Raw genomic sequence first — 57,671 nt, 5'->3', positions numbered from 1 at the left:
CGCCTCCTTTGCTGTTCTGTCAAGCGCGCGCTGGTCCAGTTTTCCATTGGCAGTTAACGGAAGCTCGGCAAGAGGCACAACGAGCCTCGGAACACGATCATTCGGCAGGGTATCCGACAGCCGCTGGCGAACTTCATCCACATTGGCGCTGACAGGTGTCACCATGCAGACCAGATCCTGCCCCGTGTCATCGTTTCTATCTACCACGACCACCGCTGAATCTGAGCAAAGGCCGGTCCGATCAATCGCACTGGCAATCTCCCCTTTTTCCAGCCGGATTCCTCGATAGGTGATCTGATCATCCTTTCTACCGATAAACCTCAATCCATTTTCCTCTGATGCCACGACATAATCACCAGTGCGGTACAGCACTTGTTCACCGTTAGCGGTCATAAATGGCATAAAGCGAAGTTTCGACTGTGCTTCGTCCGCCACATAACGTTGGGACGTTTGCACACCACCCACCAAGAGTTCGCCCTCAACTTCAAAACCAACGTTGGAGTTGCTTTCGTCAAGAACATAGAAATCAACGTTACATGTTGGTTTTCCGATGAACATCGGAAGCTCTGTATCATCACGACGGCAGTAGTGATAGCTAACCGCGACACAGCACTCCGTTGGCCCATAGGTGTTTACAAGCGTAGCGTCAGGAAGAATCGAGTAAAAACGCCGTCTAACCGAGTCCGGCAAGGCTTCACCATTACATACCACATATCTGAGATCGGTGAACCGCTCCGCCAAAGAGGGGAGACGTTCAAGGGTTCCGACGAAGCGTCGTAGCAGTGTTGGTACCATCTGAATGACGTTCGTGCGGCTATGAGTTAGGAATTCTATTGTTTGAATGATCTGCGCTCGCAGTTGCGTACTAGGCAAGACAATTGTCCCGCCTGTCACAAACGGTACAAAGAACTCGGGGATTGAGACGTCGAATGCTGGTGGCGTAAGTTGCGAAATGCTGCTGCCCTCCGAAAAGTCGATCATTTCGATATACCAATCGAGCAAATTCAGGAGGGCTGCCTGGGAGACAGGTACCCCTTTCGGGATCCCCGTGCTTCCCGAAGTGTGCATGATATATGCTATGTTCGAGAACGCTGAGTTGATGCCACCGCGTGTCGGAAGACGCTCAACGCGCATCGAACCGCTTGGATCCGAACTAGCGATCGCTTTGGCGTCGGTGTTGCGGATTATATGGTCCAACCGTTCGTCTGAATTCGATGGATCAACGGGCACGAAGGCAACGCCCAGCATTTGGGTTGCAAGAATGACGGTGACAAGATCAACTGATCGAGGAAGTCTGACAATCACCGCGTCACCGGGACGGACGCCGACGGTCTCGAATCGACCCATAAGACTGGCCGCGGATATGCCCAACTCCTTATAGCTTATGTCGCCATTCTCGTTCGTGTGCACAGCGGTGTTCGACGGAAATTCTTCCAGAGTCTTGGCGATAGCATCGGCTAGCTTGTCGCCGCCAAAACGTAACGGCCGGCGCGGACCTGACAGGATCGATGTGAGCGTTTGCATCGTAGGTCTCCACTGCAGTTTTCGGTCAACCGCCCTGCGGTGCTCAGAAATCACTTGGACACTTCGCCGGAACGCCGCCAATCCCATTTTCGTCTAGCGTTGCGACTTGGGAGCTTCAACAATCGTGCCAATTGCGCGGAGAGAGCCGGAGCACATTATCCACGGAGTATACAATGGAGTACAACACGACATCATCGAAGGCTGATCGTGTAACAATCTTCAAAACCCGACAGCAGTTGTCGGCTACCCGACGTTCTCCGACAAAGGAATTCCTTCGCGATGTACGAGCAGCACCGTCCGCCGGTTCTTTTCTTCGTGTTCCCCTGCGCCGATTGTGCCGCGACAGGTGCGGCGGATTGCTGCCATTTGTGGTGTACTAACCTCCGCAATGAACCATCATGCCAACGATGATTCTGCGCCCGAAATCGCCCCGGCGCCGTCACGTCACGCAGCCCGCCACCCGGCTGTCGCCGTGCCGAGCCGGCTGCGCAAGGCGGTCGAGGCGACGCAAACCGTTTAGGATGCTGCCCTTGCCACCGGCGCGGCCATCGCCATGCTGGATACGGTTGTCCGCCGCGACGAAAAAAGGGCCGGCGTGACGCGCCGGCCGTGGTGGCGGCGCGGCCCGCAGAGGAGCTTCTGACGAAGAAAAATCTCGCCGCAGTGTTGGAGGAATTCGGTTCTTTCGCCCGCGACGAAGCGGCGGTCAGCGATCTGGCGGACGCGCTGCGGCGGCTCGCCACGACCGAAGGCGCGGTCGGGATGCTGACCGGCGCCTACGCGGTCGTCGAGGGCCACGGCCTGCCACGCGCCATGGGACCCTGGCTTGCCGACGCGCTACTCGCCCAAAAACTGGGCTGGCAGTATGCCGTCCCGCTCCTGGGCACCGAGGCGTTCTAGGCATGAGCGCTCGCCCGCGTCGATCGGCAACGAGCTCTCCGGTGACGGGCATTGAGACAGAAACCGAGCGTGCGAAAGCTCTGCTTTCTGCCCAGGCGCGCGGGGCGCTGCGCGCCATCGATCTCTCGGCGGGGCTCGAACGCCGCGCGGGACCGGTTGCTCGCCGTCGCCCCAAAACTCAGGGCCAAGGGGGCGGACACCGTCAACGGTCGATTGCTGAACGACGACGCGCTCGTTTTCGACGCTGCGATAGGCGCCGGTTGCCGCACGAGATCGTCTAGGGTGACGGACGAAACGATGTCCGGCTCAACAAAGGGAACTCTCGCCAAGGCATCAATGGCGTCAACATTTCGCCAGCTACGCGGAACTGCCTCAGAGAATGTCCAAAGTGCTCGTCGGGCTACGGCGCTACCCTTGCCGCTGCGACTCCAAAGGCTTGCACCCTCAAGGCATGATCTGGGCTCGCGGAGCCAATCTCGATCAATTGAGTGCAGACGTCGTCGTCAAGCTGATCATAACGTTCCAACGCATCAATGGCAGCTCCGTCAACCGGAAAAGATGGCTGCTCGTCATGGTATGGTTCGGCATCAGACCAACTGTCGCGGCAGCTGCAAATCAGACAAAGATTACGCCGCCCGCACCTTTTCCCTTCGCCCGCACCGACCCGAGTAACGCAACGATTTCTTGCACACGTCTTTGCTGGGTCACTGCGTCAGCAGAGGCGATTTGCAGCTCTCGCAGCAGGGCGGCATCGTCATTCGACTCCAGCTCTAATGGACCGGCGCCCATTCCCGATAACAGCCATGAGGGGCTCACGCCCAGGATGCCCGCCATTGTGGCAAGGCGATTGGATTGCGGCGCGGCGCGGTCGCATTCCCAGGCCTTCCAGCATGCCGTCTCGACACCAAGTCGAGTTGCAGCCTGCGCCATTGTAAGTTTGGTAAGCTCGCGAGCGAACGAAATACGTCCCCCTAGAGTATCAGATGACGCGAAATCATTAGTGTGGGTTTGAGTGAGAATCAGCTCGGTCTCCCTATGCTTTGGTTCAATCCTTTTCGGGCGATGACCTGCTGCGTATTCCGACCGAGACGGCCATCGATTCGATTTGAAGCGCCAGTCTGAACAGGGCTCTACCCCGATCCTTAAAGGGCACGTATATACGGTGCAACCTTCAAATCGTGGACAACGATACGCTTCCGGACTCGGGCCGCGCGCCATGGTCAAACGTCACATGGTCGAATTTTCTTACGGAGTGCCCTGCGGCGCCATGGCCGGACCCTCTTTGAGAAGGGCCACCGCGCGCGTCCATCCGGCAGAGGCACCTTTGATCTTTACTGGAAAGCAGGTAATCGTAAAGCCCTTGGCCGGAAGCTGGTCGAGGTTGGTCAGTTTTTCGAGGTGGCAATAACCGATCTCGGTTCCCGCCTTGTGTCCTTCCCAGATGATGCTGGCGTCGCCGGTTTCAGCGTAACGTTTGGCGGTGAAGGGAAAGGGGGCATCCCAGCTCCATGCGTCCGTGCCGGTCACGCGCACGCCGCGTGAGGTCAGGAAAAGCGTGGCCTCGCGGCCCATGCCGCATCCCTTGCCCAGATAGGCCGGGCTGCCATAAGCGGCTGCGGCCGAAGTGTTGACCAGCACAATTTCCAGCGGGCTCAACGTGTGGTCTATGCGGGCAAGCTCGGCCTCAACGTCGGCGGCGGTCACCACATAACCGTCTGGCAGATGACGGAAGTCCAGCTTCACACCCGGCTGCATACACCAGTCCAGTGGTACTTCGTCGATGGTCATTGCCCGTTCTCCACCGTTCATGGTGGGGTGATAGTGCCATGGCGCATCGAGGTGGGTGCCGTTGTGCGTGTTGACCTTGCACTCTTCCACCGCCCAGCCATAGCCACCGGGCAGCTGATCCACGCCGAGTCCGGGAAAGAACTTCACCATGCCTTCAGCGCTTTCGCGATGCCCGATATAAGTGATCGCGGGGCGGATCGGCAGCGGGTCCGCTGGCGTTTCATTGTCGAGAGCGATGGAGAGATCGATGATACGGCGGGTCATGGAGTTCCTCCTCAATAATCATTCGAATGTCCGGCGAAGAACCTGGTTGGGCAGGGTGCCGAGACCGTCAGCGGTCAGTTTCACCACGTCACCGGATTGGCTTCGGGGACTGGTACGGGTTATTGATCGGTATAGACATTCCGCAGACCGTTGGTCCAGATGATCACCAAGACTGTTCAGTCACTAGCCGGCCGGGGATTGGTGCTTGGCACCTTGTTGCCGCTTCCCTGATGCCCACTTTGATCCCTCGGACATATCTGACGCAACGGGTGCCGGCGGTTGCTTCGCCTTGGGCTTTGGGTTGGGTGTCGCGGGGCGTTGGCTCTGGCGATATCTCGAAATTCCAGAAGTCCGGCCCTCAAGGCGTTTCGTAACCCGGCGCGTGGCAAATGTGGTCGGCTTCGGCATTGCAGCCCTCGTGGTCGGGTCGCTTGCAAGCGACGATCTGCTCCGTGCCGTGTTCCGCATTCTGGATTCGTCGTGAAGCAAACTCGATGCACTACTCGAGCTTGACCGGCCTCAGCCCGTCGATAGCGACAAGACCGGTAGTACGGCCCCGTTGGTGAAATGGGATCAACTCGGCCGAGCCGGCCGCGAGTTCCTCGCAGGAACCGGTTCGCTTGTATGTTGGCCCTGGGCGCCACCGCCGATCCTCAAGCCCGTGCGAAGCTTGCCCTGGATGAGCTGAAACGCGTTGGCGGCTTCAATTGCGCTTCGCTCATTATCATAATGCCGACTCGTACGGGCTGGATCGACCCCGCCTCAATGGAAGCCTTAGAATACCTTTGCCACGGTGACGTCGCCAGCGTTGCGGTCCAGTATTCCTACCTGAGCAGCCCGCTGTCGCTTCTAGTGCAACCGGAGTACGGCGCCGAAACGGCGCGCGCCCTCTACACGGAGATCTGTGGCTACTGGACGAGCTTGCCCAAAGGTTCGCGTCCTGAACTCTATCTGCACGGGCTTAGCCTTGGCGCGATGAATTCGGAAAGATCGACGGGCCTGTTCGAGATCCTGGACGGCCCAATCAGCGGTGCGCTGTGGAGCGGACCGCCATTTGAAAGCCGGGCTGGCGTTCGATCAGCGACGCGCGAAATCAGGGAACGCCTCAATGGCTGCCCGTTCTTCGCAACAGCAACCTTGTCCGGTTCATGAAGCTGGACGGACCCGTGGTGGCTCAGAATACCCCATGGGGATCCATGGGGCCGTCTATCTTCAACTATGCCAGCGCTCCGATCGTCCTCTCCGACTATCGCGATGCTTACCGTACGCCGGACTGGATTGAAGGCGCCGCGCGGCTTCAATCCGGTCCATCCCTGGCCGAGCAGTTCGAAATCCCCGCCGCCTGATTGACCGCGCATCGGGCCTCTCTGCGCTCCTATTCAGCCGTTGCAACAAAACCATCTTCCGCCGTCGTGGAAACGTAACAAAAGTTTCGCACGGCCCGCCCTGCCGCCGAGGTATGTACACATGCCGCCATCCCGGCGGCTTTCCAGATGGAGATTTGCCATGAACAAACAGAACCTACCGCCATCCCGGCGGCTTACCAGATGGAAAGTCGCCATGAACGAACAGAACCTCGATCTTCCGATGAAGAAGTCCATCGCCGTCCAGGCGCTGCTACCGAAGGTCCGCCTGCCAGGCGACAGCGCGACCCTAATGTACTACCTCTAAGCGCCGCTTCAAGGCCGCCCCTTCCGGACGGTACTATTTTGGGAGAACGACAGTAACGACCGTGTTGAAGGCGGAAATCAGGCTACAGGATCTGAGAGGCAGCGTGTTGCTACGCGCGGGCCGAGTGGAATTCGGCGGGAGCTGGATCGAGGCTTTTGAGCATCCAGCGTTGGAAATGGTGCTGGTCACGACCGACGGCCGATGGTTCGCCGTTGTACGTGAGCGAGCAACCGGAGTGACCACACCGGCGCCAGCCCAGGCCGTCGGTTTCGACGCCTATGTCGAGCTCTACCAGGAATGTGTGGCCTGGCCGCTGGACTATGTGATGGTCGAAGTGGTGAAAGAAGAATGCCGGATGCGCATTCGCGCCGGCGTTCTGGGGTCTGCGCCGATCTACTTTCGAGCCCAGGACGATGCGGTACTATTGTCATGGGATTTTGCCGACTTCCTGGGTGTGCCATTCGCGCTCGATGCCGAAATCGCAGCGCATTACCTGACGCTCGGCACCTTCTACTCGGCGCGGCAAATCTGCGCCGGCGTCACCATGCTGACGGAACGCGCTTCGATCTACGTTGCTCCCAGAATGGCAAGGTACTGCTATCCGGAAGCCGTGGAAGTGGTCGGGCCCACGGAAGCGCAGAGCGCATTCGATCCTGACCACGGATTCCGCCAGCTGTTGCATGAGGTCATGGCCATGAGGCCGATCAAAGCAGGCCGGGCTGCAATTGAGCTGAGTGGCGGAATGGACTCGGCGGCAGTCGCAGCCGCAGCGCGTCACACGATGGGCAGGCAGTCCAGCAAAGGCATCCTACTGGATGGCCAGCACCGGCATGCCCAGGTCGAAAGGCGCAACGCGATCATCGCGCTGCTTGAGCTGCGGGATAGCACCGTGAACATGTCCGATTTCCTGCCCTGCCTCGATCTGCGGCCAGACGCTCGGCCGAAGGAGCACCCGTTGAGCGAGTTCTACCTGGAAGCCTTCGAGGCGATTTGGGCCGATGCGCGAAGCGAAGGCGCGCAGTACGTGCTGACGGGGATAGGGGGCGATGAACTGTTCCCGCTGTTCGCCGGCGAAATGGCCCACACCCGCGTGGCGAGCGAGACGATGATCGCCGAAGTCGGTTCCTACGCCGAAAGCATTCTTACACCACGCGCCCTAACGGCAGCACGCTCGATGCGGTTGTTCGATGCGCCCACGAGCCTGGTTTCCATGCCGACGCTACTGGCGCATGTGTGCAGAGCTCCGTACCTGCTGCGGCGTGGGTTGTGGCCAATCAATCCGCTGAGTGATCCGCGGCTGATGGAATACTGCCACACGCTCCCACTGGCGGCCCGGTTCCAGCGAACGACAATGCGCAACTACCTGAATTTGAGCCTAAATGCTGGCATATTCCCCTGCAACTACGCAAAGGAGACTTTCGCTCGTGTTCTTCCGGAATTGATCGCCCAAGAGGCTGACCGTATTGCGTCGCAGCTGAAAGACTGCGCGCTCGCGGATTTCGGCCTGGTCGATCAACGGGCGGTACTGGACCTGTTGGCGGAGGTCACGGCAACCCGCGCGGAAGCGCCCTGCGCGCCGCTGGCTTTCTTCCTGTGGCTGGAACGATTTGTGCGGCAGGCGACGTGACGGTGGCGACGGACGATAGGGCAACAGTGGAACCGGTCGTTGCCGCCTCTTTGGAGGCGGATTACCGCCTTTCGGCCGAGGTCCGCACGGTTGTCCGTGGCGTCAATTGGACGCTTGCTGTAGGGCCGGAGGGAGCGCCAGTGGCCTATGTTCGCCTGTACCGGCCCGAAGGTCGGCTGGAAGCCGAGATAGCGGCCGAGCTTGCGGTGCTCGATGCGGTAGTGGCCACTGACCGATTGGACGTGGCGAGGGCGGTGGCTAATCAGAAGGGGCGCTTGCTAACGCAGTTGCAGGTACCAGGGTTCGGCACCCGGCCAATGGCCGTGTTTCAGGTGGCGGCGGGCCGGCCAATGCGCGAGCGACCCGACGATCTGCGGGCCGCGGGCGCGGCGCTGGCCGACCTGCATGGTCAGACGCAGCTGGCCGCGCGCGCGCTCCAACGCGAGCTGGTGTCCGAGGCGGAGGTTGATCGGACTATCGCCCAGATTGAGGACGGCTTCGCCGCTGAGCGCGCCAGGCTGGTGGCTGCGGTGGCCGATTTGCGGGGTCAAGGGGTGAGCCGGGCGGGTGGGCCTGCAGGGTTCTGCCACGGCGATTTCCGGATGGCCAACCTGCACAGGGCTGGCGATCAGATTGTGATGTTCGATTTCGACGATTGCGGCCTTGGTCCACAGCAGCTCGATCTGGCCACCATCGGCTGGTGGCTGGAACTGGCTGCGGGCGACAGCGCCGCCGAGTTGTGGCGAGCGTTCCTCGCTGGCTATGGCCAGGCGGAAGGCGACGCCGAGCTGGGCAATTCCCTGCGGTGGCTTGTGGTAGTCCAGCACCTGCGGTCACTGCGTTTCTTACAGGACTACTGCCAGTTAGATGCCGAAACCTGGGCTGATGCCTTGGACAGCGCCGCCGGTATGGTCGAGCGGGCTGCCAGCGGTTCCTTACGCTTCTTGGCGGGCGCGTGATAACCATCTTCGACGCTAGGCTGTCGGACGTGCCGTGGTGGAAGCACTGATCCGGTACCAGGGGTCGGCTTCCCTGGAGTGGCTGCAGGCGGTCGTGGATGCCCGCTAGCCATCTGTCGTTTCGAAAACGGGAACGAAACATGCAAGACCACCGATCGCCGGGAGCGTTGCAACGTTTCGCCTCCAGCACTCAGCTACCGGCAACTGCTTTTCAGTTCCGTCCCGCCGCCGTGCTGCACATACAGTTCGCTACCATCGCCTCGAGGCTTTCGATTCCTGGAAAATTGCGGCCTGCGTCGCCTGAAAACTAAGACGCCTCAAGGCTTCTCACGCAGAGGGAACTTACCGTGACAACACCCTCCAGCGTCTTAAGCTGACGGTGAAAAAACCGCTGTTCGCGCTTAAGCCTGAAGCGCCTCTTAGGTCGGGACCTGCTTTTCCACTATCTACTCCTCGCGGAAAGCCCTCCGTACTTGATCGGAAAGAGGCTTAACCAGATACGACAGCATGGTGCGATCAGCGGTTGGAAAGAAGACCTCCGAGGGCATGCCTGGAGCCAGCGTCAAGCCATTCAGCTTGGCGAGTTCCTCCTGTGGCAGCATGACACGCGCCGTGTAGAAACCCAGACCCGATCGCTCGTCGATGGTCAGATCGGCGGATATTCTGGTAAGCACGCCGGTGAGCTGCGGTGTAGTTTGCTGATTAAAGGCGGAAAGCCGTAGGACTGCCTTCTGGCCCGACGTAACCTGATCGATGTCCTGGGGTGCGATGCGTGCCTCAACGGTGAGCTTGTCAGCGACAGGCACGATGAGCATGATTGGGTCTCCTGCGGAGAGGACGCCGCCGACCGTGTGGACGGCAAGCTGATGCACAATACCGTCCTGCGGGCTTCGGATATCCACGCGTTTTAGTTCGTCTTCGGCTGCGACCTTGCGCTCGACAAACTCGGAAATCCGTCCTTGGACCTCGCGGAGTTCAGCCGCTACTTGGCTGTGGAGGTCTTGGTCGATCTGGACGATCTGAAGCTCGATTTCCGCACAGCGTCCCTTCGCCTGTGCAATCGAAGCGGTCAGTTGGCCATGCTCACCTTCCAGCTTGATGGCATCGCGCTGAAGCGCGGTCATCCGCTGGATCGAGACGTATTTCTTCTCCCAGAGCTTACGAATGCCTTCGAGTTCCGTGCCGATCAGTTCGATTTCCTGCTGATCTGCGCCCTTTTGCTCGGTCAGGCCAGAAATCTCTTCGGCAAGCTGGGCGATGCGCTCCGTAAGCTGTGCCTTCTGGCCGATCCGCGCCCGCCGTCGGAATTCGAACAGCAATCGCTCTGCGGCCATGATGCGGGCGATGGCCGGATCGTTTTCCCTTGATGCGAGCTGTTGTGGAAAGGTGATAGTCTCGCGCCCGTCCCGTTCTGCTTCGAGCCGGGCAAGGCGTGCCTCGAACTCATCAAGGCCCTTTGCGACGATTGCGAGATTGGTGCGGGCAAGCGTTGCGTCGAGGCGGACCAATACGTCGCCCGATTTTACGGCATCGCCTTCCCGGACGCGGATTTCGCCGACGACACCGCCGGTGGGGTGCTGCACCTTTTTTACGTTTGAATCAACTACAAGCGTTCCCGTTGCGATGACGGCGCCAGAAATTTCTGTGACGGCGGCAAGGCTTCCAACTCCGCCCACGAGCAGAATGCAGGTCGCGACACCCGCGAGCAGATAGCGCCGGATGGCATGTCCGGCCGTGGCATTCCGGTCCGCGATCATGCCCCAGCCTCTTCGGGTACCGAAACGACCTTCAGCGGCCCCCGCGTTTGGACCGGACGGGTAACCTTGTTCAGTACGTCGTTTTTCGGACCAAAAGCCTGAACGCGGCCATTCGCCATCACCAGAATCTGATCAAGGCTGACCAGGGCGCTCGGCCGATGCGCCACCACGATGGCGATGCCACCTCGGTTGCGAATGCCTTGGATCGCCTCAGTCAATGCGGACTCGCCTTCGGCATCGAGATTTGAGTTCGGCTCGTCGAGAACAACGAGGAACGGGTCACCGTAGAGCGCGCGAGCCAATGCGACGCGTTGCCGTTGCCCGGCTGACAGCGCGGACCCCGCTTCGCCGATGCGGGTGTCGTATCCCTCAGGCAGATGAACGACTAGATCGTGGACGCCGGCCGCCCTTGCCGCTGCCAGTATCTTTTCAGAGCTTGCTTGCGGATCGAAACGGGCAATGTTCTCGGCAATCGTCCCATCGAAGAGTTGGACGTCCTGCGGCAAATAGCCAACGTGGTTCCCGAGATCTTCCGGCCCCCACTGATCGAGCGTTGCGCCATCGAGCCTGACGGTGCCACGAACTGGCATCCAAATGCCGGCGATGGCTCGCGCAAGAGAGGATTTGCCGGAAGCGCTTGGCCCGATGATCCCAAGGCCAGCGCCTTTGATCAAAGCAAGGCTCGCATCCTGCACGACCACACGGCGCTCGCCGGGCGGGGAGACGCTCACACCCACGACAGACAGGGAAGCTGCGGGTGCGGGCAGGACTACAGTAGTCTGCATCTCCGGAAGCAACCCCAGAAGTCTCGCCAGGCGGCTCCAGCTCTGACGCGCCGACACAAAGCCCTTCCAATGCGCGATCGCCAGTTCGATCGGCGCAAGCGCTCTACTCATCATGATCGAACTGGCGATCATGATGCCGCCGGTCGCCTCCTGTTGGATGACGAGCCTGGCGCCGATGGCCAGCATGCCGGATTGCAGCACCATACGCAGAATCTTTGAAATCGTGCCCAGCGTTCCGGCCACGTCACTCGCCTTGGACTGTGCGTTCAGATATGCGGTATTGGCGACAGACCAGCGCTGGGCAATGCGCGATCTGAAGCCCATCGCCTGGAGTACCTCGACATTTTTCCGCGAGGCTTCAGCGAGAGCATTACGTACTGCCGCATAGGTGCTGGCCGTTTTTGTCGGCTCCCTTGTCCACATCTCCGCCAGCATGGTCAGCGCGAAAAGGGCAACTGCACCGCCGAGCGCCGTCACCCCAATCCAGAAATGAAACAGAAAACAGAGTCCGATATAGAGCGGCATCCAGGGAAGGTCGAAAAAAGCGGTCGGTCCGGCACTCGACAGAAACGATCTCACCTGGTCGAGGTCGCGCAGGGATTGAAGGCCGTCGCCATCAAGTTTGGTCCGAAGCGGCAAACGCATCAGGGCCAAGTAGACTTGATTGCTAAGCCGGGCGTCGAGCGCCAAGCCGATGCGCACCAGCAGGCGCGACCGGATTAGCTCAAGAGCACCTTGGAACGCGTACAGCATGCCGGCCAACAACGCCAGCCCGACCAGCGTCGGCATACTGCGCCCCGGGATCACGCGGTCGTAGACCTGTAACATGAAAAACGAGCCGGTCAGCGCCAGGATATTGACGACACCGCTCATCAAGCCAATGCCGGCGAAGGCCAGCTGGAACGACGCTAAAACCGTTGCGAGGGTAAATCGCGGCGGATCGCCTGGGAGGGAACGCGCAGGTGAAGTCACGTCGCAGTCCTTTCAGAATTCACACCACACCCTGCGTGGCGTAGCCGCACCGCTATGGGCCGCTTTAGTTGTGGCCCAGGATGAATCGCCGATTGGGTGAACGGATCGGCCGCGCATTCAACGGGTAGAGCGTCGTAAAGCGCTTGATGTCCGCCGCGTCCACCTCGACCGGTTCCATGGCCACCATCCACTCGACGCTCTCGGTGCAGGGCGGTGTCGTCAATGATCCCTCATAGATCCAGTAGCTGAGCGAAACCGGCAGAAGCCCGTTGGGATCGACCTCGTCGACTGCTATCTCCTTGCCTGGCCGCACCGGAAAGGCCGCAGCAAGGCGGGCAAAATTGGCATTATTCGCGCCTGGCGTCAGAAAGACGCTGAGCACACCCAGAGTATCGCTCTGTGTGTCTTTATGTACGAAATGCGCTTCCATCGGGAAGCTCTTGCCCGCCACGTGATGCTCGCTCGGCGCATGGAAATGGAACTGTACCAGTTCGTAGACGCGATCCCTGCAGGCCAACGTGCTGCCTTCCGGCATATTGATTTGAATGGTATGGCCGTTGTTCACCATTCCGCCGCTGCCCTTGTGCCAACCGATGACGATGCGCGGAATATCCGCCTTGACCGCGCCGGCGATATCGATCGGTGACTGGTGCGTGCCCGCCGAGCAGACAAAATTCTCCTTATCCAGATCGGCCCAGTGCTCCGGTCCGACCGAGCCCGCATATCCCCAATGGGTGCTCGCCGGGCGTGCGGCCTGGGCGTAGATCGGGCATGCGCTCAGCGCAAGGAACCCTTTGATCAGATCCCGACGATGCATATTTGTTTCGCTCCTTGATGCAAACTGATGTTTTCCAATTGGGGCTATCCCAGGAGATTGCGAGGTTGCTCCATGCCTTGAGGGTCTTGGAGCAAGCGGGAAAGCCTAGTTCAGCGTTTCGAAGAATTGAATCATATCAAGCGGCTTCGGCGACTTTGTAGGACCAAGTGTGAATGACAGGATGGCGATTGACGTCCTCAATGCCTGCCATGATGCGCTGCTAGAGCCGGTGCTTCGATGCCACCCAGATGTGACGAAGGGCGGATCGGGCGAACTTTGAGACGAAGCCCTCGATGAGAGTGAGCCCGGAGCTGTGCTTGGGTGGAAACATGAAGCGATCAGGCGGTTGGGCGGCAAGCCGGCGATCATCCGGAACAAGGGGGCAACTCCTTGCGTATCGTGCGTCTGCCCGGGCGTCAGAACGAAGCCAAGCGGGCGGCCTTTGGCATCGCATCGGGCATGAAGTTTTGTGGTGAAGCCGCCACGCGATCGGCCAAGCGTCTCGGTTTCTTGAGTCCCCTTTTTATGCCAACTGCACAATGATGTGCCCGGACGATGGTGCTGTCGATCATATCGGCGCTGACGTCTCGCTCGACCATCTCGGCCAGCGTTTCGAGCATGGCATCGAAAAGCCCGGTCTCGACCCATCGTCGGCAGCGGCGAAACACGCTGTTCCATTTGCCATATTCATCCGGCAGGTGTCGCCATTGCGATCCCGTCCGCGCCATCCACATCATACCCTCGAAATAGAGCCGGCTGTCTTGGACCGGTCGGCACCTGCGTCCCCGCCCAGACGATAGAAGCGGCCCAACCAGCGATTACTCTTCGACCGACACTCCGATCCGTTCGCCCAAGGCTACCTCCACATCGGCGCCTTGAAGCAAAACCCGGATTCGTCAGCAACCTTTGTCCACGGAACCTAGTCGGATAACATCCTGTCCAATGCCGTGCGGATCTTGGTCGCCCTCGACGTCTCGATAGATGTGCTGTATTCTCGTGAGCCCCGCTGGACAGCAAAGGCTTCGAGCCGTCCGGCCAACGACTCCGTTTTGGGGTCGCGCCTGCTGGTGCTCACATCTTCGTCTCTGATACCAGGTTGGTTGCTTGCAACCTCATCGATCACTCTGCTGGAGTGGGAGTGCTTATAAAACAGCGCCGGGAGCAACTTTTCTCCGTGAAACAGGTTTATCTCGGCATATTGCAACATGGCGTCGGGTGAGGGAAAGTAGTCGCTGGAAACATCCCCCTCGTTGGCAATCGTTCCATGCCGATGAAGATTTTCATGCCAGTTATCGAAGGTTGACGATTTTTGGTATGACGCTAGCGCAAATTGCATGCCGAACATCAGGCAATCGCTGGAAGATTTCTGCGCGCCAACCCCGATAAAGGCCCACTTCTGCTCCGTTCCCAGCTGCTGTAGCGTTTCCCGTCGCAATCTGGAGTATGGGGTGACGAAGGTATAGAGGTCGGCCGGCTCCATCACGATAACCGTCGGTCCTGCTGCGGCGCGGGTTCGAACATCAGCAGCAAAGTGGTGCATTTCGCCGTCTGCCAACCGCACGACAGCGCGCCATGCACCATCCGATGATCGGTCCGCCAATGCGCCGAGAAACTCGGCGGGCGAGCCCATATACCTAAGATTAAGGTCCGGGTAGCGCCTATTATAGTTATCCGCTAGGCAATCGATATTGTCGACATCAAGGGACAACAATTCCTCGTCGGGCTGGAGGTTGGCAGACAGATAGCGAGCCACTTGCCGACCGTATTCCACTAGACTGGACGAAATTCCCGCTTGGCTGGCACGCTCAAGTGTTTGCCCAAGCAGCTGGAGCTTCTCGTTAACGCGGGCCGGACGAATACGGCAAGATGCGGTTCCGTCATCGGCGTCGTGAGATGGTCTGGACGAGTGCTCCTGTTCAATACTGGATCGAGGCGGACTCGATCGCACGGAATCTACGTGAGCAGCAAACTCGGCTTCCTGGGCTCGTCCATCATCCCGAGAGGTCTCGCGCCGTATGCTTAGTCGTGAAATGCAGCCGCCCATATCTACTCATCTACTCTTCTGTCGAAAGGATCACCCGACCGGGCGCCACGAGTTCATCCGCAAGGACTGCCTTGAAGCCGTGATCGCACTGGCCATGGGCGACGGCGACTCCCCGCAGGCAAAAAGGATGTGCCATAGCGATCGCCGTGCCCGGCCGTGTTTCTCGGCCGAAAGGTTGGCCGAGAAAGTCAGATGTATAGATCGGCGGTATGTATGATGGAGAAATATTTTTCCGGGTGATGCTGAACGTCGCTAGCACTTACATTGGTGAGCGTAATCGAATTACCCTTTCCGAGGTCAACGACCGCGGAGGCCGGGCCATCCTCCTGGACGCGATTGGCAAGATCTTGAATCGTGTGAATACCAACGTCGTTGATCCCTTCCGCGACGTACAGTTTGTCCTGCCCTACCGTGAAGTCGCCCACGGAATCCTTGCCGCCCCCGCTGTTGAAGATGAAGGTGTCGCTGCCATCATTGCCGTACAGAGCATCGTTGCCCTCATCACCGAACAGAACATCGTCGCCTGCGTTACCAAAAAGCGTGTCGTCTCCCTGATTGCCTTCCAGACTATCGGCGCCCGCGGCACCGGAAATCCAGTCGTTTCCACCCAGGCCGCGGATGTAGTCCCTCTCGGGCGTCCCAATCAAATGATCGTCAGTTTCTGTGCCGCGGATTATTGCCATGTCTTTCTCCTTAGCTGTGTCTGCTAGGCGAGCGGTCATCGCGCGCTTGCCGCCGCAACGTACACGTCAAAGCTGTCCGTCACCTGACTTGCACCCCCGGCGCTGTCACGTCGTTTGAATTGTATGTCAAACGGCCCTTTCAGTGCGGAGCTGTCAATCCGATCTCGCACTGCCATCGCGGGGTCATGGTCCTTTCCGAGGTCGAGTGCCTCATGATAATGCTCGCGGCGGGGGCCTCAACGTTTCCACGAGATGCAGATGAACTGCTGTCAGCCGTTTGACCGAAGTCGCCGCAACCACCGTCCCGGCGGGGACGTCACGGGTTCCGGAAGCCGCCAAGAGCGGCGACCGGATGGAGGTTGACCGAGCTCGGAAACGGGCCGCGTCATACGATTAGGCCGGTACCGCCCTAATGCATTCACTTAACCTAACCCTCGCCATGTGAGGCTCTGGCAAGCTTCAACCACCCGCCTCGATACCCCGCTCTTCTCAAACCGCAATCACCCATTTTCCGCGACAGCTCGGAGGGATGTTTTTCCCCCGCTTCACGGTCTTTCTCCGTCCACTCGACGACGTGGGGGCGGCCTCCTTAAGAAGATAAAAGGCATCGTTGATCGCGATCTGTCGAGGCCTGATGCCCGGGCATAGGCCAGCAAGTCGCTTGCATGCATGATTGATGAAGCCACCACCGTTGAAGTTCAGCGATGTGTTGCAAAGTCCACCGGCTCCGCTTTTCGCCTTGAACGAATTTAGCAACTGAAACAGGTGTTTTTGCTCCTGCGAAACGGTCTGGACCCGCGCTGTGCCGTCAACGTGCGTGACGGCTCTCAATCGGCTATCGAGAACCCTGTGGAAAAGAAGCATATAGGGCGAGGGGCGTGCCAAGTCGAAATGGAGCCCAACGTCCCCTTCCAGGCACACCGGCGCGATCGGGCGGAAACCCTCCCGGTTCTGGATGCGGTTTAAACGCTCATGGGTTGCCTTTGCGAGTCGAAAGGCGCCGCGAGTATTGACCGGTTGCCGAGCGCCCGTGGCCTGATTTCGCAATTCACCTGCACCCAGCCGATCACCTTGTCGCTGAGCAACGCCGAGGCTACCTGGCCGTAGTCGAGTGGATGGACCTCGAGCCCGGTCAATTTCATCAAGTGTGAAAGGCTGGCCTGAAGAGACGGTCTATTTGATCTTCGCATTGCCGGTGAAATGCCGCATCGCGTCGACCGCGGTCCCAATCGCCGAGCCTGTATCGTTTGTACATAGCGGAATGAAAACATCGGAAAAAAGATACGTTTCGGAGCCAACGCCGATTCCACTCGCAGTTTAATCCACACCCGCCGGAAATCAGCAGCGGGAAGCCCTTTGCCAGCTTCCTGTTTTGCGAAAGTGTGGAACGGATGGAAGATGGCGTCCGAAACCCGCCTAGCGAGGTTGGTAAGCTTCTGATGGGTTACGCCAATGTTGTAGTAGGGCGAATCCCGAAAATCCTCCTTGCGCAGCGGGGGCACATCGCTTGGAAGCAGGAAATCGATCAGCTTCTGCTCGTCGCTGTCGGGCGATCCGGTCTGCCCACAGGCGCAAGCGCCATTACCTTGCCTGCGTCTTCGAAGCGCGTTGGCTCTTTGGGCAAGGTGAAATTCGGATCGACGAGCGCATAAAGCAAAGCATATTTGTCACCAGGATTCGCCATCACTTTTCCCAAAGGCACGACCTGCAGGACCCATCGATTTCATAGAAATCGCCGCACCATCCGACCCAGATCAGAGCGTACGTGACAGGGATTCCTGGCCGGGAACGGCGACATGCCGCAGGCGTCCCGGACAATTTTCTGAGGCTCGTCAGCCTGTCAACAGCTACGTCGCCTAGCATGGGAGCCTCGAAGCGAGGCGGCGATGCTGCGTAAGGGTCGCTGGCGGTAGCCTTGGTCGCGGTGAATACGATTCATCGTTGTGCTGGTTTCAGATTCCGATACCCGGATTATCGGCCGAAGGCTTCGCCGCTTACTCAGCGCTTTGACGTGCGCCAGATTTCAGTTTGCCGTGCGGATTTGTGAGGTGTCATGGAACGAACGAACAACAACTTCAACCTGTTCGATTTTGATGTGGAGGCATTCGCGCGAGCGTACTATCAACGGCCGCCGGGCCAGCAATCGGAACATGCGCGCCAGCGAACGAGCTTTGAGGAGCAGCTTGGCGAGTTGCAACTCAGTTCCTCTGATGAGAGCTCCGGTGAGGATGGCTCGCCTGATGCACTCTCCGGAAAGCGCGGTGGAGGGGCCTGGCGTGACATGGGCGCTTCCATGCGGACGCCGCCTCGGTTTACGCCGAGTGACAGCTATTTCAGCGGCAGCCGCCACAGCGTCGACATCCCCCAAGCTCACCTTGGAGGGACGAGCCAAGTGCCGCCGCAGTCCAGTCTTCGTCCTGATCCGTTCAGCAGCGCACGTTACACCTCGTCACCTGTGGCGCAGCCCGAAGTCCAGACGAAGAAAGGCAAGAACCGCGGACTGTGGTCGCGCATCAAGTCAGGTGTGGGGAAAGCGTTCAGCGGGAGCCACCGCGACAAGGCGTTTGGCGCTCCAGTGCAGCAAGAGGTCGTTTCAACGAGCGTTCGAGTGTATCACGCCAAGCAACCGTCCCGCATACGCGGTGTCTTTGACGCAGACGAGGCGCTCTTGGAAGAGTTTCGAAGCCGAGCCACAGGCCGGATGAGCGACGGCACCATTCGAAATGCTCAAGCCGACGTGCGCAATTTCAGCGCCTGGCTTAGCAGGAACGGGAGGGCGCCAATCGCGGGCAGGCTTGGCAACCCTCAGCTCGAACCTGGGTTGGAGCGCGATTTGGAAGCCTACGCGACGGATTGCAAGAGCGGTACCAGGCGCACCAAGGCAGCATTAAACAAACTTCGGGATGTTCAGGCCGGAAACGTCTTGTCGACCAGCAGCCACCGCCTGGCTCCCTATTCCGCAGACGCGACTCTCATCGACATGTGGGCTGCAGCGGAAAAGCCGACAGGCAGGGTTGAGCCGGACACCGTCGACAGACAGGCTCGTCGTCTTTCCAGACTGAGTGATTGGCTGCAGGGGCATGGCAGGGGCGCCATGGCTGGCAGACTCTTCACCCATGGGCTCGCCCAAGATGTTGAGGAGTATAAGCAACAAGCGGAGGACACCAAAATCAAGCCCGATTTGCTCAGGCTCCAGCGATACCAACAGGTGCTCGATGCAAACCAAATGCTGGGGTTAACTCCCGCTCGGCAGCCCGCGTCATCGCAAGAGCTTCCCCCAATGCCAGCCTCCCCGAGCGAGGGCGCTTGGACTTTGTTGAGGGAGCACATGCAAGAACCTGCATCATGGTCGCCTGCACCACACCGCGGCCCTCAGCCTAGCTCTTCGCAAGAGCGTCCCGCAACACCATCCATAGGCACGCCAAGCGAGGGCGCTTGGAATTGGTTCAGGGGGCATATGCAAGAACCTGCATCATGGTCGCCTGCACCACACCGCGGCCCGCAGCCTAGCTCTTCGCAAGAGCGTCCCGCAACACCATCCACAGGCGCACCAAGCGAGGGAGCCTGGAATTGGTTCAGGGAGTATATGCTAGAACCAGCGACACCATCGTCTGCCGCAGGTGCGTCGTCAGACTTCTATGGCGACTTTGAGCCCCTCGTTAATCTGAGTCCACCCACACCGTATGGACTGCATGACTATGTGCCTGGCCATACCAGACAGCCCTCGTTCGTCGGGCCACCAACGCCCCCGCAGGAGGTGCCGGATATTGGGCCTGTTGTGGGCGAGGGCTGGCGCCACGGCTCTCAATCCGCCTCGGCTATCCTGATAGACGTCTTGGAGAACGTCAACCTCCTGCCAAACCAGTTCGGCCCAAGGCGGGTCGACATCAACGGTGAGCGGTACTCGGTCACGCTGGGGCCCGCAGGGCGCAGCGACGTTCGTCTCATCCATCATCCTCGCGCCAGGCAGGGAGATGAAGCCGCGTCATCCTCTCGGCAGATAAATGAAGCTGGGCCATCCAGTCAGGGTGTAGCGGATCTTGGGTATCTTATCCGCGGGGGATGGCAGCACCGCGAACGCTTGCTTCCGAACTACCTTGCTCGAGCACTAGAGGGTGAGCACCTCATGCCGGAACCCGGGCGCCCAACGTATTTCAACATCCGCGGCGTGCCCTACAGGGGCGAGTTCGTAGAAACGGACGGCGGTCCACGCGTTCGTATTTATCCTGAAGTGGGCTGAAGAACGGCGCCCTCCGTATTGGCCAACACGTTGGCTCGGTGCAGACCGAAAGAGCCGGAAACCCCAGCGCCGGCGAAGCGGACCCGCAACTTCGCGATGCTTTCGCTTGCGATTGGCGGTCTCAAGGGTGGCGCCGATCTCGTCGGCAGCGCTGCGGCCACCGTCAACGAGCACATCCCCAAGGCGCACCAGCGCTACGCCAACACGAAACCGGCGAACCTGATCCGTCAGGCAGCCGGGATTGGCGCCAACACCGCCATCCTGGTCGAGCGGATGATGCGGGCGACAAGTGACGGATCACTACCTCTTCATTGTTCTGGACTTGTACCATTTACTCGTTGCCGCTCGCCCGAGTACGCTTGCGTCGTCCAGTTCTACAGTCGGGTTTGTCGCGTCCGCGACACGGTTTTGTTCGGCGGGCGCGCCGCCGCACTCTCAGAAGCCGTTGAATAAATGCAGATTTTATTTCTCTAACGTTGGCGCAACTCTTGCTACTCCCTTTGCGCGACGGCCTGAGTTGCCAACCGTCGTCACTGACTTATCTTCTCATTCGAAAGGGAGACAACAATGAAAACCGTTATGTCAACCTATGGAGTAACCGAGTTAACTCCTGAAGAAGCATCCGAACTTTCCGGAGGGTGGCTTCTTTGGCTGGCTTTGGGTTTGGGGTTAATTGTGCCTCGTCTATAATGCCTCGCTTAAAATGACCTGCGGCTGAACTTTCATCCATCAGCAATTAGAGTATTTGTTTTCGTTACCCCGATACCATTCTCTAGACCGCCGGAAGGTAGAGTTTCCCGGCTTTCTCACGATGGCGGGCTGGCGGCGCCATCGGGATTAAGCAACGAGATCGGGGCCTTGTGCCCGATCGCCCCATGCGGGCGCACCTCGTTAGACAACACGACGACAGAACGCCCACGGGATCGCGGAGCACGAGCTTTTCTACCCGTGGCATCCTTGGGCCGGGAGCCTGGCCCATATTCATGAGGTGGTCGAGAAGGCTGGTAGAGAGGGTTTCCGTTGCAGCCTCTCTGGTCGGGGATCCGATCGGTGGCTGGAGATTCCAGCCTGGATGTTTGATCGGGCGGCTAGTGCCGCCTGGCAGGTTGGCGCCGCTCCCATGTCGATATTGCTGCGCTACGCGCCTTGGCGACCCTGCTGCAGGATGTAGCACCCGCTTCGGGCACCCCATCGCAAATGCGAGATTCGAGCGCAGCATTGGGCGCTCACGACGCGAATCGGGGAGATGTCCATGCCGCGCCAGCTCACCAGGTACCAGTTCGATCTGTTCTCCAATCCGCACGCTGTCGAGACGCAGCAAGACGCCGCAATGGCAGACGCTGCCCGCCGAGACGCGCCGGACGCTGATGAAGCTGATGAAGCTGATGAAGCTGATGATCCGCCTGATCCTCGACCACGCCAACGGCGACCTCGCTCGGGAACGACAGGAGGCGCGCCATGATGTCTGAGAAGATCAGGCCGCATCATCTGGAGCGCAAGGCGATCCTGTATGTTCGGCTATCCTCGGCCCATCAGGTCCTCCACAATCGTGAGAGCAGCGCCCTGCAATATTGTCTCGCATCGAGACGGTCGACGAAGACCTCGGTCGCTCGGCGGCCGGCGGCTTCACACGTGCCGGATTCGACCGAATGAGCCCACCTCCACGGCGCGGGAGCCGGACGGGCGCATTCTTCCCACCCCTCACGCTCGAGTTGCCCAGACGGATGAACCGGCCTCTGGCTCGGGCAGCGCACCGCAGGATCGGCTAGCGCTCGGCCCCTGGGCGCCCGCCTGCGGCCAGTGCGCATGGCCCAACAGCACAACGGTTATGATTGCGGCGTCTTCATGCTGGAGGCCACGCGGGAGCTGACTCGACGGTTGGCGCAAAAACCGCGGCTGCGGCACGGGTCCCTGCACCTCGACAATCTGGTCGCCGATCGCCAGGCACTCCAGGAGCGGCTTAGGGCTGATCCCCGTTTGGGCTGAGGGGGCGATCTCATGGTGGCGCACCGTGAGGAGCCGTCGCGATATATGCACGTGCATGAACACTTCGCCGGCCGGCTACAAGCGCCATCGCTTCCCTCATGCTTCGGCACCACGCCGGGAATTCTTCTCAGGCGGCGAGCGCTGTCGTCCTTTCTCACCACCGCAAGAATTTATCTTTCAAGCCTTTCAATGCGGTCCGGTTAGTGTGCCCCTGGATCGTGCAGGTTTTTGACCTGAACCGGTTGTGTGCGTCAAGCCAGGGTAGTTGATTGGTGGTCACGGCTTTCTGTTTTCGCAAGCTCTCGCCGTTGAGTTCGATGCGATAGGCATTGTGAACAAGCTGGTCCAATACGGCGTCGGCGGAACGGCAGCCCGGTGACGGCGGCACCAAACACTGGCCTCTGGAACAGCGATACATGGCGCAGGCCGACGGCATCCATTTCGAAGATCCGGGCAGCGGGAAACCGCCGCTTAAGCAGCGCTGCGAAATCCGGGGCGGATCCGATCAGCGTCAGAACCTTCTCCCGCCCCACGCGCGACAGCAGCGCCCGTATGAACGGGCCGGTTTCCGGACCGAGCTCCAGCGCGGGACCTGTCCCGGGGCCGATGTCGAGCGTCATCGAGGCCGCCATGCTGGGGCTGGACGGCGTGACGGAGCCAATCCTGAATGGCGCCACGGTCCATGCCACGAGAAAAACAGGGCATACCAACCTCAATCCCCGACAGCACGCCAAACAGTTTGACGTGGCCACTTGATTTCGTTTCATCGCCGGACAACTCATCGCAGAAATCGCCTCCCTCAGGAGGAGGCTATTCTGGGCCGGCTCTGGTGCCGGCGAGAGCGCCCCCAGCCAGCTCCATCAGCCCGAGCGCGTCATCAAATTCGCGCGAGCCGCTCCTGGAGGGTCCGCCGATCGGCGACCAGATTGTCGAGGTGCAGCGACTCGCGCCGCAGCCGCGGTTCTTGCGCCAACCGTCGAGCCAGCTCCCGCGTGGCCTCCAGCATGAAGACGCCGCAATCATGACCGTTGTGCTGTTTGGCCATGCGCACTGGCCGCAGGCGGGCGCCCAGCCTTGCTGCGAACTCCGTTGCAATGGGGCGGTGGTACTCTCCCAGCGATTCGTAGTGATAGCCGACCGGGTTTTCCCGGTCGCGGCGATCAACGAGCAGCAGCGACCAGTGGCTGCCGCTATCAGGAACGCCAGCACGGCCATCGTTCACTGGCAGGAACAGGAAGTCGGCCGTATCCTCCTCATTCTGATTATGGACTATGCGCTGGAATTCGCCGAGTGCATCGCGCTCGGGGATCAAGCGCAGTTGATATGATATGAGGGGATCCACGAGGCGCGTCCGGGCAGCCAGATCCGGAGAACGTCCCTGCAACTCCTGGCCCAGGAGCCCGTAATCCGCAGTGATATGGGCGTCGGTCAGCCAATCGGTGGGGCCGAGCGCCAGCCGATCCTGCGGTGCGCTGCCCGAGCCAGAGGCCGGTTCATCCGTCTGGGCAACTCGAGCGTGAGGGGTGGGAAGAATGCGCCCGTCCGGCTCCCGCGCCGTGGAGGTGGGCTCACCGTTGGTGGAGAAGCGTGTCATAGGGACGTGTCCGGTCGCCTCGAGGATTTTCACAGCATTGACGGCGGCGTCGAGACCAGCATCTCGGCGCTGTTCCTGCTGGTGATCAGCATCGCCAATCTGTTCATCCTGAAGGGCATACCGGCGGATTTCACCTGCGCGCGACGCAGCGAAAGGATCAGTGAGGACCTTGACGCCTTGCGTGCTCGACGTGGCTTGATTGCCCGTATTTTCCGCCCGCTGTTCTGCATCGTCCCGCGCTCCTGACACAAGTATCCGATCGGCTATCTGTCCGGCAGAGCCAAGGCCCGGCGCCTCCTTGCCGCAAAGGTAGGCATGCAGCGCGGTCACGCAAACATTCGCGCTCTTGAGATCCCGCTGGTGCTGCAGGGCAATCGTTAGATCGGCAAGCTTATAGGTAGGATTGCGCAAGTGCATCAGCTCTGTGACGGCCTGGTCTTGGTCGGCGGTTTGCATCTTCGAACGCCTGGTGTTGTGCTTCAGGTTCCGCCGGATCACGTCCTCGCTGGTATTGAGCCAGATCGAGACCGCTTTCTCGCCGACATGATCCCGGACTTCCTTGATCATGAACGCTCCGCCACCAGTTGCGAGCACCGCTGGCCCTTGTTCGAGCGACTGCCTGATCTTATTCACCTCAAGATGCCTGAAATGCGCCTCGCCATCCTCAGCGAGAATCCTGGCGATGGACTTGCCCGTCTTCACCTCGATCTCTTTATCGGAATCGACGAACCTCAGCCCTAGTCGCTTGGCGAGTGCTCGGCCAAAACTAGATTTTCCGGCGCCCTTCATGCCAACAAGCACGATCGGTCGTGTGCCCAGGGCGCCAAGAATTTCTGTTTCGATCTGGGACCGCCCCGTGCGTTTCGACGGGGCCACTTGCAGCCGACGGGCTAGGCTGGCAACAACTGTGCTATCCGCGTCGGCCTCCCAGTGGGGGATCCCTATGGCCCCTTCGGGGATGACAACCTTGTTGCAGGCCTGTCGCACGCGCTCCAACAGTTGCTCGGCTATGGACTGATCGAGGGACTCTCCGCTCTCTCGCTGCAGCTCCAGCAGCTTCTGCAGCTCCTTGTACGTATCGTGATTGTCGATCTTGGCCTTGTAGCTGTCTGGCGTGTGGAACTCTACCTCGAAGCGGTAGCCGCCAGGCGTGGCGAGCACAGTCTTGATGCCGACGAAGGTCGGCGATCGCGTCCTGAACCAGTTGGTCGTGCTGATCTCGGCATAGCCGCTCTCGTCGAAGTCTAGAATGGCTTTCTTGAAGCCACGTGTAAAATCTTCATCAGGGAGTTCGAAGACGTGGCGCACAGCGTTGCCGATCAGCTGGGTGCCGGCCTCAAACGGGACCTGCATGCCAATGAGCTGGCCTGTCATCGAGCTTTCCGATCTCAAACGCTGAGCGAGATGGGGCATCTTTACCTTGATGTCGGCTCTCCTGAGGGCTTCGGCGACCGCAGTTGCCGTCAAGGTGATGTCCTTCTCTTCGGTTTGAGCGCGGGCTGCTTCGATTTGGGCGCGCTCCGAGGCCTCCAGGCGGGTCAGTGTGATCGTCATGGCGGAATCCTCGGCCTCGGGCTGACGGCCGGAGGGTTTGCGCAAAATGCCCTGCTCCGTCGCGAGGTGGATCGAGGTCTCCATGATTGAAGCCGCCAGACTGGGATTTTCCTTCAGATCCTCCAGGGTCGCATCGACATCGAAGGTACCCTGGATGAGGGGAGCGGCAATGCTCTTGGCGTAAGGCACCGATTTCAACCCTGGTGTCTGTTGCAGCAAGCGCTGAAGCTGCCTGCTCTTGAACATAAAGATGTGCGCGCCAGTGTCGGACTTATAGGCGTCGGTTCCGACCTTGATGCCTAGGCTCAGCAGATTGCTTGCGCTTTGCACGAGGTCATGCGGATTGTAACCATCCGGTCGCGGGTCGATGCGCGAAGGGTAACGGTCCACGAGAAGCTGGATGCGGTCGAGTGGCTGAGCCGTTGCCGAAAAGGTCTCCGCCAGCTCCGGGAACAGCTCGCAGAGCGGTTGGCTCATTGCGACATGTCCCTCGCTCGCGCTGGTGACCGTTTCGGGCAGGTCTTGCTTATCCGAGCTCGCGGCCCACGCCTCGAGCTCGGTGAGGAGCAACGTGGCCATCTCGCGCGCGACCGGATGCTCTGCCAGCTCGATCTCGTGCCGCGCCTTCTCCAGCTTGTCCTGGACGTTCTGAGCACTGACCTGTTCCTGCTCCAACAAGCCTCGAATGTCTCGCTTGAGCTCTTGGTGAATTCCCTCGTAGGTACCAAAGATGGCACGCTCGGCAAACCACTTCCGGGCTTCATGGGATTGAGCGAGAAAGCCTCGTTGCAGGCCGGTATAGATTTCCAAAACATTGCGCGTGGCCGCCAGGATCTGGCTGGCGCGACCGAACTTGTAGCGACCGTCCTCAATCGCCGGGGTATGCGACTTTGGCGGCTTGAGCGAGCGCAGGCCGCGCGCCTGCTCCTCTTGATCGAATTGCCTGACATGCTCGTAAAGCTGCGGCCGGTCGCCGATGATGACGAGGCTATCCCCGTCGAAGTCGCCATCAAGTTTCTTCTGCTCCCCGATCGGGACGGCAACCAGCGAGCCCGGAGCGAACACCTCGGTCGCCTGCAGAATGCCGACGCAGTCGACCGGCGTGTCCGCCTTCACGCGGTCCTTGCCCGTGGTCCAGTTCGAATGGCACTTGACGTCCTCGGCGGACATCACCAGCCCCTGGTCGGCGAAGTCGGCCGGCCACATCTCGTCCGGCACCACGATCAGAAGCCCTTTGGCAAAGAAAGTCGGATCGTCGGTCGCCAGTTCCTGCCCCGACTTCTGGGCGACATTGAAACTGTATTGAATGGTCACGCACTGATCGAGAAACGCCGTAGTCGGGCCTCCGTCAACGGCTGATCTGACCTGGTCGGGGGCGAACGGGCGCAGGTTGGGCTTGTCATAAGGAGATCGCCCGATCAGCACGCCACCGCCGCTTAACGTCTCGCTCTTGAGCGTTGGCACATGGAGGTAGCCATCGCCCGACGGTACGGCTACCGCGCCGAGGCCATCAATGTGTCCGGCCGTCACGACGCGAAACAGCTCTTCGGACGTCAACTCGCGCTTTTGTCGGCTTTCAAGCCAGGACTTGGCCTTTTCGCGGGCCTCATCCGCCACTTTTTCGGCGCGCGGATAATGTTGCAACGCCGAGCTTGGCAGGAGTGATTTCCTTCCCTCGCCAAAGGCAAGCACCCGGTCAGGACTTTCCTGTTCGCCGCCGCGACGAACAGCTGGCATAAGGTTGGCCAGCGAGGCCCTGATGAAACCGCAGCCGTCATGCGGTCGCAAGGCGATCGGGCCTTTCGGCCCCGTCAGCTTGAAGGGGTGCTCCTCGTTGGCAGGACGGTCTGGCAGCAACACCAATTTGAAGGCGCCTTCCAGCGCATAGTCGTGCGGAGATATACCTTTAATCGCTGGAGGCGCCGCAAAACCTCTGCGCTGGGTATAATAATAGGCCTCTTTGAAAGGGGCCCAGGCGCGCGACAGCTGCTCAAAGGCCGTGCCCGGTGCGGTTTCGGCATACGGAATCGCCAGCAGCTTTCCCCCGGTAGGTTTTGCCAGCTCGCCTGGAGCACGGGCCGCAATCCGAGACACGGTCAATCGCGGCGGCTTTAGCTTGCTGCCGCCGAACAGATCCGCGCGGTATGGCACACCGTTGACGCTCACCGTACGCGCCAGCATGAAGGCGCTCGGGGTTCCTGGAAGCTGCACCGCAACGACATTCACTGCCCCAGCAGTCAAGCGATGAAAAATCGAATACCGTCTCTCCGGCTCCGTGGCCACTTTCCGCCCCAACATGTCCACCACCGGCAACTGCATCAGTCCCGCGTCACCCTGCGGCGATCTGGGCTCGTGATCCATGGTTCGTAAGACCTGATGCACGTCGAAGAACGATGCAGGATGTTGCGCTTGGATCGCCTCCGCATCTTGCTCCATGAATAAGTCCAGCGCATCAACTGGACTGTCGGCCTCGATCTGCGCGATCAGGTTCCAGCTCATGCTGGATAGGTCGCTTTCAATGAGGCCCCGCGTCCTTTCCAGGATCTCCTTGGTCTTGCTCTCCAGCCGTTGCTGCCTCACCCGCAAGTCGGACCTCTTGCCCTCGACATACGGTGGCCTGAACAATCTCTCTAGGACTGCACGGGTCTTGAGCGTCTGATAGATCGATAGAGCGGGGCAGCGGCTCGCAAGCGGTCCACGGGTGCGCTCGGCATCGCTTGCGTTCAGATGCGCCTCGATCTTCTGCTCTATCGCGGGTTGGAGGTCGTTGAGCAGGTTGAGGGCTTGCGTGCGGTGCCAGCGCAGCGGCTTCTGTGGGCTGCGCGCTAGCGGCAGCAGAGCAGTACACAGATTGCCCATAGTTTCCAGATCGTTCTGGGTCGTAAAATCAGGGGCTTTACGCAATTCCGAGAGCAGATTCAAACCTGTCGGTGCGAGCAAACCGAGATCATCGAACAACCGAGCCTTACCCAGCGCCTTGAAAATGGTTGTGATGTGCAGAACGTTAGCCTGCCCTAGGCGATCATTATCATAGTGCAGGTAGTGTGCGAGCTTGTGCAATCGATCCTTCGGCAGTGCGGCGTCCGTAATGTCCCCACTTTCCTCTGCCCTCATGATCATTCGCGACAGAGCATTGGCGAGCATACTCAGCTGAGGTGCGGTGAACACACCGAATCGTTGCTCTCGAGTACCCAATGCTCGCGCGATATCTATCGTCGACTGCCGGCACGCCGCCTCTTCCGGCCACTTGCTGAACCCGTTCATCAAGGCCGCCACTCCTTGCGGAGCGAAATCAGAGAGCTGGCGCTGACCGGCTTCCCCGGCGATTGCGGTCGTGGCTTGGCGACAATCCTCGCTGTCCGGCCATTTGCTGAAACCGTTCACCAGGTTCGCCAGTCCTTGCGGGGCAAAATCAGAGAGTTCGGCGCGGCCAAGGACCTCACCCGCGATCGCAAACGTGGCGTCGCGCGGGTCCTGCGATTCCGGCCACTTGCTGAAACCGTTCACCAGATTCGCCAGCTGCTGGTGCGTAAAATCGGAGAGCGAGGAGGCGCGGAGGAGGACCTCAAGCGCAATAGCGACTGTGGCTTGCTGCGCCCCCGCCTGATCTGGCCACTTGCTGAAACCGTTTACCAGGTTCGCCAACTCCTGGTGCGTAAAATCGGAGAGCGAGGAGGCGCGGCGGAGGACCTCATGCGCGATGGCCACTGTGGCATGCTGAGACCTCGCCTGATCTGGCCACTTGCTGAAACCGTTCACCAGGTTCGCCAGCCCCTGTGAATTAAAATCAGAGAGCCGGATAACATCACGGCCAAGAACCGCGCGTGCGATCACGAGCGTTGCGTCGCGACAGTTTGGGGCGTCCGGCCATTTGCTGAAACCGTTCACCATATTCGCCAGTCCCTGGGGAGCAAAGTCAGAGAGCTGGCGGCGAGGGACCTCGTTGGCGATTGCGACGGCTGCGGCGCGACACTCCGGTGCTTCCGGCCATTTGCTTGAACCGTTCACCATGTTCGCTAGTCCCTGGGGAGCAAAGTCAGAGAGCTGGCGGCGAGGGACCTCGTTGGCGATTGCGACGGCTGCGGCGCGACAGTCCGGCTCTTCCGGCCACTTGCTGAACCCGTTCACCAAATTAGCCAGGTCCTGGTGATTGAAATCACGAAGCCCGGCGCCGCGGCGGAGGACCTCATGCGCCGTTGCGACTGTGGCTTGCAGGGATGCCGCCGCTTCCGGCCACTTGCTGAATCCGTTGACCAAGTTCGCTAGTTCTTGCGGAGAACAATCGGAGAGCTGGCGCCAGCAGATCTCCTCCGCAATTGCGACTGTCGCCTCGCGACAATCCGCCCCGTTGGGCCACTTGCTGAACCCGTTCACCAGATTAGCCAGATGCTGGTGAGTAAAATCGGAGAGCCGGGCGTCGCGGCGAAGGACCTCATGCGCTATCGCGTCCGTAGCTTGCTGGCACTCGGCCTCTTGCGGCCACTTGCTGAATCCGTTCGCCAGGTTCGCCAAGTCCTGGTGATTAAAATCAGAGAGCCCGAACTCGCCGCGAGCGGCGCGACGACTGACCTCACTGGCGATCGCGACTGTGGCTTGGCGAAACGCCGTCTCTAGCGGCCATTTGCTAAACCCGTTCACCAACATCGCCAGCGTCTGCTGAGTAAGATGAGACAACGGGTCGTCACGGCGAAAGACCTCACCGGCGATCGCGAGTGTTACATCGCGACAGACCGCCTCTCGCGGCCACTTGCTGAACCCGTTCACCCATGTCGCCAGCCCCTGCTGAGTAAGACGAGAGAATTGGTCGGCGTGGCGAAAGACCTCACCGGCGATTGCGACCGCGGCGTCGCGACAGTCCGGTGCCTCCGGCCATTTGCCGAAACCGTTCACCAGATTGGCCAGATGCTGGTGAGTAAAGTCACGTAGTCGGACGCCGCGGCGAAGAACCTCGCTCGCGATCGCCCCGGCAGCTTGGCGAGACCATTCCTTTTTCGGCCATTTGCTGAAGCCGTTCACCAGGTTCGCCAGCTCCTGCGAAGTAAAATTAGAGAGCCAGACATCACCGCCAAGAATCTCCCGTGCGATCACGACCGTTGCGTCGCGACAGTTCGATGCATCCGGCCATTTGCTGAAACCGTTCACCATGTTCGCTAGTCCCTGGGTGGTAAAGTCAGAGAGCCCGTCGCCGCGCGCGGCGCGGCGCGTGACTTCACCGGCGATCGCGACCATGGCTTGGCCACACTCGGCCTCCTGCGGCCACTTGCTGAACCCGTTCACCAATATCGCCAGCGCCTGCTGAGTAAGGTGAGATGACTGGTCGTCGCGGCGCGTCACCTCACGGGCGATCGCGAGTGTTGCATCGCGACAGTCCGCCTGTTGTGGCCACTTGCTGAAACCATTCACCAGGTTCGTCAGATTCTGGTAAGCAAAACTAGGCAGTTGGGCGCGGCGGCGAATGACCTCACGGGCTATCACGACTGTGGCTTCATGATAGTCCGCATCGTCCGGACATTTGCTGAACCCGTTCACCAGGTTCGCCAGCTCCTGCGGAGTAAAATCAGCGAGCCCTTCCTCGCGGTCACGCCGAGAGAGTTCTCTGGCGATCTTGATTGTGGCTTGGCGATAGACCGCTTCGTCTGGCCATTTGCTGAAACCGTTCACCATGTTCGCCAGGTCCTGGTGATTAAAATCAGAGAGCCCGAACTCGCCGGGGGCGACGCGGCGACCGACCTGACCGGCAATCGCTCCGATGGCGTGGCAAGACCACTCCTCTTGCGGCCATTTGCTGAAACTGGTCACCATGTTCGCCAAGTCCTGGTGACTAAAATCAGCGAGCCCGGCACGGCGGTCACGACGGATGACCTCACCGGCCATCGCGCCTGCGGCTTCGCTAGACGCCGCCTCTTGCGGCCACTTGCTGAACCCGTGCACCATGTTCGCCAGCTCCTGCTGAGTGAATCCAGAGAGCCGGGCACGGCGGTCGAGGCGGAGCACCTCGCCCGCGATCGCAACTGTGGCTTGGCGAAAGACCTTCTCTTCCGGGCACTTGCCGAAACCGTTCACCAGATTTGCCAAGTCCTGGTGATTAAAATCAGAGAGCCGGGCACGGTGGTCACGACGGAGCACCTCATCGGCAATCGCTCCGGTGGCTTGGCGAGACCACTCCTCTTCCGGCCACTTGCCGAAGCCGTTCACTAGGTTCGCCAGGTTTTGCGTAGTAAAATCAGAGAGCTGGACACGGCGGTCGGCGCGAGAACCGACCTCCCTGGCGACGGCTTCCGTGCCCTCACGAGTTTCCGACCGCTGCGCCCACTTACTGAAACCGTTCACCAGCAACGCCAGACTTTGACTTTTCAGCACCCCAAGTGCCTTGCCCTCATCGCGGCAAAATTCGGCGATGCTGATCGTTCCATTGCGGCATGTCTTCGACTGCGGATGCCGACCAAATGATGAAGCGAAGAGCGAAAGAGCTTTGGGGTCGACTCGGAGCGCCAACGTGCCATGAAGCTGCGCCACCCGAGCAGCCATCGCCTTGCAAGCTTCGACACCTTCCTGACCTCCAGCCTCGCGGCTCACCGCGTTACATGCCGTGGCGTAGCCCCATGATTTCCCGCGGCGGATATCGTCCTCAAAGCAAGGGACAAATTGACTTCTGAACTGGGCGGCGGCCTTTTGCATGAAGGCTGCATGGATCCCGTCGCCCGCCCCTTGCAGCCGTTTGTCATACTCCACCACCGCACGCGAGAATCCAACGATGTCACGGGCGAAATAAATCGCGTCTAGAGCTGCGTTAGATTGTTGTTCTGAGATTGCACTTTGCGTGCTCTGCGTGGCGCCGCTATCCAGGCGCCGCCTTTTTGGTCTGTGGTCCAGGCCGGATATTGCACTTTGCGTGCTCTGCGTGGTGTCGCTATCCGGGCGCCGCCTTTTTGGTCTGTGGTCCAGGCCGGATATTGCACTTTGCGTGCTCTGCGTGGCGCCGCTATCCAGGCGCCGCTTTTTCGGTCTATGGTCCAGGCCGGATACGGATTGCCTGTGCGGGGAAGAGGCACTTCGTAGTGATGCCCTGGACTGATCGGCATCGCGGCCCTCCGCACCGGAACGCGACGAACTTTTTTCCCAGTTTGGTGCGTCCCTGTGCGGCAAGTAGCGAGAACCGGCCTGGCGCTCACGCGTATTAACGGAGGGATCGGTTGAGGGGCCGCGCCGGACATCGCTGGCCGAAGGTGGCCTTTGACCGGAGGGGGCCCCTAACTCTCGATTTTCAGGGCGCAAGCCCTGGACGACGGAACTGAACGTCGAGCCATCTTTTCCACCGTCAAGATCTGATTCCGGATGGGGCCGGTGCGTGTCTTGTCCGCTGGGCGCATTCAAACTCCGGTCAACTCTTTTCAAAATTCGTCTCCCAAGTAATTGTGAATGCGCCGATTAGAACGCTTGGCCACACGTTGCCGCTGCGGCGTCCTCAACTGCGTTGTTTCAACACCGCAGGGCGGAACTGCTTGCGTTGCGCCGACGAGACGCGACTCGCCACAGCCGGCAAGCGGGGATCGTCATCTTTGGCACAATTGTGCGCGCGCTCTGGTTTTGCTCAATTGTGCGCTGTGGCATCGAACTTATCCCCTGCACCTGACGTAGACCTGACCTGCGCACAGCCGAATTCGGGTATAGCGCGGGCGATCTGGGAGAAACCTCGCGACAACCAGAAGGATTAGAATGTCCACGGACAAAATCTAAAATTCGTCAACCGAATACCTGCTGAGGCCTATACTGAGGTATCCGGCTCAAATATTTCACCTAACGGATTTGCAGGTTGCCGACTGCCTCGGGATGATAAAGAAATACGTCAATTGAATATTTTGCAATTTTATCCTTCCTCGGCAAATATTATGATTTCAAAGGAACCGGGTGCGAGATCGGCCAGGAGAACAATTACTCTCAGATACTTGCGTTTGACCGGGATATCGTTCTTCCTAAAAGATTGAATTTTGGTCCACCGAAAGGCCGGGTTCCTTCCAGGCTTCGCGAAGCTCTTGTTGTAACGGCGAAATTGGGACGCATGGAGGATTGTTGCGTTGCTGGTCAGGCAGCGAGAATGGCGAGCTGTTCGGCCAGAGATGGATACGGCGTCGGACATGCGATTGACGCCTTACCATTTCCGCGACCAGCAGATGCAAGGGTGGACATCCTGCTGGAACGCGCCGACGGCACGATCTTGCAGATCGATGTGAAGTCGGCCGTGACGGTGAAGTCCAGTGACTGCGGCCTGAGGACTTGGCTCAGGCTTGCGGGGATCGGTTCGCCTATAGGGTTGTGTTCTATGACAGCACCAACCTCGTGCCCGTCGCGGACAGGTTGGCCGCGACGCCGCTGTCTTCGTTATGGAGTTGAGGCGTGAGGCAAACTGCAAGCTCGTCCCACGACAACCGATGAGATCGGCTTTCTAACGATCCACCAGCGCTGTGCCGACCGTAAAAGCCGTGGAGTCGAAGATCGCCAGAATCTGGGAAGACGCGGACGCCTTCGGGCCGGCGCAGGCACGGAGCAGGGGCGTAGTCTTGTCGGCAACTCGGGCAGTTCGCGGCATTCGTTGTCTGGCTCAAGACCAGAGCGGCTCGACTGCCTCATGCCGTCACCACAAGCTGCACTCGACCGCTAGACGCCGCTAGCTACGTTCCGTATCGAGCAGCCCGCGTCGACCGGTGGTTCGCAACATGCGGATGGCGTGGCTGGCCGCTACGCCCTGTAGTCAAACAAGGACTTGCAGAACGCAGGGGTGAGCTTGCCGCGATGGATCATGACATTCTCGTGACCGAGTGCGGCCCGCCTGTCCTGCCACTCTCGATTACTCCCGCGCTGTTCATTGGATTTGACGTGGCAAGCGGCAAAGTCAGCGTCATCCAGCGTTGCCAACTGCCACGCATGTACCGACCGCTTCGTATGGATGTGCACCCACATCGGTTTCGGCATTGCTCCGTTGCGCAGCGCCTTGGGCTGCAGCTTGATCTCGAACAGCGCTCCTGGCTCGCCCTTCAACGCCCGCGGCAGATCAGCAGGCGTCAACTCCTTGGCCACCCGCAATTGTTCAAGGTAGTTCTGCAACGGAAACGGGTAGGTCTTCATGCAATCGGTCGTGATAGCGGCCTTTCGCTTGTTCACATCGTTGATCAATCCCCGCGCCTCGGACAACATCCCCTGAAGCCGAACTTTTTTGGCGTGCACGTCGCGCACTTGCGTCGTGAAAAGGCCGAGTCGAAGAGGTTCCGCCAACGCGGCCAGACAGGCCTCCATCTCGGTGGCCTGCGCCTGCAGGCGCTCGACCACGGTGTCGAGTGCGTAGGCGGCGTCCTCGGGTTTCATCCAACGCGCTTGCGAGATGGTCTTTTGCTGACCAGCGAGATCGAACTGCAAAAGTTCGCTCAGCCGCTCGACTCCTCGCGTCAGGGCCGCCGTCGAGGCGGGGGTCTGCCAGATGGCCAAGTGTGCCGTCGCCGTCGCCGCACTCGCCTGCGCCTCCTTCGCGCTCACGAGCTTCTTCGTACCTAGATCCGAGCGCACGAGAACGTTGGCTGCTGGCTCCGTGTCGCTGACGCCCGCCACGACTTGCGGCTCCGGCCGCCTGGCCGAACTCCCGTCCCCAGTGGCCGGCTTGTGCTTGCCTTTCCCTTTCCTGCGCGCTGCCGTGCCTTCAGCCCCCGCACCCTTACCGGCAGTGCTAGCCGATATCCCAGCGCCAGCGTCGGTCGGCGGTGCAATGATGGCTGACGTCTTCGGCTGCAGTGTCAGGAATCGCATGACTTCGTGCGCGCTGGTCCACGCATCCGTCACGCTCTTCCCCAACAGTTCCAATGGAAGCCCGGCACTTGTTCGGTCATTGCTTAGCTCGGTCAGGATGTCCTGCAATGCCACCGCAAATTCCGAAAGCCGCTCCACGACTCCTTCCAGAACGGCGCAGTGATCTGCGTCGAGTGGGCGCCCTTTGCTGTACAGAACAGCGTTGGACGTCGAGTGAAATGCCGGAAAAACCTCGCTGACGAAGGTTCCCAGCCGACGCACCTGCCCGTCGTCACCCATGAGGGTTCCCATCACGGGTGCTTCGAAGGAGCTCGCCTGCCGCTCAATCTTGAACTTCGCGAGAGCAACCCGAGATTCCAGCTGCATGACTTTCGTATTCAGAGCCCAGCCGGAGTGCAGCCGTAGTGCGGCCTCATCGGCCTCGCGCATGTTGGCCGTTGCACTTGGTAAGTTGGCAGTGGCGGCACAGACGGACCGCATCCGTTCACAGCGCCAAGCCTTCTTTTCCCAGCACTCCATCGAGGCCACATGGTGGTCCGCCACCGTTGAAGCCGCTCGGCTCAGCTGGTCCGGAGTAGCGTCGGATTTGAGCAAGCTCTTGAGCACGGTGGATGCAAGCTGTCTGCGGCCTTGCACCTGTCGGATAGTCGTGGCGGCCAGCATGTTGCATTGGTCCCCCGCATGGAGCACCTCGTCGCGGAATTGACGCGCCCGATCGTCGGACAGAATGTTACGCGCCAGAGGCGGGTGCAGGCTCGCATAGTAATCTAGAACTGCTGAGCCTGCATAAACGAGCCGATCGATCTGCTCTTGCGCCTCGTCCAAGGAGTTATAGTTTTGCAGGGCCGTATTGCGGCAGGCGTCGAGTTCCATGAGCAGCCCGAGCATTCGTTCCTTCGTTGAGTTGATTTCTTCGGCTGACAAGGAAATAGGATCCGCCTCACCCGAAGTTGGCGGCTGGCTGGCGACCGGCGTCATGGCTTCACCCTCCGACAGCGAGGGAAAACCGCGCCGCCGCGCCGTGACTGCACGTGGCGCAACGGCTGCAAGTGGCGGAGCGCCCAGGATTGGATGGGCGCCAACGGAGGCGCAGGAAGACCTATCGCCAAGGGCATCATCGGCACCGCGCGCGATGGGAGCGGAGGTCGTCGCTTTATCCAGAGCCACAGAGCGCATCTGCTCCACGAAGACATCGAACGATTGGCTGCCTTCCCCAGGGGCGCCACTTAATAGCGAGCGTGAACAGCTCGATCCGGCTCCAGCATCCCCAATGCACGATCTGCCAGGTCGGCCAATGCTCGTCATATTCCATCTCCGATATTGGCGACTATGCGCTGATCGTGGTGTTGCGGGCTGATGGTCGCTCAGCCGTTGTGATTCGCAGAGAGGGAGTTTTTGGGGGGAGGGGGTACCTTCACGGGCGCTATTGCTCGCCCTTACCCCGAAGATGGTCTGCCGCTGGAACCGGCACCGAAGACCCAAGCAAAGATGTCGCAAATCTGTGGCATCCTCCACCCCGTTTGCTCGACGGCTACCAACCGGTTCGTTTCGTCGGCCTCGTGAAAATCGGACGAGCCGCCAATTCGACCATACAGGACGTTTCGCATTCCCATGTTTCGCGTTGAGCTCGAGCTGGTTAGGGTACGGTAGGCATGGATAGACGGCCTGTCTGACGATTAGCTGACGACGCGCTTCTCCTGAATGCAAAAAACCGACCTAAGCGTTAGCGATCAGGCTGCGGCCTATATCGGCCGCGAAACCTCAAGGTCAGCCAAGCGGCCTTGTCGCGGCTGTCCCGTTATCCGAAGTCGGTCGCAAAGAGGGGGATATCAGGCAAGGGCTCGGGTCAAAGCTCCCATTCCGCAATAGCGAGCCCTACAAAGGTGGCATCGATCGATTGCGGCTGAGAGTAACGCTATTGTCTGATTGATGGTTGAGGGGCGCCTGCTGCACGGTCTCCACCAACACTCGCCGTCGGCCGGCGCGGATTTGATCCTAACAGATTTCGCACGAGAGGTTGCCAAAGGAGGGTTTGGCGAGGTTGCACGTGCTTGTAGAAACTAAGCTCCGACCGGCGTAAGGAATTTTCTGCAACCATCCTTAATGAGCTGCTCGGCAACTTTGGCTCCTAACTCGGTAAAATCCTTGGAATTGAGGGGCAGCTCCATTGCCGCCTCAAGGCAGTTCCCAGTAGCACTATCAAAGACTGCAGCGGTCAATTTGTGGCCGCCGCTTTCAACAGCCCAGCAGTGCGCCGCAATTGCGCTGTGGCAGTTACCGTTGAGCTGTGCGAGCACCTCTCGCTCCGCCGCCGCGGCATTCTCCGACTCTTCGTTATTAACGATCCTGAGATAAGAGCATCGGTTCAAGTCTTCCCGCCTTATCTGCAGAACCAGAATGCCTTGCCCAGCAGCGGGGAGAACCTCGTCGTAAGAGAATAGTCGCGCGATGCGGCTATGAAAGCCAACGCGATCCAAGCCGGAACCAGAAAGTATCAAGGCATCGTGCAGACCGGAATCCAGATTCTTAAGGCGAGTATTGACGTTGCCACGGCTCAACTCAACGGCACAATCAGGGAACAGGCGCAACGCGGCGGCTCGGCGGCGCGGCGCCGATGTTCCAATCCGGACACGTTGTTTTGCCAGGAACTCCTCTTCAGATAGGCCGCTTCGAAGGACAAGAGCGTCTCGAGGATCTTCTCTTGAGAGAAACGCAATTAACATAAGTTCTTCATGCATCTGGACATCTCCCGGAATGTCCTTCAGGGCATGAATCGCGCAGTCTATCTCATTGGCCAAAAGACGACGTTCCAAATCTTTGATAAATGTTCCTTTCCCACCGTATAGTTTAAGGTCTCCCTTGATGAGATCACCTTCGGACACAAATGGGCAAATTTCAACCTCAATCCTCGGTTCTACAGCTTTAATAAGGCGCTCAGCAGTCCCGGCCACAACGATTGCCATCGGGCTGCGGCGGGTTCCTAGACGAAGTTTTGGATGTTTCATATTTTAATCTCTAGACAGTAATACTATACCGGTTTCAGATATTTCGTCTTTATCTACTAGAAGGTAGTTTACTTCAAAATCGCCAAAACCGATCTCCGTGATCGGTGCATAGTCGATGTAACTGCTATACGTAAACATTGCGCGTAGCCGGCCACTCGGTTTTCTCTGGAGAAGCTGCTCGACAAACCGCTGTTTGGTGGTGCCTGTCACATCATACAAGGTGGTAGCACCTCTGTTTGGTGAAAAGCGTTTCGGATGGGCTGCAGGTGCATTGAAGACAATATAATCAAAGTCCCCCTGTATACTCGCGAGAAGATCAGAGTGAACAACAGAAATTTCGAAGCCCAGCCGATCAAAATTGCGACGAGCATTGTTGCAAGCTTCGACCATGATGTCCGAAGCGACAATGTTTCGGCATCCTCGGAGCCACATGGCGGCAGATAGGTGTCCGCAGCCGGTGCCGATCTCGACTATTCGCGCGTCCGGACTCGGAGGAATGAGGTCGATGGCTCTTAGGATCTTGCGACCAGATTTTCCCTTGGCGGGATTGAAAACACCCGGATCGACATGAAGCCCTATTCCATTGAGGACGATGTCGTCTGCCTCACCGTCGGGGGCTACAGTATCAATGCGCCCGAGGCGCTCTTCAATTCGTGGATCCAACGGCATTGAGACTCCTTCGCGATCAAATTTCAAAGGGATGGACCTGTTACAGCATTTGTGGTCGCGCTTGCCATCATTTTTCTAACGGCGGAGCCAGCGCGAAACGGATGACTGCCAGGACTTATGGATTCGGCGAAGCCGACTTCCCAGGCACGTTGGCTACAGCAGCCGACAACCTCGCCGCATACACGGGAAGCTCGGGGCGCGGTCGCTCCAGGCTTTGTTTGCTTCCCAGCGACGCTGGCGCTAGGCGGACCGCGACTGTGCCACCAACGCCGAGCGAGCCTCAGCGGTCTTGGTGCAGTTGAGGGAGAGTGTGAGCATGCGGCTTCTCGGAACACTGTGGATTTTCCAACGGCAACTTGGCCCTGGCGGTGCTTTCTCGATTGAACTTGATGCTCGCTGCACGATCACGCCGTACCGCTCAACCTCCAATGCAGGACCTGCGGCCTGCCATCGAGCGGCGTCTCCTCGAAATGCACGGTGCCAGTAGATGCCACGCGCCAGTAGCGGCCGCCGACACCGATGTTGACCAATCCGTGACTCTTAGCTCAACACCGCCTCGAGCTGGACGCCATGCCCATCGCCGTCGCCGGGAAGCGGGTTGATCCGGGGGCGCAGATGGTGATGATCTTTGCCGTCAATGCCTCCCGTGCACCACGAAGATCGTGATCATGTGTCTCGTAAGCGTCCTGAACCGCCGCAGGCTCTCATCTGCTTCGCACTTGGCCATCCGGATCTGAGACAGCGCCGGCTCCGCATCGCGAAATGCCCGGGACGGCGGGTCGACTCTCTGGCCAAGACGCTATTTTCCGGCCGCAATTCCCGCGTCGGCCTTTAACGGATCATGCCGCACATCTTTTAAATGCCTCATCGTCTGGCCCCGTGTAACCCGGCCGGGCCTCCCGACCGAAGGTTCGATGATGATGATCGCCTCTGGAGAATAGTTCTTGTTGTCGAGCGCGGCGGTCTCCACCGTCTTGCCGTGCTCTACTCGTTGCCAATGACCGGCACGCGGCCGAGCGATGTCATGGGCATCGCAGGCCTGCGCGACATGCTGGTCCCTGACGCCATATAGCCTTGCGAGCTCGGTCATCGGCTTCGACCAGACCAGCCGATGAAGCTCGGCACGCGTCATTCTCATCATGTTCTTTCCGCTCGTATCAGTCATGAGCAACGCCAGCCAGCCTGTCGACTCGTTTGACGAACGCCCCTGCCACATCTACATCGTGTGAAGTCTATATGGCCGCTCGGGTCGAGCCATCCAGCCCTATCTTCCTTCACGTCCAGCTGTGCAGCGTTCGCCAGGATGGTGAGTAGTTTGTTGTCTTGCATATTGGCCGTGGGTTAGCAAAGGACAAAAAACAAAATGGCACTCCAAGCAGCATTGGTGCACGGATCGTTTTTAGGGATTTGCCGATAGGCGGGTGAGATCGCAAATGGAGCTATGATCTTCGCCGAATGCCCTTCAAACACAATGCCACCCGGCGTCACGAATACCGAAGATGAAGTACAAGGTGACGAATTGGCCGGAGTACGAAGCGGCGCCGTCCTGCAACACAGCTTCGCCGCAACGATTGTAATTCCTCCACGTGTGACGGCGGTGGAGAGCGGTGCAATCGGACCACCGGGCCAGAGAGATGGTCACATCAGGGCGATTGCCAATGACGGAAGGTTGAAATGGCAGACTGCCACCGGTTACGGCCGATGCGCCCTGATCGAGACGGCCATCGGCCCAAGGGATTGATCGGCCGGCGCCTGCGCGCGCGCTTCTTTCCGGCTCAGCAGACCGAGGCCGCCATCGCGTGCGCCGTTCTCAATCGCATGACGGCGTGCGCACGCCCGGAGTCCGTCCGCTGCCCGGCACGGCCGACATAGAAGGATGCATCAAAGACCGCGTTGGGTGCAGTTCCGTGGTCATGCACCAACGCCTCTGTCAAGGCCAAGCCGCGCATACCGCGCGATGTCCTGCCGGCCAGCCCTGAACCCGCTGCGCGCGCCGCTATCTCGGCCGTCCGCCAGGACAGAACGCGTGAAAGCACACCCCCAGGACATCGGAGCAGAACGGCCCTTGTCAAATACATCCGTCAAATAGCGGCTCCGGCGGATCCGGATCGCTTCAGCCGGCGACACCTCCAGCAAGGCATGGAGACCGACCATTTCCGGGTGAAGGAGAACATGCCGAAGGTTGGTGACTTCCAGTCATTCATCACAGCGCGACGGACCATCGCGGGTTTCGAGGCGATGCTGTGGTTGAGGGAAGGCTTACGTTTTTCCGGTGGCTTAACAAAGTGCAAAGGCGGCATGCGATCTGACGAACGGCACCCGGATCTTGCGACATGCCCCCGTAGGAGGCTCGTCAGTTCATCGAAAGCTAGCGCTGCTATGTGCTTAGGAGACGTGGATGTCTGACCAACGAAGGTTATCGTATTTAGGGAGAGTGGCGTGGAATCCAATTCCGATCCATTCAATACCAACGCTTGGATGCACCAATACGCTGCCTTGCAAGAACAGCAGCAGCGGGCGAGGCAACAGTCGGACAATATGCCTGCTGGTCAAGCGAGCTTTGAGCGGCAACTGAGCGACTTGCAGCTCAGTTCCTCTGATGAGAGGTCCGGTGATGCTGCTTCGCCCAACACTCCACCCGCAGAGGCGCATGGAAGTATCCAGCGCACTGACGTCGGCGGTTCGATGCGGATGCCGCCGCAATCCAACCTGCGGGACAATCGCTTCAGCAGTACGCGGTACAGCGTCGATTTTCCTCGCCCTCACCTTGGCTCGGCTGAGAAGGCGGTGCAGTCTGATTTGCGTGACAGGCTATTCAGTAGCACGCGCTACACGGCACAATCGGAATCGGGGCCTGTCGCGCGGACAAGAGATAAGAAGAGCGGGGGACTTTGGTCGCGTGTTAAGTCGGGGCTCGGCAATGAGGGGCGGCCTGGTTTGCGTTGGGAAGAAAGCACCTCGCGCTCTGGCGGCGAACATTCGCGCGGCGATCGGGCGGCCGGAGGCAAGCAAGCAGGCGGGCGCCAACGAGCGGGTGCTTCGGATGTGCAGACACTGCCCCCTTCGCTGCGCAGTTCCCGCAAAGGAATCATGTCACGTCTCGGGTCCGGCGTTGGGAAAATGTTCGGTCTGAGCCGCAGCAGCAAGGAATCGTCATCGCAGGCAGTTGTTTCAACGGATTTTCATATCGACTACGCCAAACGCGGTCGGGAGGTGATCGAGGCCAGCCTAGATCCTCAAGAGCGGGAACTCCACCCTGCACACCGCAGGTCCGCAGCAGAATGGGAAGCCGCCACGCCCGAGCCCGTCCATCATGGTAGCACTGACTACCCCATGTCCCCGGTTACGCAAGACTCCGGAGCAGATGCCGCGCCAACCACGGAACAGCTTACGAAGTGCGAGCGAGGTCTGCGCCGTGATGAGATTGAGCAACTCCGTCAGCTGCGTCAGTATCAGCGGCAGCAACTGCGCCTTGCTGCGCAACCCGACCTTCCGCAGGAACATCACGTGCGGCATCCTCAAGCTTGCATAGATATGGCCCGCGACAACCTGTTGGCAGACCGCAATGAGTACGGCTGGGCGCTGCCATTTCTCGATGGCGGTGCGACGCCAGAGAAGAACGCAGGATGGCTTGACAAGTACCTCCAGATGCTGAGGCGCTCCGCCACTTCCCCACAAAGCAATCAGTATCGACCGGATCTGGAACGCTGCACAGACTTGGCCGCGCACTATTTGGTCAAGACCGACTGGTTCGTAGACGCGCCGCTGCAGCAGCTCGTGCGCCTGGGCAGCAACCTGAGCAAGCACCCGCGGAGAGCCACGTGCATGCAGGCCGTAGCCTGGATCGCCGGTGAGGTGCTTGAACACGACGGCCTGCCGGAGCTGAGTGCCAAGAACCTGGCATTGCTTGCGAACGCTTTGTCGAAGAACACCCGCAGCGATCGATGCGAGCAAGCCGTCGCTCGCCTGGGACGCGTCCTGCTGCGTGAGCGGCTGGACCGGGACCTAACGGCACAAGGGGCCAGCTTGGTGCTTAACGCGATGAGCAAGTGGTCCGGCAATCCAGACTGCCACAGCGCTGGTGAACGCCTCGCCGGGCGAATCGCACACGACGCAGCCTTGATCTGGGAGATGGGAGCCCAGGCGGTCGCCAACTCGCTCAACGCACTGAGCAAGTGGCCCGACAGTTCTGCCTCTCAGAGCGCCAGCGAACGTCTGGCTGAACGAATCTCAAACGATGTAGACTTGGTGCGGGACATGGACGCACAGAATGTCGCCAACTCGCTCAACGCGCTGAGCAAGTGGCCCGGCAGCCCCGCTTGCCGAAGTGCCGGCGAGAGCTTGGGCGAACGGGTCGCGAGCGACGACACCTTGCTGCAGGAGATGAACGCCGAAGCGGTTGCCAGCACATTCAACGCCCTGAGCAAGTGGCTGGATAGCCCCGTCTTTCAGATGACTGGCAGACTCATGGCCGAGCGAATCGCCAATGATGCGCCCCTGGTCGAGAACATGGATGAACGACATCTCGCCGAGTTGCTCAACGCCCTGAGCAAGTGGCCCGAGAATCGTTCGTGCAGGAAGGCAGGCAGGCGCTTGGCCGAACGGATCACGGGCGACGACGCGTTGCTGCAGCAGATGAACGCGCGAGATGTCGCCCACTCACTCAACGCCCTGAGCAAGTGGCCCAACAGTTCTGCCTGTCAGAGCGCCAGCGAACGTCTGGCTGAACGAATCTCAAACGATGTGGGCTTGCTGCGGGACATGGACGCACAGAATGTCGCCAACTCGCTCAACGCGCTGAGCAAGTGGCCCGGCAACGAGGTCTGCCTGGCAACAACCGAACGTCTGGCCGAATGGGTCGCGAGCGAGGACACGTTGCTGCAGGAGATGAACGCGCAAGAAGTCGCGATGTCGCTCAACGCACTGTGCGGGTCGCCCCATGCGCCAGACTGGCGCTGGACGTCGATCAGGCTAGCTGATCGGACGGGTGGGGCTGACCTTCCCTGGCGCGATTTCGACATGGGCACGCTTGCGCAGGTCGGCAACGCCTTGACGCACCTGTCCCACTCAGCAGTGGATGCGGAGGACGAGGCGGAGGTTCAAGCGCTGGCGCGCGCGAAGCTTCAGGGTCTGGCGGCGCACCTCGACCTGCATCGGGATCGATTCGAGACGGCGCAGGCCCAGGACATCGCCATGATCTTCAAGGCGTTGGCCCATGAACAGCTGCAACGCGAGATGCGACCACTGGCCGGGCCAGCCTTAAACAGGGTGGCAAACCTGTGCCGCGAAACGCACTTGCGCGAGACGGACCTTGAATCGGTGGGCAACCTGTGCCTGGGCTTGCTGCCCCTGGCCCGCAGCCAGGAACTCTCGCGCCATCACCGCCAGGCACTGTCCGTCTTCGATGAAATGCAGCCGATCGTCGCGCGCAAGATCGATCGCTTTCTGCAGGGTCAGCAAGCCGATGACGCACCCACTGTTGCGAGCGCTGCGCCCGCCGACGAGCTGCACGCCACGCGCTGCCCGGCACTGACGTCCTATCAGGTGCTCAAGACCTACGCAGTGGTAAGCAGGCAGTGGAAGCCGCGCAATGTCGAGGGGCAGCGCTCGGCCGTGCGAGCTCGCCGTGAGCAACTGGCGACCTGGGTCACGGAGACGCTCGGGCGCACACGCGAGACCATCGAGTCGGACCTCGGGCAGATGAGCTGGAACCTCATCGCGCAAATCGAAGCCGGCGATGAAGTTCTGAACGCGCTGGACCTGCACATGCTCGCGCACTTCGAGCAGGTCACGCAAATCCATGCGCCCTCCGATTTCAGTGTGCAGGACGTGCATCAAAGCATGCGAACGCGGCCCGGCCGACCCCAGCCGCTATCCCCTGGCGCAGGCGACACCAGGCGCGTCGTGGTGGACATGCAGGGACAGATGCTCAAGAGCAACATGGATGACGAGAGCAAGCCGTACTCCCTGTTTGCGCGCCTGACCGGTCTGCCCCTGGTGGAGGTGCAACTGCCTGGTTCGCTGTCCGCGTTCATGCTGGCGCGCACCTTCAATTTCCTGGGCGAGCCGTGGCGCTTCGATCTGTTCGGCGGCAGCCGCTTGAGCCGAGGGGGCCAGCAACGGGCGTCCGACATCCTGTCCGGCGGCGCGAAGGCGCCGTCGATGCTGCCGGCGGTTCGCTATGCCGACACGGCGCCCGGCAGCGCCCTGATGCAGCTGGCCGCAAAGCTCGCGCCGCAGCGCGAGGACTGGTCGCGCATGCAACGCGCGCTTCTGGAGATGGTGCCCCACGACCACGTGGTCGAGGGCACACTCAGGATAGGCTTTATCGACGACGTCCCGGGGCCTCAACATCCATTCAAGTTGGCCGGACCGGGCGGTCAACACATCGCCTTGTGCCCCAACGACGGCTGCGGCTTCCTCAAGTTCGAGGTCGCCATGCGCATTCCCGCGGTCCGCAAGCACTACGACGCATGGGCGGCAATGCGAACAGGTCATGCTAGCGAAGAGCAACGCAAGCTCGTAGCCGAAGAGAGCGAGCTCAAGAGGCTGGCACCGCAGGCACTGCAGCACTTCCCATACGACGTGGAAGCTATCGAGGAAGCGCATCAAGCAATGCAACGCCGCCTGCGCAATTTGGCTCGGCAGCAAGGAGATTCTTCTGTCGGACGGCCGGGCCTCGGCATCGATTCGACAACGCTCTACGACCTTACCGTCAGCGGCGGCTATGCGGGGCAGAAGATACGTGCCGTGCCGTCCGCCGACGACAAGGTGCATTTGCCACACCAGCGCAGCGCTGCCTTCGACCGCGCAGGCGGCGCGCTGCTGCTCGGCAAGCCGCCGTACGACAAGGAGAACCTGCTGCCGGTGCCCGAGGAACGGGTTGCCACCGTAGCCCAGGGGGATCCAACAGCTCAATTCCTGTCAAGGTGCTTTGCCATCCAATACAGCTACGCCGGATTCAACGACGACTCAGGCGAGGATGCCGAGATGCTGCACAGCAAGGGCATGCTCATCATCCCGCCCAAGGGGTGCTGGTCGCCCGCTCACGAGGACATGGACCTGGTGTGCTCGAAGGAGGACCTGAAAACCTTGTCACGCTGGACCGACGGGCGCGACCGCGCCGCCGCCCCTAGCGACATGCTCAGCACCGGCAGCCTGCGCGTCAAGGAGATCGTGCAGCCTGGTCGGCTGGGAGCGTTGCCTATCAATGAACTGCGCAAGCGCAACATGGATTGCGACGGCGATGATGCCTTCGTCTATGCAGGCTATCCGAAGCTGGCAGCGCTGATCGAGCGCGTGATGGACGGGCGCGCCGCTCGGCGTAGCCAGCCCCGTTCCTTCAAACCCCCGAAGACGGCCACGCCGGCATTCGACGACAGTGGTCACTACCAGCCTGGGCGTGCGTCCGAGATCCTAGCCGAGCAGCGCGGACGCAAGCTCATGGGTTCAGCCAGCACCCTGGCGACGCGCTTCCTGTCGCAGCCCGACGACCTGCGCGAGGCGATGGCGCACAGCATGATGTTCGGCACTTACGACGGCGTCGAACGGTCGCTGCGAAACGGCCTGAGCGCCGTTCTCGAGAGCCCACAGCCCGACCGGCAGGCGCTGTATCCATTGGCAATCCAGGCGCACCAGGCGATCGGCCGCGCGCACATGCACGAGGCGCGCGAGGCGGCCCTGCTGCTGTATGGGGAGGTCTTTCGGCATTACCAGGCCTCGGGGCAGCCCATGGCGTCGGGGCCTGCCGAGGTTTCCGCAGCGCTGGCCCAACGATTCCCGGACTTGGCACAGGCATACGTCCAGGCCGTCGACACCCCGGCACGTATCCATGCCATCCTGGACAACTACCCGGTGTGCCGGCTGTCGCACGAGCGGTTCCCCGATGGGCAGCCCGGGCTGGTCCCCGGTGAGCCGGAGCTGACGATGCGCAACCTCTTCACCATAGCCATCAAGGTCGGCACCGACGCTCTGAAGTCCGATACCGGCACCGCGCTGTTCTCCAAGGTGATCGAGGCATGCGAACGCCAGGAGGCGAAGTTCCCTGATCGTGTGCGCAACGTGCCGCACGGCAAGGAGACGGCCCGTGCGATGCGGCACAACCGCTTCGATGCCGATCAGGTCAAGTCCGTGTTGCAGCGCATGCCGACCATGGCTTCTGGCGTCATGCATGACGCCGTGCAGTCGCTGCAGCAGGCGGGCATGCTGGCCCGGCCGCCGGCACCGTCTGCCCGGCTTGGCAAGACGCCTCGCGCAGAAGTTTCACGAGCCGCCGGAGCGCTGTTCGATCGCGCGCGGCAGATGGATCGCGAGATCACGCCGATGCTGCAGCAGGTCGTGTCCGCCTTCGGGGGTGATCTCGCTGGCCTGGAACACCGGCAGAAATCCAAGGGCTCGCTCCACAAGAAGCTTGACTCCCTGATGGCGGCGAAGAACAAGAACCTCGAGGAGGCCGTCGCCGATGTCAACGACGCCCTGCGCTACAGCGTGGTGCTTCCGCCGCAGAACTTCACCGAGGGCTGCCGCCGTATCCTCGCGATGTTGGACCAGCAGGGGCACGCCAGGACGAAGCTGACCAACCACTTCACCAAGAGCGAAGCATTCAGCGCGGTGAGCGTCACGTTGCGCAACCCGGCCGGTGCGCCATGGGAAACCCAGTTCCACACGGCCGAGACCTTCGCGCTGAAGGAGCGCTATCACGATGTTTACAAGAGCGCTCAAGACATGCGCCTGAAGGGCGCATCAGCCGAGCAACTGCGCGCACTTACGCGCGAGGCTTGGCTCGCCTTCCGCGGCATCCCGATGCCGCCTGGATGTGACGAGATCGAAGACTGGCAAGAACATAGCTACGCCCACGGCGCGGAATCGTGGAACGCGCCGAGTTTCCAGGCCAGCGACACGCGACCGACTGGCGTGCAGGACTGGGTTGGCGACGCCAGCACTCCTGGCTACGACGGGCACAGGCCCGCACTCAGCGTGCCGTCCGCGGCATATCAGGCGCCTGCACAGGTACTCGGGGGCGCATCGCTGCCCGACTTGCCCGTCGGTCCGTTGACGCACACGCTCCATACGTTTTTGGAGCAATTCAATGCCGAAGTGGGACAAGCCAGTGGCCAAGGACTGAACTGCCTGCTGGACACGGTTCTTCAAGTTGCCCACAACACGAAGCGGCAGGACCACGAAACGCCGCAGACTGGGCAACTTCGGCAACAGGTTCGGTCGCTGCGGAACAGTCTAGTTCAAGTCGGTGCAGTCGATCCGCATGGCGAGATCGACCTTTACGGCGCTGAGGGCGTCGGGGTCTTGCTGGCGAACAATCTTGGCGTGAGCATTCAAGCCATCGAAGCTGATGCGAATGGCAGGCTGACCGTGCATCCTGTCCTGGGTGAAGGTCGACTGGTACACATTCTGCACACGCCGGGGCATTTCCAGCCGCTGTGGCCTCGGCACTAAAGAATGAAAAACCCCAGCGCCGTTGCCGTTTCCTCATAGGAAGGCGCCAGCGAGCGGGGGGTGATCTTGGTCTAGGCGATGGGCGGCAGCGTGCCTCGAGGAGGAGATGAAAAATGCGGCTCAGTAAACTTATTTTCAAAGACAAGGTTTCATCGATGCTTTCTCCCGCAACAGGCAGGAAAGGCCTCGGCTTCAGACTGGGGTCAGAACAAGGTGTGCACCTGAGTGCCCCGTCACCGACTGTGATCTGCAACTTATCTTTCAGGCTCGCTGGAACTGGAGAAGGCGCAACGACGCCCACCGCGTCGGATGCGCCGCGCCAAGTAGAACACGAGCAACGGCAACGAGCCCGGTGATCTCTGATAGGTCGTGTCGCTCCAACCGCCAATTCGGTGCCAACCAGCGCCCGGTTCGCTGATGATTATCAATTAGGGTGGCGCGATAGATTCCATAGCCAACCTTGATGAGCAGCCCCTCGTCGCACATACGGGCCAAATAGCAGCGGGGAATCCGATCTCAGTCAGCTCGCGCATTCGCACTCCACTCTTTTCACCGGCAAATGCGACAGCGCAGTCTCGGAGGGGTGGCTTAGGCCGCCGGCCAATTGGATGCGCTCCGCGCTCTCGCGGTCACGCTTGCGATTCTTGACGGAAGGTTCTGGCGTAGTTTCGAGGGGGATCGGCAGCTCGTAGTTCGCGGGTTCATTCGGCCCAGAGAGCCTGGTCGAACGTCATGACGGCAATGTTCGTGACGGCGGCGGCCAAATCGTTGGTGACGATAAACATGCTGCCGATCTGGTGCAAAGGGATGGCGCGGTGATCTGCACAAGCCGTGCGAATTTCGAGGCGTCTGAAAATGCTGCACGCGACTTCCTTGCCGAGCAGTTCGCCGGCCGTGGCTGAGTGTTTGCCACGCATGACCCGGCTAATGATCCGAAGGAAGAAGGGGTGGAGATCGCGTCGCTTACGATTAACCGTTTGTTCAGCATACCCGCTGATGCCGGCTCCGACCCAGATCAATATCGCCGCGCCTTGTGCGCAGCCTCGACCACCGCCAGCGCCGTCATGTTGACCACGCCGCGCGAGGTGACCGACGGCGTCAGTATGTGCGCCGGCATGTCGGTGCCGAGCAGGATTGGCCCGACATGCAGCGCATCCATCATGGCGCGCAGCGCCGTCAGCGTGATGTTGGCCGAATCGAGGTTGGGGAACACCAGCAGATTGGCTTCGCCCTTCAGCCGTGAATGCGGATAGACGCGTTGGCGCAGATGCTCCGACAAGGCGGTGTCGGCATGCATCTCGCCGTCGCATTGCAGGTCGGGCGCCACCCGCGCCAGGATCGCCGCCGCCTGCCGCATCTTCAGCGCGCTTGGAGAATCGCGCGAGCCGAAATCCGAATGCGACAAAAGCGCTGCCTTGGGCTCAATGCCGAAGCGCTGGATTTCTTCCGCCGCCAGCACCGTCATCTCGGCGATTTCTTCCGCCGTCGGATCGACGGAGACATGCGTGTCGGTGAGGAAAATGATGCCGCGCTGCGAGATCAGCATCGACAGCGTCGACAGATCACGGTCCTTGACGCCCGCACGTGGGCCTATGACGAGCGTCACGTTGCGCAAATGCCGCTCGAAACGCCCCTCGAGGCCGCAGATCATGGCATCGGCATCGCCGCGCTTCAGCGCAAGTGCCGCGATCACCGTGTTGTCGGTGCGCACCATGGTGCGCGCTGCCTCCGTCGTCACGCCGCGCCGTCCCGCGAGTTCGATCAACAGGTCGACATAGTGGCGGTAGCGCGGATCGTCTTCCGGGTTGATGAGGCCGAAATCGACGCCCGGCTTGATGCGTAGCCCGTAGCGTTTCAGCCTGACTTCAATGACATGCGGGCGGCCGATCAGGATCGGCTCGGCGATGCCTTCTTCCAGCACCACCTGGGCGGCGCGCAATACGCGCTCGTCCTCGCCATCGGCATAGATGACGCGCTTGGCGCTCGACGCCTTGGCCGAGGAGAACACCGGCTTCATCACCAGACCGGAGCGGAAGACGAAGCGGTTCAGCTTGTCGATATAGGCGGCGAAGTCGGTGATCGGCCTTGTGGCGACACCGGTCTCGCAGGCAGCCTTGGCAACCGCCGGCGCGATGCGCAGGATGAGCCTGGGGTCGAAGGGCGAGGGGATCAGGAACTCGGGGCCGAAGATCGGTGTCTCGCCGGAATAGGCGCGCGCCGCGACATCCGATGGTTCTTCGCGAGCCAACGCGGCGATCGCCCGCACTGCCGCCATCTTCATCTCTTCGTTGATGGCCTTGGCGCCGCAATCCAGCGCGCCGCGAAAGATGTAAGGAAAACAAAGGACGTTGTTGACCTGATTGGGAAAATCGGAACGCCCGGTGCAGATCATCGCGTCGGGACGCGCCTCTCGCGCTGTTTCCGGCATGATCTCGGGATTGGGGTTGGCCAGCGCCAGGATCAGCGGCTTTGGCGCCATATGCTGCAACAGTTCCGGCTTCAGCACGCCGGCGGCGGAAAGGCCGAGGAAGACGTCGGCGCCCGGGATGACGTCGGCCAGCGTGCGTGCCTCGGTGTCTTTCACATAGGGGTCTTTCCAGCGGTCCATCTCGTCGGTGCGGCCCTTGTAGGCGACGCCGAAACGGTCGGTGACCCAGATGTTTTCGACCTTGGCGCCGAGCGAGACCAGAAGATTGAGGCAGGCAAGTGCGGCCGCTCCGGCGCCCGAGGTGACGATCTTGATATCCGAAATGGTCTTGCCGGCGAATTCCAGGCCGTTGAGCACGGCCGCGGCAACGATGATGGCGGTGCCGTGCTGGTCGTCATGGAACACCGGAATGCCCATGCGGGCCTTCAGTTGCTCCTCGACCTCAAAGCATTCCGGCGCCTTGATGTCCTCGAGGTTGATGCCGCCAAAAGTAGGCTCCAGCGCCGAGATCGTCTCGACCATGCGCTCGATCCCCGGCGCGTTGATCTCGATGTCGAACACGTCGATGCCGGCGAACTTCTTGAACAGCACCGCCTTGCCTTCCATCACCGGCTTGGAAGCCAGCGGGCCGATATTGCCGAGGCCGAGCACCGCCGAACCGTTGGTGACGACGCCGACGAGATTGGCGCGTGCCGTGTAGTCGGCGGCGGTATCAGGATTGTCGCGGATTTCGAGGCAAGGGGCGGCGACGCCAGGCGAATAGGCGAGCGCCAGGTCACGCTGGTTGCCGAGCGGCTTGGTCGCCTGGATCTCAAGCTTTCCCGGCCTCGGGTGTTTGTGGAAGTACAGCGCGGCTTCGTCGAGATCCGACCGTGCCGTCTTCTTGCTTTCGCCTTCCATGCCGGCCTCCCTCGATCCTGCTTTGAAGCCTTTTAGCATGCGGCAGCGGTTTTTCGCGACGCCAATCGCGGTTTCCACGTTGCGCTGCTGAAGCGGAAAATCGTCCGGCCTCTCAGCCCTTTGCACACGGAATCTCCGACGCGTCGGGCACCCATCGCAGGCGCTGCGTCAAAACGCGCTCACGTAAGGGCCACCATCGAACGGAATGTTCTGGCCGGTAAGGTAGCCGGTTGACCGAGCACAGGAAGGCGCAGATCTGGCCGAGCTCCTCCGGCGCGCCCAACCGCTTTGCCGGCAAGTCGGCGCGGATGCGGACCTTGCGCGCGGCGCCGCCGCAGGATCTTCCGGTGTGCCGGCCTCGTGGGGGACCCACGCAGCCGGTCGGTGTCGAGCTTGCCGGGCACAGCAGGCTGTTGACGGTGACGTGCTGTCGACCGCCGTACGTGCCACGCTGGCAAGGAACGAGTTCAGGTCGGCGAGGGCGCCGGAGGACAGATCGAGTCCTGGGATCAGAACGTAGACCGACAGCGAGGTGGTGTTGACGATGCGGCCGAAGCCGCGCGCTGCCATGCCGTCGATGACGGCCTGCACCAGCTCGACCGGCGTCACCATGTTCTGGGTGACGCCTTCGAGAATCTTGGCGCGATCGAGTTCGCGGAAGTAGCGCTGCGGCGTGCCGCCAATCGTTGTTGACAACATCCCTCTGAAATCGTTGGCAAGACATTCTCACAATGAAATCGAAAGCGACAAGCGTCCACCGCCAGCTGAGCGCAAATCAGGTACCAGCAATCGCGGCTCAGCATATCGAGATTGTCTGCATCGACAGGGATTGCCTCAATGTTTTCCGCTGCAAGATAGTCGCCACACTGGACCAGCCGAGAGGGTAATTGGATGATGACCAAGACGCTGGGCGCTTGGACGAACAGCCGACCAGTACGCGCACCGCCTTCAACCAGGATGAGCGATCTTCTTGCCATTGGCTGTTAACCCGACATTCGTGCCATGCGGCGGTCTGAGCGTATAAATCGGCATCAGCGCTTTTACCCGTGCCCGACTCAGAGTCTGTGATGGAGGTACCATCGTCATCGATTTGGGGTCGTAAAGAGTCTGCAAAGTTAACTTGAAGCATTTGTTGCAACGGTTTGATTGCCGGGTGGCATGCGTCTCGGCGAACTTCGAGATTTGCGATGGACAACGGACCCCAGTCTCGCAAGGAAGTAACCCGGGACTTGCGATTATCCACTGAGAACTGACCGATGTCTGAACGCTGGCCTGCTCGGGTTGGACATGACGTTTTTTTGAGCGTTAGCCGGCCATCGTTTTCGGTAGCGCTCTGAGAGTTCTGCAAATTCGTTGAGAGCAGTGGTGATGGCGGGCCACATGGGGAAGCGGCGGTTCGAGGGGGTAGCTTTTCACCTCAGTCTTCTTTCGGTTGACGGGATCCGCTGCATGACTCTGCCCTTAGCGATTGGGCACAGGTACGGGCATTAAACTTTACAGCAGCAGGGCCGCTCCGAGGCATCGCGGCCTTTCAACGGCGGCCGAAGGCCAGGACCTCGGCTGTGTAGGTCTCCACCACCAGGCTGAAGGGCTGGTTCGCCCCGGTATAGAGGATGGCGCGGTGCCGCAGCACTTCATGGGGAATGGCCAGTACCCCCTTTCCCGCCGCCGGCAGCGGCGCGTCCATCTCCCACCCCTTGGGCAGCGGCGACCACAGCAGTTCGGCGCTGATGGTCTGGCGGCGAAAGTGCAGCGGCTGGACCACCTTCCCGAAGGGCTGGTCCGTCGTGTCGAGAACCTGATTCATCTGAGGTGTGAGGCGCGACGGGACATACCAGTTATCGGCCTCGGAGAGCACGAGTTTGCCACAGGCGAGCTGCACACGCCGGTATTCAACGGGTTCGTCAGCGCTGATGCCCAATGCCTGGCGGGCATTATCCGGCAGGAGCTTGTTGTCGCCCTTCACGCGATGGGCGACGATCTTCGCCTCCGGTGCTAGACCATGGTCACCACACCACCGTTCCAGCGTAAGCGTGGCGCTGGGGTGGCTGAGCAGGTCGGCGTTGAGCGTTTCCAGCAGGGCCAGGGCCTGCGTGCGGGAGGCGGTATCGTCGGTGAAAGGGGTGCGGGCCTCGGAGGGTGACGAGACGGTCACCATCACGGCGAGGGAGGCTGCTGCGATGAAATTTCGATTACCCATGCTACAAAACCCTTTTGCGTTGCGTTACGAAGCGGCGTTTGCAGGAACGCAGCCTGCGCGCGCGTTGAAAACATGGCGGCCCCTGCCGCAACTACGAAACGCGCCTTGTGCGCGATCGCGCGTTGTTTGAAAGGAATGTTACCGCCCACCTCTCATATTCCGCGCAATCATGCCGTTGGCAACTGGACGCTTCAGGACGAATCTCCGGTAGACGAAATCAAGCTGCGACCTTCTCTGGGTCCGCTTCGACGGCACGGCATTTCCGGCTCTTTTGGTTTGCGGCCAAGCCCCATCGTCTTGGCCAAAACCGGGCGCGGCTGCATAGCTCGGCGCGACCATGGGGTAATCGGCCGGCAGACCCCATTTGGCGCGATACTCGTCCTGCGTCAGCCCATAGTGGTCGACAGATGGCGTTTCAAACAATTTGAATTTCTTCCGGTCCTCGAGGGAGATGATGTAGTCTGTGTTATCGACTTCCTGATCGGACAGCAGGCTTGAGTGCCTGCGACCCTTCTGTGGTGACCGTTCAGTGTCGCATGCACCTGGCGGATCAGGGCAGGGGAGACCTCCACCGGGACCGGCTTGTTGGAGACGTAGCTGGCACGACATCGGCGGTGATCTCGATGAGGTTGTCGATGTTCCTGTCGGCTTCTTCTGTCTCTCCGGACGGCTGAAACGCAGTCGGCGAAGCGTCGCCTCATAGTGGCGGTTGTCGCTGAAAGCAGTAAATGTCTCGACCATCAGGCTGCGGGTCCGCTGTGCTGGTGGCCGAGACAACGTTCGACTGTCCGAAACCAGAGTCTCAAGTCTTGCCAAGTATGAGGAGCCGATGGCCGCGGTTTACCGTAACGGCAAGCCCGCATTAGGCTGCCTGCAGGCCCGAACTCAGTTCATTTTTTGTGTGGTGACTGTCGACAACTCCAGCCCGTTGGGATTCCTGTAACGATTGGCGAGGCTTTGGAAAAAGCTTCCCGTCTGGTCTGGTTGAACAACAAATTCTCCATAGTTGGGATCGAAGAGTGTGATCCTCCCATCCGACGCTGACGTCGCAATTGAGTGTCTTTGACCGTTGGTAAAGCGCAAGCTGAGCAAATGGTTCGCCCCGCTTTTGGAGATTTTCTTCAGCATCGGTGAGATGCTGTCAGGCCCACCGAACGTATACACGTTTTCTTTCTTGGATGGGTCCAAGCCCACTTCCCGCAACATGGTGGTTTTGGCCTCCAGATTGGCCTGAGAAGATTCTGCTCCCTCACTTCGCGACGAGCTCCTGACGTCCATATACCGCTCCTGCCACTGAGCCGCTGAGTGATGTCCTTGCGATCCCGGTACTAGGGCATTCATTCGCGATCTCGGGCTGTTGTGGAGATTGCTGAGCCACCCCGCAGCCAGCCCAACGCAGATCCCGCGTTGATTCGCATCAGCTAATTCAGCCGTCCTGTATTCCAACACGGAGGTGCTCGGCCTTGCTGGAACGGAGGTGCTCGGCCCTGCTGGAGGGTTGCCTGGATCCGAGGCATTTGACTTGCTGGCGCAGCATCCCATTTTGTCGGGCAACTCCCCAGATGGCAGGTTCCTCCGCAGCGCGAGGTCCGCAAGTGTTTCGGTAAAGCTGTCGCTGTCCATCGACTGACTCGGTTCGTCAGCCCAGCTAGCGCGTGTGGATGAGTCACTGATCCGATTATACATGGCGATTCGCGTTTCCTTTTGGCTTAGGTTTCTTCGTAGCGAGTGCGGACTGAATAGGCCCTGATCCGAATGATGCTCGGTCAAGCTGACGGCGAGCTTACGGACGGTGTTACCAGCTTAGAAAGCAATGGTTGCGCGCCTGAAGACCTATCAGAATCAGGTTCGTTTTCGGTCGATGCGACTGGGGTCGAGTAACTCAGCCATACGGCTGTCGCCCTCTCGGGGCAGGCGGATTTCCAGCACCCCGGCTCTTCCCGTAGGGTGAAGCCGCGTTTCCGAAGGGACGCCCTTCAAAGTCACGGCCCAGCGGTTCTCAGATTATGCAAATGCTTGAGATCGGCGATCAGATCGTGAAAAAGCCGTCAAACACGCACCTTTGTCAGAAAGTTCCGGACGAGTGACCTGCAGGAGCCAAGGGCACGCTCAAGAGGGACAATCCAAACACGGGCTTTGGCTTGATTGGACCTCGATAACGGTGAGAAGGATGTCTCGTCCATGCCATCGATCCGCTCAGGAATCAGAGTGCTTGTGGAAGGACAGAGGTGTTCCTCGAAGCCGGGCAGGGAAAGAAGGTCTGGAAGTCCGGAGCACTCGCCTCTCCCAGAGCCAACGCACAGCCGATCCTCGGAACCTGTCCACTTAGACATAGAAAAGCCCGCTGCCGGGAGGAGGTGGCAGCGGGCTCGATTGAGATGCAGCGCGGGAAGAGGCGCGCCGCATTCAGCGTCGGCATCACATTCGAGGGGGGTAGATGACCGACATCAGGACCTTACCCATAGCCGCAGATATTGCGATGCACAAATTATATATCGCAATTGCGAGAATGTTACTTGGATTCGCGTCGCATATGCATCCGCAGGAGGGCTTCCTGTCGCACGAAAGCCGACGGCAGGAAAGAGTGCTTCATTTCGTCGCTCTACCTGGCAGTGCCTCCTGCAGGATCAGGTGTGTCGACCGCCAAATTGTCGGAGACGGTTATCTCGACCATTGGCTCAGTCGCTCCCCGCCCTCACCGTTTAGCGGGAAGCAATTTCAGGAGATCGGGCTGTGGCTTGGTGAGATAAATCCACCTGCCCATCCTCCGGCTTCAAATCGCGATCTGGCGATCATGGTAAGGAACGACGTCAGTGAAGCCTTAGGAAAGTCGGCATGAAAACTCATGCCCTTCGCTGACAGTTTGGCTGCGGCGTCGCTGTCCATGTCATAAAGTTAAGGGCCCCCAATGGCGAGCATGCAGAACTCTCGGGTTACTCATCCGCCGCATGTCCTCCAGCTCTACCGATGGGGGGACCTGAGATGCCAATTGCCTCGGTATCGCTTGAGTATCCTGTCAATCGCAGCGAAGGATATTTGCTTCGCGCGCGGCCGCGACGAAGGCCCTTCGAGCGGCGGGTGGATGAGCCTCACCTCTCAGTACCTTCAGACAGGCGTCCATTGCGGCCCTGCGCCTCTCCGTCTGACGACCAAAATCCCGGAGCAGGATGGAGGCAGCATCATTGACATCGCACACGGCACGTTCTGTGCTATGGCGGCTAATCTGGATCACAACTGGCCTCTCAAATCTGACCAAGCCCGTCATCTCGCCTCCCCCTCAACTCCTACCGACCCAGAGCCTGCGATTACAACCGATGAAAATTGTGTCGATCCCGCTTGCGGGTCGCACCGGTCGGCCGCTCAATCGAAAGCTTGGTACAAGGTGGGATTCCACCCATGTTCAATTCTTGCACGAATCGTACCATGAGTGCATTTTATCGGGGCAGCGCAAGATGTTTCTTTACCGTTGGCCTTCTGGCCGATGCGATTACTTCATCTGGAAGAAATGGCGAATGCAGCCTGATTCCGAATCGCCTATGAATTCTCGATCCAAGGAGAGCCTGCCATCTTTGGGATGTGATCAGTGCAGGGCCTGAGGCAAACGATGCGATCTCTCGCCTGGCAGTGTCATGCCAACGCTGGCCGGGCCTCTCGACCGGCCGTTCGATGATGATGACGGTTCTCGCTGGTATGGTTTCCTGAACGGCGCAGACAACCTGTTAATCAGCAGAAGTGGAAAATCGAGCTAGATGCTTAGAGAATCGCGCTCACATAGTCGTTGCCAGGACCATGTAAATCGTGCCCAACTGTGGCGCTCGGCACCACCCTCGGTCAGCGGATCGTCGGATGTGCGTCGGTCATGTCTATTGTACCTTACCGGGCCGTTGACGGCATAGCTGCTCGATTAGCGTGTTTGGGCTATTCTGGGCCGGTTCTCGCGACGGCGAGAGCGCCCCAGCCACTCCATCAGCCCGAGCGCGTCATCAAATTCGCGCGAGCCGCTCCTGGAGTGCCTGGCGATCGGCGACCAGATTGTCGAGGTGCAGGGACTCGCGC

The 57,671-nt window shown here is 60.1% G+C and carries 33 protein-coding genes and 9 pseudogenes (1 of these 42 running past the window's edge); 14 read left to right on the top strand and 28 right to left on the bottom strand.

Going from position 1 to position 57,671, the window contains the following annotated elements:
- Positions 1-1,524, bottom strand: the 5' portion of a protein-coding gene (locus ABID19_RS33005) for an amino acid adenylation domain-containing protein (RefSeq protein WP_006204692.1). 369 nt of this gene lie to the left of the window's left edge; 1,524 of the gene's 1,893 nt are visible here — the first part of the coding sequence; the start codon lies at positions 1,522-1,524; its stop codon lies off the left edge, out of view.
- Positions 1,525-2,136: 612 nt separating this feature from the next.
- On the opposite strand from ABID19_RS33005, the gene ABID19_RS33000 reads away from it, so the two are divergent.
- The gene (locus ABID19_RS33000) at positions 2,137-2,424 is read left to right on the top strand and encodes a hypothetical protein (RefSeq protein ID WP_354494729.1); all 288 of its coding nucleotides are present in this window, start codon (positions 2,137-2,139) and stop codon (positions 2,422-2,424) included.
- Positions 2,425-3,039: 615 nt separating this feature from the next.
- Here ABID19_RS33000 and ABID19_RS32995 read toward each other — a convergent pair.
- Together ABID19_RS32995 and ABID19_RS32990 are read right to left on the bottom strand one after the other, a co-directional pair.
- Entirely contained in the window at positions 3,040-3,354 is a 315-nt protein-coding gene (locus tag ABID19_RS32995; RefSeq protein ID WP_006204690.1) for a hypothetical protein, read from the bottom strand.
- A 315-nt stretch (positions 3,355-3,669) separates the two neighbouring features.
- Positions 3,670-4,476 carry a cyclase family protein gene (locus tag ABID19_RS32990; protein ID WP_006204689.1) on the bottom strand — a complete coding sequence of 269 codons (807 nt, stop codon included), beginning with the start codon at positions 4,474-4,476 and terminating at the stop codon, positions 3,670-3,672.
- Between the two features lie 544 nt (positions 4,477-5,020).
- Here ABID19_RS32990 and ABID19_RS32985 point away from each other — a divergent pair.
- The 5 genes and pseudogenes from ABID19_RS32985 to ABID19_RS34430 all read left to right on the top strand — a co-directional run.
- Positions 5,021-5,164, top strand: a pseudogene (locus ABID19_RS32985) (hypothetical protein); the annotation flags it as partial.
- Positions 5,101-5,822 (top strand): annotated as a pseudogene (locus ABID19_RS32980) (alpha/beta-hydrolase family protein). The pseudogenes ABID19_RS32985 and ABID19_RS32980, both read left to right, overlap by 64 nt.
- A 386-nt stretch (positions 5,823-6,208) precedes the next feature.
- On the top strand, positions 6,209-7,774 hold the full coding sequence (locus tag ABID19_RS32975; protein WP_006204684.1) for an asparagine synthase-related protein: 1,566 nt from the start codon (positions 6,209-6,211) through the stop codon (positions 7,772-7,774).
- A 140-nt stretch (positions 7,775-7,914) separates the two neighbouring features.
- Positions 7,915-8,733 carry a phosphotransferase enzyme family protein gene (locus tag ABID19_RS32970; RefSeq protein WP_167361638.1) on the top strand — a complete coding sequence of 273 codons (819 nt, stop codon included), beginning with the start codon at positions 7,915-7,917 and terminating at the stop codon, positions 8,731-8,733.
- A gap of 107 nt (positions 8,734-8,840) precedes the next feature.
- Positions 8,841-9,037, top strand: a pseudogene (locus tag ABID19_RS34430) (IS6 family transposase); the annotation flags it as partial.
- Positions 9,038-9,179: 142 nt separating this feature from the next.
- Here the strand turns inward: ABID19_RS34430 and ABID19_RS32965 are convergent.
- From ABID19_RS32965 to ABID19_RS32920, 10 genes and pseudogenes are all read right to left on the bottom strand, one after another.
- Positions 9,180-10,490, bottom strand: coding sequence for an HlyD family type I secretion periplasmic adaptor subunit (locus ABID19_RS32965; protein WP_263805101.1), 1,311 nt, complete (start codon positions 10,488-10,490; stop codon positions 9,180-9,182).
- The gene (locus ABID19_RS32960; RefSeq protein ID WP_006205562.1) at positions 10,487-12,247 is read right to left on the bottom strand and encodes a type I secretion system permease/ATPase; all 1,761 of its coding nucleotides are present in this window, start codon (positions 12,245-12,247) and stop codon (positions 10,487-10,489) included. The genes ABID19_RS32965 and ABID19_RS32960 overlap by 4 nt, the downstream gene beginning before the upstream one ends.
- 64 nt (positions 12,248-12,311) lie before the next feature.
- A complete protein-coding gene (locus ABID19_RS32955; RefSeq protein WP_006205561.1) occupies positions 12,312-13,064 on the bottom strand; it encodes a carbonic anhydrase in 753 nt (250 codons plus the stop codon).
- Between the two features lie 105 nt (positions 13,065-13,169).
- Positions 13,170-13,712, bottom strand: a complete 543-nt coding sequence (locus ABID19_RS32950) for a transposase (protein ID WP_354494741.1) — start codon at positions 13,710-13,712, stop codon at positions 13,170-13,172.
- A pseudogene (locus ABID19_RS32945) lies at positions 13,694-13,879 on the bottom strand (transposase); the annotation flags it as partial. The pseudogene ABID19_RS32945 and the gene ABID19_RS32950, both read right to left, overlap by 19 nt.
- A 104-nt stretch (positions 13,880-13,983) precedes the next feature.
- Entirely contained in the window at positions 13,984-15,108 is a 1,125-nt protein-coding gene (locus ABID19_RS32940; protein ID WP_081482269.1) for a YopJ family acetyltransferase, read from the bottom strand.
- Positions 15,109-15,296: 188 nt separating this feature from the next.
- Positions 15,297-15,791, bottom strand: coding sequence for a calcium-binding protein (locus ABID19_RS32935; protein WP_006205558.1), 495 nt, complete (start codon positions 15,789-15,791; stop codon positions 15,297-15,299).
- Positions 15,792-16,280: 489 nt separating this feature from the next.
- Complete coding sequence (locus ABID19_RS32930; RefSeq protein WP_157999230.1) at positions 16,281-16,838, bottom strand: carbamoyltransferase C-terminal domain-containing protein; 558 nt, start codon at positions 16,836-16,838, stop codon at positions 16,281-16,283.
- Positions 16,754-16,933 carry a carbamoyltransferase C-terminal domain-containing protein gene (locus tag ABID19_RS32925; protein WP_050900869.1) on the bottom strand — a complete coding sequence of 60 codons (180 nt, stop codon included), beginning with the start codon at positions 16,931-16,933 and terminating at the stop codon, positions 16,754-16,756. The genes ABID19_RS32930 and ABID19_RS32925 overlap by 85 nt, the downstream gene beginning before the upstream one ends.
- A gap of 881 nt (positions 16,934-17,814) precedes the next feature.
- Positions 17,815-17,988: a hypothetical protein gene (locus ABID19_RS32920; protein WP_156788644.1), complete on the bottom strand. Its 174-nt coding sequence runs from the start codon at positions 17,986-17,988 to the stop codon at positions 17,815-17,817.
- Between the two features lie 2,061 nt (positions 17,989-20,049).
- On the opposite strand from ABID19_RS32920, the gene ABID19_RS32915 reads away from it, so the two are divergent.
- Positions 20,050-20,484, top strand: coding sequence for a hypothetical protein (locus ABID19_RS32915; RefSeq protein WP_006205555.1), 435 nt, complete (start codon positions 20,050-20,052; stop codon positions 20,482-20,484).
- 1,353 nt (positions 20,485-21,837) lie between these two features.
- The gene (locus ABID19_RS32910; protein WP_081482321.1) at positions 21,838-22,017 is read left to right on the top strand and encodes a Ulp1 family isopeptidase; all 180 of its coding nucleotides are present in this window, start codon (positions 21,838-21,840) and stop codon (positions 22,015-22,017) included.
- Positions 22,018-22,288: 271 nt separating this feature from the next.
- Here the strand turns inward: ABID19_RS32910 and ABID19_RS32905 are convergent.
- A pseudogene (locus ABID19_RS32905) lies at positions 22,289-22,378 on the bottom strand (AAA family ATPase); the annotation flags it as partial.
- A gap of 245 nt (positions 22,379-22,623) precedes the next feature.
- Between ABID19_RS32905 and ABID19_RS32900 the strand changes: the two are divergent.
- Entirely contained in the window at positions 22,624-22,773 is a 150-nt protein-coding gene (locus ABID19_RS32900) for a hypothetical protein (protein WP_006206560.1), read from the top strand.
- Between the two features lie 121 nt (positions 22,774-22,894).
- Here ABID19_RS32900 and ABID19_RS32895 read toward each other — a convergent pair whose 3' ends face one another.
- On the bottom strand, positions 22,895-23,359 hold the full coding sequence (locus tag ABID19_RS32895) for a Ulp1 family isopeptidase (RefSeq protein WP_354494739.1): 465 nt from the start codon (positions 23,357-23,359) through the stop codon (positions 22,895-22,897).
- Between the two features lie 75 nt (positions 23,360-23,434).
- On the opposite strand from ABID19_RS32895, the gene ABID19_RS32890 reads away from it, so the two are divergent.
- Positions 23,435-23,857: a HoxN/HupN/NixA family nickel/cobalt transporter gene (locus ABID19_RS32890; protein ID WP_354494738.1), complete on the top strand. Its 423-nt coding sequence runs from the start codon at positions 23,435-23,437 to the stop codon at positions 23,855-23,857.
- A 93-nt stretch (positions 23,858-23,950) separates the two neighbouring features.
- Here ABID19_RS32890 and xopAD (ABID19_RS32885) read toward each other — a convergent pair.
- The 6 genes and pseudogenes from xopAD (ABID19_RS32885) to ABID19_RS32860 form a co-directional block, all read right to left on the bottom strand.
- A pseudogene (gene xopAD / locus ABID19_RS32885) lies at positions 23,951-30,310 on the bottom strand (XopAD/skwp family type III secretion system effector); the annotation flags it as partial.
- A gap of 3,591 nt (positions 30,311-33,901) precedes the next feature.
- The gene (locus ABID19_RS32880; protein ID WP_006200698.1) at positions 33,902-35,938 is read right to left on the bottom strand and encodes a hypothetical protein; all 2,037 of its coding nucleotides are present in this window, start codon (positions 35,936-35,938) and stop codon (positions 33,902-33,904) included.
- A 1,082-nt stretch (positions 35,939-37,020) separates the two neighbouring features.
- Positions 37,021-37,965: a hydroxymethylbilane synthase gene (hemC, locus tag ABID19_RS32875; protein WP_081482078.1), complete on the bottom strand. Its 945-nt coding sequence runs from the start codon at positions 37,963-37,965 to the stop codon at positions 37,021-37,023.
- Positions 37,966-37,968: 3 nt separating this feature from the next.
- Positions 37,969-38,634: a methyltransferase gene (locus ABID19_RS32870; protein WP_081482079.1), complete on the bottom strand. Its 666-nt coding sequence runs from the start codon at positions 38,632-38,634 to the stop codon at positions 37,969-37,971.
- Positions 38,635-39,038: 404 nt separating this feature from the next.
- Complete coding sequence (locus ABID19_RS32865; RefSeq protein WP_263807228.1) at positions 39,039-39,164, bottom strand: hypothetical protein; 126 nt, start codon at positions 39,162-39,164, stop codon at positions 39,039-39,041.
- Positions 39,165-39,433: 269 nt separating this feature from the next.
- Positions 39,434-39,775 (bottom strand): hypothetical protein, encoded by a 342-nt coding sequence (locus tag ABID19_RS32860; RefSeq protein ID WP_354494724.1) that lies wholly within the window; start codon positions 39,773-39,775, stop codon positions 39,434-39,436.
- A gap of 399 nt (positions 39,776-40,174) precedes the next feature.
- Here ABID19_RS32860 and ABID19_RS32855 point away from each other — a divergent pair.
- From ABID19_RS32855 to xopAD (ABID19_RS32845), 3 genes and pseudogenes are all read left to right on the top strand, one after another.
- Positions 40,175-40,506, top strand: a pseudogene (locus ABID19_RS32855) (IS5/IS1182 family transposase); the annotation flags it as partial.
- Positions 40,507-40,710: 204 nt separating this feature from the next.
- On the top strand, positions 40,711-41,040 hold the full coding sequence (locus tag ABID19_RS34425) for a DDE-type integrase/transposase/recombinase (RefSeq protein WP_412177324.1): 330 nt from the start codon (positions 40,711-40,713) through the stop codon (positions 41,038-41,040).
- A gap of 33 nt (positions 41,041-41,073) precedes the next feature.
- Entirely contained in the window at positions 41,074-48,087 is a 7,014-nt protein-coding gene (xopAD, locus tag ABID19_RS32845) for a XopAD/skwp family type III secretion system effector (RefSeq protein ID WP_263792284.1), read from the top strand.
- Positions 48,088-48,788: 701 nt separating this feature from the next.
- Here xopAD (ABID19_RS32845) and ABID19_RS32840 read toward each other — a convergent pair.
- The 6 genes and pseudogenes from ABID19_RS32840 to ABID19_RS32815 form a co-directional block, all read right to left on the bottom strand.
- Complete coding sequence (locus ABID19_RS32840; protein WP_139032185.1) at positions 48,789-49,106, bottom strand: hypothetical protein; 318 nt, start codon at positions 49,104-49,106, stop codon at positions 48,789-48,791.
- Positions 49,103-51,415 (bottom strand): NADP-dependent malic enzyme, encoded by a 2,313-nt coding sequence (locus ABID19_RS32835; RefSeq protein WP_263807225.1) that lies wholly within the window; start codon positions 51,413-51,415, stop codon positions 49,103-49,105. Before ABID19_RS32835 ends, ABID19_RS32840 begins: the two co-directional genes overlap by 4 nt.
- 168 nt (positions 51,416-51,583) lie before the next feature.
- A pseudogene (locus ABID19_RS32830) lies at positions 51,584-52,096 on the bottom strand (SDR family oxidoreductase); the annotation flags it as partial.
- 850 nt (positions 52,097-52,946) lie between these two features.
- Positions 52,947-53,615 carry a hypothetical protein gene (locus ABID19_RS32825; RefSeq protein WP_263807223.1) on the bottom strand — a complete coding sequence of 223 codons (669 nt, stop codon included), beginning with the start codon at positions 53,613-53,615 and terminating at the stop codon, positions 52,947-52,949.
- A gap of 191 nt (positions 53,616-53,806) precedes the next feature.
- A pseudogene (locus tag ABID19_RS32820) lies at positions 53,807-54,252 on the bottom strand (Ros/MucR family transcriptional regulator).
- 248 nt (positions 54,253-54,500) lie between these two features.
- Positions 54,501-55,157 (bottom strand): YopT-type cysteine protease domain-containing protein, encoded by a 657-nt coding sequence (locus tag ABID19_RS32815; protein WP_244425880.1) that lies wholly within the window; start codon positions 55,155-55,157, stop codon positions 54,501-54,503.
- Positions 55,158-56,052: 895 nt separating this feature from the next.
- On the opposite strand from ABID19_RS32815, the gene ABID19_RS32810 reads away from it, so the two are divergent.
- A complete protein-coding gene (locus ABID19_RS32810) occupies positions 56,053-56,454 on the top strand; it encodes a hypothetical protein (RefSeq protein ID WP_263792270.1) in 402 nt (133 codons plus the stop codon).
- A gap of 177 nt (positions 56,455-56,631) precedes the next feature.
- Here ABID19_RS32810 and ABID19_RS32805 read toward each other — a convergent pair whose 3' ends face one another.
- On the bottom strand, positions 56,632-56,880 hold the full coding sequence (locus ABID19_RS32805) for a DUF982 domain-containing protein (protein ID WP_081482080.1): 249 nt from the start codon (positions 56,878-56,880) through the stop codon (positions 56,632-56,634).
- Between the last annotated feature and the right edge of the window lie 791 nt (positions 56,881-57,671).

The organism is Mesorhizobium robiniae (assembly GCF_040545535.1).
Lineage (GTDB): Bacteria > Pseudomonadota > Alphaproteobacteria > Rhizobiales > Rhizobiaceae > Mesorhizobium > Mesorhizobium robiniae.
This window is presented reverse-complemented; position numbering and strand designations above follow the sequence as displayed.

Coding starts and splice junctions, on each gene's coding strand:
- ABID19_RS32940 (WP_081482269.1), bottom strand. CDS start 15,108: ATGGGCGGCTGCATTTCACGACTAAGCATACGGCGCGAGACCTCTCGG.
- ABID19_RS32925 (WP_050900869.1), bottom strand. CDS start 16,933: ATGAAATTGACCGGGCTCGAGGTCCATCCACTCGACTACGGCCAGGTA.
- ABID19_RS32880 (WP_006200698.1), bottom strand. CDS start 35,938: ATGACGCCGGTCGCCAGCCAGCCGCCAACTTCGGGTGAGGCGGATCCT.
- ABID19_RS32900 (WP_006206560.1), top strand. CDS start 22,624: ATGTCGAGCGTCATCGAGGCCGCCATGCTGGGGCTGGACGGCGTGACG.
- ABID19_RS32995 (WP_006204690.1), bottom strand. CDS start 3,354: ATGGCGCAGGCTGCAACTCGACTTGGTGTCGAGACGGCATGCTGGAAG.
- ABID19_RS32860 (WP_354494724.1), bottom strand. CDS start 39,775: ATGATGAGAATGACGCGTGCCGAGCTTCATCGGCTGGTCTGGTCGAAG.
- ABID19_RS32955 (WP_006205561.1), bottom strand. CDS start 13,064: ATGCATCGTCGGGATCTGATCAAAGGGTTCCTTGCGCTGAGCGCATGC.
- ABID19_RS32890 (WP_354494738.1), top strand. CDS start 23,435: ATGGGCGTCGGTCAGCCAATCGGTGGGGCCGAGCGCCAGCCGATCCTG.
- hemC (WP_081482078.1), bottom strand. CDS start 37,965: ATGAAACATCCAAAACTTCGTCTAGGAACCCGCCGCAGCCCGATGGCA.
- ABID19_RS32815 (WP_244425880.1), bottom strand. CDS start 55,157: ATGGGATGCTGCGCCAGCAAGTCAAATGCCTCGGATCCAGGCAACCCT.
- ABID19_RS32870 (WP_081482079.1), bottom strand. CDS start 38,634: ATGCCGTTGGATCCACGAATTGAAGAGCGCCTCGGGCGCATTGATACT.
- ABID19_RS32990 (WP_006204689.1), bottom strand. CDS start 4,476: ATGACCCGCCGTATCATCGATCTCTCCATCGCTCTCGACAATGAAACG.
- ABID19_RS32825 (WP_263807223.1), bottom strand. CDS start 53,615: ATGGGTAATCGAAATTTCATCGCAGCAGCCTCCCTCGCCGTGATGGTG.
- ABID19_RS32965 (WP_263805101.1), bottom strand. CDS start 10,490: ATGATCGCGGACCGGAATGCCACGGCCGGACATGCCATCCGGCGCTAT.
- ABID19_RS32935 (WP_006205558.1), bottom strand. CDS start 15,791: ATGGCAATAATCCGCGGCACAGAAACTGACGATCATTTGATTGGGACG.
- ABID19_RS32810 (WP_263792270.1), top strand. CDS start 56,053: ATGACCGACATCAGGACCTTACCCATAGCCGCAGATATTGCGATGCAC.
- ABID19_RS32835 (WP_263807225.1), bottom strand. CDS start 51,415: ATGGAAGGCGAAAGCAAGAAGACGGCACGGTCGGATCTCGACGAAGCC.
- ABID19_RS32805 (WP_081482080.1), bottom strand. CDS start 56,880: ATGACGGGCTTGGTCAGATTTGAGAGGCCAGTTGTGATCCAGATTAGC.
- ABID19_RS32910 (WP_081482321.1), top strand. CDS start 21,838: ATGGCCCAACAGCACAACGGTTATGATTGCGGCGTCTTCATGCTGGAG.
- ABID19_RS32950 (WP_354494741.1), bottom strand. CDS start 13,712: ATGGGTCGAGACCGGGCTTTTCGATGCCATGCTCGAAACGCTGGCCGA.